Annotated in this window: 60 protein-coding genes, 1 tRNA gene and 1 pseudogene (1 of these 62 running past the window's edge); 28 read left to right on the top strand and 34 right to left on the bottom strand. The window is 58.9% G+C overall.

The features are described from left to right. The 5 genes and pseudogenes from KI792_09195 to KI792_09175 form a co-directional block, all read left to right on the top strand. Positions 1-310, top strand: the 3' portion of a protein-coding gene (locus tag KI792_09195; protein ID MBV6633192.1) for a hypothetical protein. The gene continues 119 nt to the left of window position 1, outside the view; 310 of the gene's 429 nt are visible here — the last part of the coding sequence; its start codon lies off the left edge, out of view; the stop codon is at positions 308-310. Beyond that, positions 307-795 carry a hypothetical protein gene (locus tag KI792_09190; GenBank protein ID MBV6633191.1) on the top strand — a complete coding sequence of 163 codons (489 nt, stop codon included), beginning with the start codon at positions 307-309 and terminating at the stop codon, positions 793-795. Before KI792_09195 ends, KI792_09190 begins: the two co-directional genes overlap by 4 nt. Next, entirely contained in the window at positions 788-1318 is a 531-nt protein-coding gene (locus KI792_09185) for a hypothetical protein (protein ID MBV6633190.1), read from the top strand. Before KI792_09190 ends, KI792_09185 begins: the two co-directional genes overlap by 8 nt. 62 nt (positions 1319-1380) lie before the next feature. Next, positions 1381-2976, top strand: a complete 1596-nt coding sequence (locus KI792_09180) for a head-tail connector protein (GenBank protein MBV6633189.1) — start codon at positions 1381-1383, stop codon at positions 2974-2976. 11 nt (positions 2977-2987) lie between these two features. Next, positions 2988-3724, top strand: a pseudogene (locus KI792_09175) (hypothetical protein). Between the two features lie 19 nt (positions 3725-3743). Here the strand turns inward: KI792_09175 and KI792_09170 are convergent. Beyond that, the gene (locus tag KI792_09170) at positions 3744-4424 is read right to left on the bottom strand and encodes an FkbM family methyltransferase (protein MBV6633188.1); all 681 of its coding nucleotides are present in this window, start codon (positions 4422-4424) and stop codon (positions 3744-3746) included. A gap of 155 nt (positions 4425-4579) precedes the next feature. Between KI792_09170 and KI792_09165 the strand changes: the two genes are divergently transcribed. Continuing rightward, positions 4580-4993 (top strand): DUF2384 domain-containing protein, encoded by a 414-nt coding sequence (locus tag KI792_09165; protein MBV6633187.1) that lies wholly within the window; start codon positions 4580-4582, stop codon positions 4991-4993. Continuing rightward, complete coding sequence (locus KI792_09160; GenBank protein ID MBV6633186.1) at positions 4990-5700, top strand: RES family NAD+ phosphorylase; 711 nt, start codon at positions 4990-4992, stop codon at positions 5698-5700. The genes KI792_09165 and KI792_09160 overlap by 4 nt, the downstream gene beginning before the upstream one ends. An 11-nt stretch (positions 5701-5711) precedes the next feature. On the opposite strand, the gene KI792_09155 is transcribed toward KI792_09160, so the two are convergent. Together KI792_09155 and KI792_09150 are read right to left on the bottom strand one after the other, a co-directional pair. Next, a complete protein-coding gene (locus KI792_09155) occupies positions 5712-6773 on the bottom strand; it encodes a permease (GenBank protein ID MBV6633185.1) in 1062 nt (353 codons plus the stop codon). Continuing rightward, the gene (locus KI792_09150; GenBank protein MBV6633184.1) at positions 6770-7099 is read right to left on the bottom strand and encodes a winged helix-turn-helix transcriptional regulator; all 330 of its coding nucleotides are present in this window, start codon (positions 7097-7099) and stop codon (positions 6770-6772) included. Before KI792_09150 ends, KI792_09155 begins: the two co-directional genes overlap by 4 nt. Before the next feature lie 104 nt (positions 7100-7203). Here KI792_09150 and KI792_09145 point away from each other — a divergent pair, with 104 nt between their 5' ends. The 5 genes from KI792_09145 (at position 7204) to KI792_09125 (ending at position 11858) form a co-directional block, all read left to right on the top strand. Beyond that, positions 7204-8235 carry an isochorismatase family protein gene (locus KI792_09145; GenBank protein MBV6633183.1) on the top strand — a complete coding sequence of 344 codons (1032 nt, stop codon included), beginning with the start codon at positions 7204-7206 and terminating at the stop codon, positions 8233-8235. Between the two features lie 13 nt (positions 8236-8248). Next, positions 8249-9598 carry an aspartate aminotransferase family protein gene (locus KI792_09140; GenBank protein MBV6633182.1) on the top strand — a complete coding sequence of 450 codons (1350 nt, stop codon included), beginning with the start codon at positions 8249-8251 and terminating at the stop codon, positions 9596-9598. Then, positions 9595-10380 carry a 3-keto-5-aminohexanoate cleavage protein gene (locus KI792_09135; protein MBV6633181.1) on the top strand — a complete coding sequence of 262 codons (786 nt, stop codon included), beginning with the start codon at positions 9595-9597 and terminating at the stop codon, positions 10378-10380. The genes KI792_09140 and KI792_09135 overlap by 4 nt, the downstream gene beginning before the upstream one ends. A 9-nt stretch (positions 10381-10389) precedes the next feature. Next, the gene (locus KI792_09130) at positions 10390-11247 is read left to right on the top strand and encodes an alpha/beta hydrolase (protein MBV6633180.1); all 858 of its coding nucleotides are present in this window, start codon (positions 10390-10392) and stop codon (positions 11245-11247) included. Beyond that, entirely contained in the window at positions 11244-11858 is a 615-nt protein-coding gene (locus tag KI792_09125; GenBank protein MBV6633179.1) for a hypothetical protein, read from the top strand. Before KI792_09130 ends, KI792_09125 begins: the two co-directional genes overlap by 4 nt. Here KI792_09125 and KI792_09120 read toward each other — a convergent pair. The 5 genes from KI792_09120 to KI792_09100 all read right to left on the bottom strand — a co-directional run bounded on the left by KI792_09120 (position 11855) and on the right by KI792_09100 (position 15210). Beyond that, positions 11855-12160 (bottom strand): antibiotic biosynthesis monooxygenase, encoded by a 306-nt coding sequence (locus KI792_09120; protein ID MBV6633178.1) that lies wholly within the window; start codon positions 12158-12160, stop codon positions 11855-11857. The genes KI792_09125 and KI792_09120 overlap by 4 nt on opposite strands. Positions 12161-12176: 16 nt before the next feature. Next, a complete protein-coding gene (locus KI792_09115) occupies positions 12177-13304 on the bottom strand; it encodes a methyltransferase domain-containing protein (protein MBV6633177.1) in 1128 nt (375 codons plus the stop codon). Between the two features lie 12 nt (positions 13305-13316). After that, complete coding sequence (locus KI792_09110; GenBank protein ID MBV6633176.1) at positions 13317-14012, bottom strand: glutathione S-transferase family protein; 696 nt, start codon at positions 14010-14012, stop codon at positions 13317-13319. A gap of 147 nt (positions 14013-14159) precedes the next feature. Continuing rightward, positions 14160-14504, bottom strand: a complete 345-nt coding sequence (locus tag KI792_09105; protein ID MBV6633175.1) for a DUF393 domain-containing protein — start codon at positions 14502-14504, stop codon at positions 14160-14162. Between the two features lie 79 nt (positions 14505-14583). Then, positions 14584-15210 carry a hypothetical protein gene (locus tag KI792_09100; GenBank protein ID MBV6633174.1) on the bottom strand — a complete coding sequence of 209 codons (627 nt, stop codon included), beginning with the start codon at positions 15208-15210 and terminating at the stop codon, positions 14584-14586. A 240-nt stretch (positions 15211-15450) separates the two neighbouring features. Here KI792_09100 and KI792_09095 point away from each other — a divergent pair, with 240 nt between their 5' ends. Continuing rightward, a complete protein-coding gene (locus KI792_09095) occupies positions 15451-16266 on the top strand; it encodes a hypothetical protein (GenBank protein MBV6633173.1) in 816 nt (271 codons plus the stop codon). Positions 16267-16637: 371 nt separating this feature from the next. On the opposite strand, the gene KI792_09090 is transcribed toward KI792_09095, so the two are convergent. Beyond that, positions 16638-18524 (bottom strand): ABC transporter ATP-binding protein, encoded by a 1887-nt coding sequence (locus KI792_09090; GenBank protein MBV6633172.1) that lies wholly within the window; start codon positions 18522-18524, stop codon positions 16638-16640. A 1034-nt stretch (positions 18525-19558) separates the two neighbouring features. On the opposite strand from KI792_09090, the gene KI792_09085 reads away from it, so the two are divergent. Together KI792_09085 and KI792_09080 are read left to right on the top strand one after the other, a co-directional pair. Further along, positions 19559-19629: transfer RNA gene (locus KI792_09085), tRNA-Leu, on the top strand. Positions 19630-20121: 492 nt separating this feature from the next. After that, on the top strand, positions 20122-21267 hold the full coding sequence (locus KI792_09080; GenBank protein MBV6633171.1) for a slipin family protein: 1146 nt from the start codon (positions 20122-20124) through the stop codon (positions 21265-21267). Positions 21268-21338: 71 nt separating this feature from the next. Here the strand turns inward: KI792_09080 and KI792_09075 are convergent, their stop codons facing one another. From KI792_09075 to KI792_09030, 10 genes are all read right to left on the bottom strand, one after another. Beyond that, a complete protein-coding gene (locus KI792_09075; GenBank protein MBV6633170.1) occupies positions 21339-22307 on the bottom strand; it encodes a hypothetical protein in 969 nt (322 codons plus the stop codon). A gap of 133 nt (positions 22308-22440) precedes the next feature. Then, a complete protein-coding gene (locus KI792_09070; GenBank protein ID MBV6633169.1) occupies positions 22441-23526 on the bottom strand; it encodes a hypothetical protein in 1086 nt (361 codons plus the stop codon). A 1147-nt stretch (positions 23527-24673) separates the two neighbouring features. Further along, a complete protein-coding gene (locus tag KI792_09065; GenBank protein ID MBV6633168.1) occupies positions 24674-25693 on the bottom strand; it encodes a hypothetical protein in 1020 nt (339 codons plus the stop codon). Positions 25694-25695: 2 nt separating this feature from the next. After that, positions 25696-26667, bottom strand: coding sequence for a hypothetical protein (locus tag KI792_09060; protein ID MBV6633167.1), 972 nt, complete (start codon positions 26665-26667; stop codon positions 25696-25698). Between the two features lie 14 nt (positions 26668-26681). After that, positions 26682-27737 (bottom strand): hypothetical protein, encoded by a 1056-nt coding sequence (locus KI792_09055; protein MBV6633166.1) that lies wholly within the window; start codon positions 27735-27737, stop codon positions 26682-26684. Between the two features lie 243 nt (positions 27738-27980). After that, positions 27981-29036 carry a hypothetical protein gene (locus KI792_09050; GenBank protein MBV6633165.1) on the bottom strand — a complete coding sequence of 352 codons (1056 nt, stop codon included), beginning with the start codon at positions 29034-29036 and terminating at the stop codon, positions 27981-27983. A gap of 10 nt (positions 29037-29046) precedes the next feature. Beyond that, on the bottom strand, positions 29047-30039 hold the full coding sequence (locus tag KI792_09045; GenBank protein MBV6633164.1) for a hypothetical protein: 993 nt from the start codon (positions 30037-30039) through the stop codon (positions 29047-29049). A 148-nt stretch (positions 30040-30187) separates the two neighbouring features. Next, positions 30188-30499, bottom strand: a complete 312-nt coding sequence (locus tag KI792_09040; GenBank protein MBV6633163.1) for a hypothetical protein — start codon at positions 30497-30499, stop codon at positions 30188-30190. Further along, complete coding sequence (locus KI792_09035) at positions 30477-31157, bottom strand: hypothetical protein (GenBank protein MBV6633162.1); 681 nt, start codon at positions 31155-31157, stop codon at positions 30477-30479. The genes KI792_09040 and KI792_09035 overlap by 23 nt, the downstream gene beginning before the upstream one ends. Positions 31158-31316: 159 nt before the next feature. After that, positions 31317-32234, bottom strand: a complete 918-nt coding sequence (locus tag KI792_09030) for a LysR family transcriptional regulator (protein MBV6633161.1) — start codon at positions 32232-32234, stop codon at positions 31317-31319. A 133-nt stretch (positions 32235-32367) separates the two neighbouring features. Between KI792_09030 and KI792_09025 the strand changes: the two genes are divergently transcribed. Beyond that, positions 32368-33171 carry an aldo/keto reductase gene (locus KI792_09025; GenBank protein MBV6633160.1) on the top strand — a complete coding sequence of 268 codons (804 nt, stop codon included), beginning with the start codon at positions 32368-32370 and terminating at the stop codon, positions 33169-33171. 45 nt (positions 33172-33216) lie between these two features. Further along, the gene (locus KI792_09020) at positions 33217-33987 is read left to right on the top strand and encodes a glucose 1-dehydrogenase (GenBank protein MBV6633159.1); all 771 of its coding nucleotides are present in this window, start codon (positions 33217-33219) and stop codon (positions 33985-33987) included. A 49-nt stretch (positions 33988-34036) separates the two neighbouring features. Here the strand turns inward: KI792_09020 and KI792_09015 are convergent, their stop codons facing one another. Beyond that, on the bottom strand, positions 34037-35032 hold the full coding sequence (locus tag KI792_09015) for a hypothetical protein (protein MBV6633158.1): 996 nt from the start codon (positions 35030-35032) through the stop codon (positions 34037-34039). A gap of 209 nt (positions 35033-35241) precedes the next feature. Here KI792_09015 and KI792_09010 point away from each other — a divergent pair, with 209 nt between their 5' ends. Both KI792_09010 and KI792_09005 read left to right on the top strand, forming a co-directional pair. Further along, positions 35242-36180 carry a hypothetical protein gene (locus KI792_09010; protein ID MBV6633157.1) on the top strand — a complete coding sequence of 313 codons (939 nt, stop codon included), beginning with the start codon at positions 35242-35244 and terminating at the stop codon, positions 36178-36180. Beyond that, on the top strand, positions 36167-36796 hold the full coding sequence (locus KI792_09005) for a hypothetical protein (protein ID MBV6633156.1): 630 nt from the start codon (positions 36167-36169) through the stop codon (positions 36794-36796). The genes KI792_09010 and KI792_09005 overlap by 14 nt, the downstream gene beginning before the upstream one ends. On the opposite strand, the gene chrA is transcribed toward KI792_09005, so the two are convergent. The 6 genes from chrA to panC all read right to left on the bottom strand — a co-directional run bounded on the left by chrA (position 36752) and on the right by panC (position 43252). After that, positions 36752-38029 carry a chromate efflux transporter gene (gene chrA, locus KI792_09000; protein MBV6633155.1) on the bottom strand — a complete coding sequence of 426 codons (1278 nt, stop codon included), beginning with the start codon at positions 38027-38029 and terminating at the stop codon, positions 36752-36754. The genes KI792_09005 and chrA overlap by 45 nt on opposite strands. 62 nt (positions 38030-38091) lie before the next feature. Next, entirely contained in the window at positions 38092-39102 is a 1011-nt protein-coding gene (locus KI792_08995; GenBank protein MBV6633154.1) for a hypothetical protein, read from the bottom strand. Positions 39103-39181: 79 nt separating this feature from the next. Further along, positions 39182-40240: a hypothetical protein gene (locus KI792_08990; GenBank protein MBV6633153.1), complete on the bottom strand. Its 1059-nt coding sequence runs from the start codon at positions 40238-40240 to the stop codon at positions 39182-39184. A gap of 70 nt (positions 40241-40310) precedes the next feature. After that, on the bottom strand, positions 40311-41612 hold the full coding sequence (locus tag KI792_08985; GenBank protein MBV6633152.1) for a hypothetical protein: 1302 nt from the start codon (positions 41610-41612) through the stop codon (positions 40311-40313). Between the two features lie 9 nt (positions 41613-41621). Beyond that, positions 41622-42293 (bottom strand): hypothetical protein, encoded by a 672-nt coding sequence (locus KI792_08980; GenBank protein MBV6633151.1) that lies wholly within the window; start codon positions 42291-42293, stop codon positions 41622-41624. Between the two features lie 74 nt (positions 42294-42367). Beyond that, positions 42368-43252 carry a pantoate--beta-alanine ligase gene (gene panC, locus KI792_08975; protein ID MBV6633150.1) on the bottom strand — a complete coding sequence of 295 codons (885 nt, stop codon included), beginning with the start codon at positions 43250-43252 and terminating at the stop codon, positions 42368-42370. A 91-nt stretch (positions 43253-43343) separates the two neighbouring features. On the opposite strand from panC, the gene arsC reads away from it, so the two are divergent. The 3 genes from arsC to KI792_08960 all read left to right on the top strand — a co-directional run bounded on the left by arsC (position 43344) and on the right by KI792_08960 (position 44939). Continuing rightward, positions 43344-43775, top strand: coding sequence for an arsenate reductase (glutaredoxin) (gene arsC, locus KI792_08970; protein ID MBV6633149.1), 432 nt, complete (start codon positions 43344-43346; stop codon positions 43773-43775). Positions 43776-43780: 5 nt separating this feature from the next. Continuing rightward, entirely contained in the window at positions 43781-44470 is a 690-nt protein-coding gene (locus KI792_08965) for an aquaporin family protein (GenBank protein MBV6633148.1), read from the top strand. Between the two features lie 82 nt (positions 44471-44552). Next, positions 44553-44939: a hypothetical protein gene (locus tag KI792_08960; GenBank protein ID MBV6633147.1), complete on the top strand. Its 387-nt coding sequence runs from the start codon at positions 44553-44555 to the stop codon at positions 44937-44939. A gap of 26 nt (positions 44940-44965) precedes the next feature. Here the strand turns inward: KI792_08960 and KI792_08955 are convergent, their stop codons facing one another. The 4 genes from KI792_08955 to KI792_08940 form a co-directional block, all read right to left on the bottom strand. Beyond that, complete coding sequence (locus KI792_08955; protein ID MBV6633146.1) at positions 44966-45667, bottom strand: hypothetical protein; 702 nt, start codon at positions 45665-45667, stop codon at positions 44966-44968. 20 nt (positions 45668-45687) lie between these two features. After that, positions 45688-46179 carry a hypothetical protein gene (locus KI792_08950; GenBank protein ID MBV6633145.1) on the bottom strand — a complete coding sequence of 164 codons (492 nt, stop codon included), beginning with the start codon at positions 46177-46179 and terminating at the stop codon, positions 45688-45690. A 194-nt stretch (positions 46180-46373) separates the two neighbouring features. Further along, on the bottom strand, positions 46374-47732 hold the full coding sequence (amt, locus tag KI792_08945; GenBank protein MBV6633144.1) for an ammonium transporter: 1359 nt from the start codon (positions 47730-47732) through the stop codon (positions 46374-46376). Between the two features lie 59 nt (positions 47733-47791). Next, a complete protein-coding gene (locus KI792_08940; GenBank protein ID MBV6633143.1) occupies positions 47792-48130 on the bottom strand; it encodes a P-II family nitrogen regulator in 339 nt (112 codons plus the stop codon). 374 nt (positions 48131-48504) lie between these two features. Here KI792_08940 and KI792_08935 point away from each other — a divergent pair, with 374 nt between their 5' ends. Continuing rightward, complete coding sequence (locus KI792_08935; protein MBV6633142.1) at positions 48505-49758, top strand: UbiH/UbiF/VisC/COQ6 family ubiquinone biosynthesis hydroxylase; 1254 nt, start codon at positions 48505-48507, stop codon at positions 49756-49758. 6 nt (positions 49759-49764) lie between these two features. On the opposite strand, the gene KI792_08930 is transcribed toward KI792_08935, so the two are convergent. Then, positions 49765-50403, bottom strand: a complete 639-nt coding sequence (locus tag KI792_08930; protein ID MBV6633141.1) for a hypothetical protein — start codon at positions 50401-50403, stop codon at positions 49765-49767. A gap of 177 nt (positions 50404-50580) precedes the next feature. On the opposite strand from KI792_08930, the gene KI792_08925 reads away from it, so the two are divergent. The 4 genes from KI792_08925 to KI792_08910 all read left to right on the top strand — a co-directional run bounded on the left by KI792_08925 (position 50581) and on the right by KI792_08910 (position 52838). Next, entirely contained in the window at positions 50581-50970 is a 390-nt protein-coding gene (locus tag KI792_08925) for a hypothetical protein (GenBank protein ID MBV6633140.1), read from the top strand. 3 nt (positions 50971-50973) lie between these two features. Beyond that, positions 50974-51720, top strand: coding sequence for a helix-turn-helix transcriptional regulator (locus KI792_08920; GenBank protein ID MBV6633139.1), 747 nt, complete (start codon positions 50974-50976; stop codon positions 51718-51720). Next, positions 51717-52367: a hypothetical protein gene (locus KI792_08915; protein MBV6633138.1), complete on the top strand. Its 651-nt coding sequence runs from the start codon at positions 51717-51719 to the stop codon at positions 52365-52367. The genes KI792_08920 and KI792_08915 overlap by 4 nt, the downstream gene beginning before the upstream one ends. A gap of 117 nt (positions 52368-52484) precedes the next feature. Continuing rightward, positions 52485-52838 (top strand): hypothetical protein, encoded by a 354-nt coding sequence (locus KI792_08910; GenBank protein MBV6633137.1) that lies wholly within the window; start codon positions 52485-52487, stop codon positions 52836-52838. Between the two features lie 18 nt (positions 52839-52856). Here KI792_08910 and KI792_08905 read toward each other — a convergent pair whose 3' ends face one another. Continuing rightward, positions 52857-53159, bottom strand: a complete 303-nt coding sequence (locus KI792_08905) for a hypothetical protein (protein ID MBV6633136.1) — start codon at positions 53157-53159, stop codon at positions 52857-52859. A gap of 312 nt (positions 53160-53471) precedes the next feature. On the opposite strand from KI792_08905, the gene KI792_08900 reads away from it, so the two are divergent. Beyond that, the gene (locus tag KI792_08900; GenBank protein MBV6633135.1) at positions 53472-54155 is read left to right on the top strand and encodes a DUF1194 domain-containing protein; all 684 of its coding nucleotides are present in this window, start codon (positions 53472-53474) and stop codon (positions 54153-54155) included. Between the two features lie 663 nt (positions 54156-54818). On the opposite strand, the gene KI792_08895 is transcribed toward KI792_08900, so the two are convergent. Beyond that, the gene (locus KI792_08895) at positions 54819-56258 is read right to left on the bottom strand and encodes an MFS transporter (GenBank protein MBV6633134.1); all 1440 of its coding nucleotides are present in this window, start codon (positions 56256-56258) and stop codon (positions 54819-54821) included. 27 nt (positions 56259-56285) lie between these two features. Continuing rightward, positions 56286-56480 (bottom strand): hypothetical protein (locus tag KI792_08890; protein MBV6633133.1); only part of this gene is annotated, 195 nt, incomplete at its 5' end.

The following is a 56480-nucleotide window of genomic DNA, read 5'->3' as shown; positions in this document are numbered from 1 at the left end:
CACCGATGCCGAGGAGGCATGGTTCTGGTTCATCGCCGCCTATGAGGCACGGCAGAGCGGCGCCCGCATCGTGGCCGGTGCTGGCAGCCTACCCCGCCCTTGCGAGCCCCTCGACATCCTCCGGGTGGTTGATCGCCTGTATCGACAACGCCGCCTGTTTGCCGACCATCTGCGCGTCCTGAACTTCTACGGCCGTCGGGGCAGCCCACCAGACCCACGCCGGGATCGCGAGCGTAAAGCTTACGGCCTTTGGCAAGAGGCACTGATGCGCATTGAACCAATGCTGCGGATGAAGGGCATCGTGCCATGAGCGCGGCCAGCAGTCAGGAACCGCAACCACGCATCTTCATCGTGTTCTCAGGTGAGACTGAGCTGCGCTGGCTGCGCATCCTCAAGCCGGGCTTCCGCCACTGCTTCGCCCTGATCGATAACGGACGCCATTGGACGGTGTTTGAGCCGCTCTCGGGCTATTTCGAGGTCCAATCCCTGGATGTGTCGAGCAGTGTTGATCTGCCCCTGCTCTATGCCGCCAACCCACAGATGACAGTGATTGAGGCAGAGCACGTAACCCGCCCAGCCTCGCAAGCACCGCCCGCCATTCTGTCCTGTGTTGAGGCGGTCAAACGGCTAATTGGCCTGCATAACCCGCTGATTGTTACCCCCTACCAGCTGTTCCGGCATCTGCAACGCCAACAGAACGCCAGCATCTCAGCGGGTCAGGCACTTCTGCCGACACCGCACCCAGCACGAACCCCCATCCCCGCCTTAGCGTCAGGAGATCACCACCATGGGTAGTCTATTTTCCCGATCCAGCCCGGTTAACCCCGTCCAGTTGATCGCGCCCGAACCAGCGCCGCAGCTGCCACCCGTTACCCCGCAACTTGAGCCACTGCCGCCCGTTATGCCGACCCCACCGGCACAACCGGCCCCTGTTTTGGCACCACTGCCGCCACCAACGCCGCCAGCCCTACCCCGGTTGCCACAGCTGGACTTACAAACCCGGCTCAACAACCTGCAGCAGCTCTCATCAACTAGTGGCGGCTCCTCTAGCAGCAGCTTCGGCGGTGGCTCTACGGTGGCGCCTAGCGCATCACCGAGCCCCAGCCCCGTCTCAACACCGATCAGTACCCCGGCCAGCCCGGCCACGAATAGCGATAGTGGCACGGGTAGTGAGGGCAGCGGTGACGCTGACACCGACAAGATCATCAACCTCCTTGATCAGCGTCGCAGCCGGTTCGGCACGATCCTCACTGGCTCCACCGGTGTGCTGACCCTCAATGATCTGGTGCCCCAGCGCCTAACCCTGCTTGGGGAGTGAGCGCGATGAACCGGCTCGACACACCACTAACAGAGGCCACGGCCCATACCGGGCCACCCCTCATGCTAATAGATGGCGGGGAAGATGATTTCGCCCGCGCCGAACAGCTGAAAACCAGGTTTGAGGCTGCCCTAAAGCGGCGCCAGCCTTGGGAAGATCATTGGCAGGAATGCTATGACCTCACCCTGCCGCAGCGGGCGCAGTTTGGCGCTGGATCATCCGCCGGCTCTCGCCTCCATGATGACGTCTATGACGGCACCGCCGCCGATGCGGTCGATCAGCTGGCGGCCAGCCTGCTCGCCAATCTAACGCCGCCCTGGTCGCGCTGGTTTGGCATCGTGCCCGGCCCGGACCTACCGGTTGAGGAAGGCGAGCGGATTGCCCCTGCCCTCTCAAAGATCTCAGAGCGACTGCAGGCGCATTTCGATCGCTCAAACTTCGCGGTTGAGATGCACCAATGCTATCTCGATCTGGTCACCGGCGGCACCGCCTGCCTGGCGCTGGAGCCGGAGCAGCCGGGCGAGATGTCCGCCTTCCGCTTTACCGCCGTACCCCTTGCCGATTTGGTTCTGGAAGAGGGGCCAACCGGCCGCCTGGACGTCACCTTTAGGCGGCTGGAGCTAACGGCCGAGCAGTTCACCACCCGTTTCCCAACCCAACCGCTGCCCAAAGTGCTCGCCGATGATAAGGCTGGCACAGCACGCACGGCGGTGATTGAGGCGGTGACACCCGACGGCCCCGCCTATCGCCATGAGGTAATCCTGGAAGAGGATGAGGCTGGCGGGCCCGTGCTGCTGGCCAGCCGCCGTCAGGCTGAAAGCCCGTTTATCAACTTCCGCTGGCTGAAGGCCCCTGGTGAAATCTATGGCCGGTCCCCGGTCATGAAGTCCCTGCCGGACATCAAGACCGCGAATAAGGTCGTTGAGCTGATCCTCAAAAACGCCTCCATCGCCGTGACCGGCATTTGGCAGGCGGAGGATGATGGCGTCCTAAACCCCGCCACGGTTGAGTTGGTGCCAGGTGCCATCATTCCAAAGGCAGTCGGCTCCGCCGGTCTATCGCCACTCGATATGCCGGGTCGGTTTGATGTCTCCCAACTCGTCCTCGATGATCTACGCAATCGCATTCGCCATGGCCTGTTGATTGACCGGCTGGCCGCCATGGATGCAAGGCGGATGACAGCGACGGAGGTGCTGGAGCAGTCAGCCGAGATGGCCCGCATCCTAGGCGCCACCTATGGCCGTCTGCAGTCAGAGTTGCTGACCCCGCTAATCCTGCGCGCGGTTGATATCCTGCGCAGCCGGGGCGAGGTGGCGGATATCCCAATCGACGGGCGCCTCGTCACCCTCGACCACCTATCACCCCTGGCCCAGGCACAGGCGCAACGCGCCGTGCAATCCACCCTCACCTGGTTGGAGGCGGCCAGCGCCCTAGGCCCGCAAGGCCAGGCGGTGATCGATACCGCCGCCGCCGCCCGTTGGCTCGGCAAGACCTTAGGTGTGCCGCCTGACCTGATGCGCGATCCCGCCTCAATGCAGGCCGATCTGACCACCCTTGCGGCGCAGCGTGCCGGGCTTCAGCGACCAGTGCCACCAACTGCGCCGACCCCACCAGCTCAACCAACCCCAATCACCCCCGCTTCCCCAAGCCAAGCATAGGAATGAACCCCATGTCTGAGACCCTGCTTCCCAACACCCTGCCACCGGCACCCCAAGTCCCCGCGCTGCCCGAGCCAGACAGTGCGGCACCAAGCGGCCCACCACCTGGCGTACCCGCCAAGTTCTGGAACCCTGAGACCCAGGAAATCCGCGTCGATGCCCTGCTCAAATCCTATCTGGAGCTTGAGCGCAAATTGTCAGAAACCGCCCGACCCGGGCCCCGGCCAGCGCCACCGACTACGCGATCAGCGTGCCCAACGGCCTGTTTGAGCCGGACCCGGATATCAACCAACGCCTCTTTGATGCGGGTTTTAGCCCAGACCAGGCGCAAACCGTCTACGACCTCGCCGCAGAATACGTCCTGCCGCTGATCCGTGAGATGGCAGCCGAGTTCCAGGCTGAGCGTGAGCTCGAGCGTCTGGTCGAACGTTTCGGTGGTGAGGCCAAGTGGCGTGAGATTTCCCGCCAGATCCTCGCCTGGGCGCGCAAGGAAATGCCAGAGCCTGTGGTTGAAGCGCTTTCCTCCACCGAGGCAGGCATCATCGCCATGTATCAGATGATGACCAGCGGTGGTAAACCCGGCGAGGCGATTAACCCAGGCGCCATTGCCGCCCGCACCCAGGGTGCCGGCCCCAGCGGCAACCCGGATCTGGACACCATGATCCGCGATCCCCGTTACTGGCGGGAGAAGGACCCAAGCTTCATCGCCCAGGTCACCGACGGCTTCAAACGCAAATATGGCGCCTAATGATCCCAGGGGGTCCCGTTCAACCGGGATCCCCAGCCGCCCATCTGGCATAGATGTCGCCGGAGTTGGCGGCGATGGGCAGCGCCATGATCTCGGCCTTCATCGCCGCACCATCGATCCATTGCTCATGCCTAAGCTTGTGCTCCTCGCCCAGACTAAGGTTGAACATGTACCCATCCAGATGATCGATGCAGGCAGCGGCGACATCCCGTTGAATGGTGGTGAACTCGAAGGATAGGGCTGGCACGGGTTGGCTAAGGCCAGACAGCGCCGCCAGCTCATACCCCTCCACATCAATCTTGATGAAGTGGGGCCGGCCATGGGCCTCAATCAGCTGGTCAATGGTAATGACCGGCACCTTGATCACCTGATCCCAAACCTGCCCCTGCCATTGTTCAGCCGTGGCGGAGGCTGTGATCAAATCGGGCGATACGGTTGAGACGGTCGGGTTGGCCGTATTCAGGTGGAGGGCAATCTCCCCCACCGCATCACCCACCGCGGCCTGATAGAGGCTAACCCGCTGCTCGCGCCCATAGAGTAATTGCAACGCCCGAAACACCGAGGGTTGCGGCTCCACCGTCACCACCGAGGCGCCGAGCTTTAGAAAACTAGCCGTCCGATCCCCCACATGGGCACCCAGGTCAAAAGCCAGCATCCCCGGCTGCACGAACGCGGCATTCAGCCGATCCATCCGCGCCATACGATCCGCATCGCGGTAGTAGATATCCAGCGACCGGCCAATAGCAGCTGCTTTCGTCGAGCGTGATCGCGGCGGCGCTTTTATCGGCAATGTGCTGGTCCAGAATTTGTCATTTGATACAAAAATACCTATATTACACCAATAGGAGCCATGCCATGCTTATCGAACGAACCAAGACAGCCCATGATCCAACGGCGGTTGAGATCACCGATAGTGAGGCCATGGCGATGGCCCGCGCCGCATTAAACCTGTTTAGCAAATGGGGACTGAGTGATAGCGAGGCGCGAGCACTTTTGGGGGGCGTAAGCAGCAGCACGTATAATCGCTGGAAGACAGGAAGCATTGGTCGTATCAGTGCGGATCTGGCCACCAGATTATCCATCTTAATGGGCATTCATAAAGGTCTTGGATATTTGTTTAGCGACCGGGTTCGCCGATATAGATGGGTAAAGCGCCCCAACAAGGCATTTTCGGGACGCACACCGCTTGAGGTTATGACCGAGGGCAACTCGATGTTCTCTTTAATGCGCGTTCGCACATATCTTGATGCTGAACGAGGCGGCTGGTGAGCGGCGCTGGGGCCGACGGGCAGTCCATCACCAAGGTCAATTGGCCGCGCGCAGTGCGGGTTATCTATTCGATATATCCCCCGATTGATCTGTTTGAAGATATCGCCGATCCCGAGGATTGGGATGCCATTGCCTCAGCAGAGGCCAAAACCAATCCACGCTTAGTTGAGCGTATTGGTAGACTCGATTTAGTGCCCCCTGAACGCCGAGTAGGCGGTACTGGCGCGAGTTATCTAATGGCCCCATTCGTACATTGTAGCACCGACCGACCCGGTCGCTTTACCGATGGCAACTTCGGGATTTACAGCACGGGCAATAGCGACGAGGTGGCCATTCGTGAAGTCGCTTACCATCACGGCCTTGCCATGGCCGATAGCCAAGAGGAGCCTGGCTGGACTGCCCAATTCAGGCAATTGGTCGGCGCAATAGATACGGACCTAGTCGACCTTCGCGGAAAGGACGAGTTTCACAAACCGGATGATTACCATCTGCCACAGAAAATTGGTGCAACGCTAAGGCAGCAAGGCTTTAACGGCATCGTTTACGACAGTGTTAGATGTCCGGGTGGCGAATGTGCTGGTCTGTTTTGGCCTGATCTTATTGCACCGCCAAGGCAAGGCGATCACTATCGGTTCCATTGGGATGGCACACAGGTGGACCGCTTCATGATAGAGGGTAGCAACGATGTATTCTCGCTGATCGACTAACGCTCTGCACGCTAACCCACCCAAAGCTGGAACAGAATGCCGCTTACAAGAGAGCCACTCAGGGCCAGGGCGATATAGAGGGCGAAGACGTGTTTCTTCACCAGCGCCCAGACCGCGATGGCGGCTGGGAGTGAGGTGACCCCGCCGGCCACCAGGAAGGCGAGGCCGGCACCGGGGGCCATGCCCTGCTCGATCAGGCCACCGACCAGTGGCAGGGCAGCATAGCCGTTGAGATAGGCCGGCACCCCCACCAGAGTCGCGATGGCGATTGGCTGAATGCCCTCGCCACCAACGGCTTGGCTGACCAGATCCGCAGGCAGATAGGCGAGCATCAGGCTTTCCAGGATGAAGGCGAGGACTAGCCACTTGGCAAGAAACAGCGTGGTCTTGACGACCTCCTTCCGGCCCTTCTCAACCCGCGCGCTGTCTTCCCAGAAGCGCCAGACCACCGGCTTTACCTCCCGAACCTTTGAGCCACCGCAGCCCCCATTGCCAACGCCGTCACGCAACGGGTCCTGCAAGCCACCGGCGCCTGCCAGCATATGCACGGTGATGCCGCCATAAAGGCCAAGGGCAATCGCCGTCACGGTCTTGGCCACGGCAAACTCATACCCAATGACACCCGTGGTCAGCACGAACATCGAGGGGTCCATGATCGGCGAGGCAAGCCAGAATGCCATTACGGCAGATAGCGGGACACCCATGGCCAGAAGGGCGGCGATGAGTGGAATGACACCGCAGGAGCAGAAGGGCGACAGCCCCCCAGCAATGGCGGCGATCAGGATCATGGCATAGGGCGAGCCGGTGAAGGCCCGCGCGATTAACCCATCGGCGCCGGTTGCCCCGGCATAGGCCGCAATGACGATCGAGAGCAGCAGATAGGGCGAGACATCCAGCAGGTTGACCGTCGCAAAGCTCGCACTCTCCCAAGACTGTGTCGGGGAGAAGATGGCAAGGGCGACCAGGATCGTGGCGGAGACCATCCAGACCCGCTGTTCACTAACCCATCGGGTCAACCGGCGGCCAAGCGGTTCAATTGTCTCATTCTTTGGTTCAAGTGAGATATCGGTCATGCCGCATCCTCTTCCCCTGCGTTCCCTTGCCCCGTGTCGAAACCGGCGCAGCACTCATCGGTGAGAAACGCGATCGTGCCGCGCATCACATGGAAATCCACCCGGTTAATGATTTGCCGGCCCTGCCGCTCCTGCACCACCAACTCACACTCAACCAGGGCGGCCAAATGATGGGCCAGGGTTGAGGGCGGCTGGCCCAAATGGGCGCCGATCTGGCCCACATTCAAGCCGTCATCCCCCGCCCGGGTCAACAGGCGATAAATGGCAAGGCGGGTCTCATGACCCAGGGCTGCGAGGCAGCCGGCATATTCAGCGTTTGTGCTCATGATGCTCAATATAACTATAAAACTAGTTTTATCAAGATATGGTTTTGCTGCCCCCATCATTCAGGTTGCGATACACTCGTTTTATCGGGGAGTTAGAGGACCGAATGACAGCGCTGATGGATATGGCACGGGGGATTGATCAGCCATCGCATAAGGATGGCTCGGTCGGCCTTGTGGTCGATATCGGCGCTGATGGTCTTGCCAAGATGGAGCGCCATGACGCCCAGGCTTACCTCGACCGGCTGGGCACCCAACTGGGTCAGATGCGCGACCAGGGCACGCCCGTGGTCTGGATCCAGATGGGGCCTGAGAACGCCCTCCATGATGTGCGCCCCGGTGCCGATGGACGGCAGAATGATCCAGCACAGCTCGAAGAACTCGGCTTTATGCGCGATGGTAGAGCGCCCGGCGATAGCAGCCCAGCGGCCGTTGAACGGGATGCCGAGGCGCAGCAGATGATGGACAGCTTCATGGCCGCCCATGGGCCCAAGGCTGGGGACACCATCGCCACGAAGTATTTTAAGAGCCCGTTTATGAAGCCCGCTGACTACCAGGGTGAGGCGCGGGCGGGCCTGCGCGCGAGCGTGGCGGCGGATTACGATACGGACAGATATCCACTACCCGGGGCCGATGCCTTTCAAGGGCCAGACCTGGTTGATCATTTGCGCCAAGACGGGCTGACCAAACCAATCATCATGGGCGGCATGTCCAACCACTGCATTACCGAGGCCGCCGTCGATGGGCGTTGGAAGGGCTTCGACACGAGCGTTGCTAGTGATCTTGTGATCAGCTGGGAAGATCCCAATGCCGGCAATAGGCCAGAGGACCGGATCATCTGGCGCGAGGGCTTCAGCGACCCGGATGCTGCCAACGCCTTCCATGCTGGCCGGGTCCAGGATGCCGTCAGCGATATTCAGTCAGTGGCGGCACAACGCGACATGCCAGATACGGTTGCGACATCACTCTCAACCATTCCGATAGGGTCTAGTGATACCCTGATTGAACAAGCCAAACTTGAGAACCCAGCATCGCTGGCTGCCAATGCCCTGCATGAACGCCGTGTGGCCAAGGCCATTGGCAGTGAACAGATTAACGCCGTTGAGGCACCCAGCCCACGGACAGCACAGAACACCTAACAACCTGAAACCAATGCTCGACCGCCCCAAACCGTCACCCGCCTCCCACGTCTTCCCGCNCCATACCAAAGCGAAGCTGCCCACCGCCATGCGCGGCGATGGGGTCTATCTCTATGATGCTGAGGGGAATCAATATCTGGATGGGTCCGGTGGGGCGGCGGTGTCCTGCCTTGGCCATAGCGATGCCGAGGTGATTGCCGCGATCCAGGCACAGGTCGGGCAGGTTGCCTATGCCCATACCAGCTACTTCACCAGCGAACCGGCCGAACAGCTGGCGGATAAACTGATCGACCATGCCCCGACGGGGATTGAGCGGGTCTACTTCACCTCTGGCGGGTCGGAGGCGATGGAGGCCGCGTTGAAGCTTGCCCGGCAATATCATCTGGAACGTGGGGAGCCGGGGCGCCGCCACTTCATTGCACGGCGGCAAAGCTATCACGGCAATACGCTTGGCGCGCTGGCTGTCGGCGGCAATCAATGGCGTAGGGACCCGTTTGAGCCATTGCTGATTGAGGCGCATCACATCGCCTCCTGCTACGCCTATCGCGACCAGCAGCCAGAGGAGAGTGAGGCCGAGTATGGTCACCGCGTCGCGGATGAGCTGGAGACCAAGCTGCAAGAGCTGGGGCCCGAAACGGTCATCGGCTTTATCGCCGAGCCAGTGGTCGGTGCGACCTTGGGCGCAGTGCCAGCCGTGCCTGGCTACTTCAAACGCATCCGCGAGATCTGTGATCGCCACGGCATCCTAATGATCCTGGATGAGGTGATGTGCGGCATGGGCCGAACCGGCAGCCTGTTCGCCTGTGAGCAGGATGGCGTGGCCCCGGATATGATCGCCATCGCCAAGGGGCTTGGCGCCGGATACCAACCGATTGGCGCCGCACTTTGTACGGGTGAGATTTACCGCACGATTGAGGACGGCAGCGGCCTGTTCCAACATGGCCATACCTATATCGGTCACCCCACCGCCTGTGCCGCTGGCCTCGCCGTGATGGCCAAGCTAACTGATGGCGGCCTCACCAAGCGGGCGGCCACAATGGGGGCGAAACTGCGCGCTGGCCTAGACCAGGCCTTTGGCCAGCATCCGCATATCGGCGATATCCGTGGGCGCGGCATGTTTATCGGTCTGGAACTGGTGGCGGACCGAGAAACCAAAGCCGCCTTCGACCCCAGCCTCGGCATCAATAAGGCGGTTAAGCGAAACGCGTTTGAGGGTGGCCTTATGTGCTATCCCGCCGGGGGCACTATCGACGGCAAGCATGGCGACCACGTCCTGCTCGCCCCGCCCTTTATCTTTGAAGACAACCATGTTGATGAGCTGGTGACCAAGCTCGCCACAGCGATTGATAAATCCCTTCCATGACCCCACTGCCAAGCCTGATGGTGGCCCCCAACGGTGCCCGGCGCACCAAGGCGGACCACCCGGCCCTGCCCATCACCACTGACGAGATCATTATCGCGGCGAAGAACTGCTTTGCCGCCGGCGCCGATGGCCTGCACCTCCATATCCGGGATGCTGAAGGCAAGCACCTGCTCGATGTCGAACAGTACAGCGCGATCTTAAAGCTGCTGGCGGAAAAGGTGCCGCGCATGACGGTTCAGATTACGACCGAAGCGGTTGGTATCTATGACCCACCAGCCCAGCGCGCGGTAGCACTTGAGAGTGGTGCCGAGCTTGTCTCCGTCTCAATCCGGGAAATGATGCGTGAGCCGGATGAAGCCCCCGGCTTCTATGCTGCCTGTCATGAGCGGGGCATCGGGGTTCAGCACATTCTCTATGATCTGGATGATTACGATCTGCTGGCCAACACCCTGCCTAAGGAGCGGCTGACCGATCCGGCGTTGCAGCTGATCTATGTCCTCGGCCGATACACGGAAGGGCAGCAGAGTAACCCCGAGATGCTAACCCCCTTCCTCGACCGGCAACGTGCTTTGGGGCATGCGCCCGATTGGGCGGTCTGTGCCTTCGGGCAGGGCGAGACCGATTGCCTAGAGGCGGCGATCAAAGCAGGCGGCAAATGCCGGGTAGGCTTTGAGAACTCGCTTACCCATGCCGATGACAGCGAGGCAAAGGACAATGCCGAGCGGGTGGCCGTTATGGCGGGCATCATTGCCAAGCAGACCCTGATCAGGAAGCGTGGATGATCTAGTTCTATGCCCATGCTTCTCCGTTCCGCCCTTGCCGGGCTGCTTTTGCTGATGACCGCTTGTGAAGATGCCGGCCTTGCAGCCGTCAACATCCCGACACGACTGGCGGAGGTTGAGGAGACCTTCAACACGACCTTCGACCCCGTGGAGAAGCTGGCCCTGGACATCTACCGGCCAAGTGGGGACCCAGCGGGCAAGCTGCCGGTGATCATCTTCTTCTATGGCGGGTCCTGGCAGACCGGAGCGCGGGCGGAGTACCGGTTTGTTGGCAGCGAGATGGCCGCTAAGGGCTTCATCACCGTTATTCCCGATTACCGAAAATCACCGGCCCATCGTTTCCCAGCCTTTGCCGAGGATGGCGCCAAGGCCGTTGCCTGGGTGATGGATAATCTGGATGCCCTAGGCGGCGGCGATGTCTATCTGATGGGGCATTCGGCGGGCGCCCATATCGCCGCCACCCTGGCCGTGAACCCGGAATTTCTGGCCGCCCATGATCTGGCACCCAAACAACTGGCCGGGGTTATTGGCCTCGCCGGTCCCTATGATTTCACCCCGCGTGATGATGATATCGTTGCCGTCTTTGTTGGCGCTCCCACTAGCGCCACCCACCTGGCGGGGCAGGTGACACGGGATGTCCCGCCCATGCTGCTGCAATGGGGTGAGGCGGATGATCTGGTCGGGCCGCAGAACCATGAACGCCTGGCCGCTGCCCTGGCTAAAAACAATGTCTGCTATCAGGTCAAAACCTATGAGGGGTTAGGCCATATCGACCTAATCAGCGCGTTCAGCTGGATCTACCGTGACCACCGCCCGGTGCGGGATGAAACGGTCGCCTTCCTCAGAGATGGTTGCCCGTACCAATGAGCGATGGCACCCGCCCGGCCTTCAATCCCGGTATGACCGGCGATCAGTTTCTCGGCTGGTATTGGGAGAAGGAGATGCTGGAGACCATCTGCGAAACCCTCCAGCTATCCAGGGCTGGCAGTAAGGCTGAGCTTCGTCATCGGATAGCGGCCCGGTTGGATGGTCAGAGTGAGGAACGACCCACCACCAAGCCAACCCAACAGACCAACCGCATCAATTGGTCCAAGGCAGCGCTCACCGGAGGTGAGATCATTGATGACCAGATTAGCTTTGGCCCGAATGTCCGCGGGTTCTTCAAGGCGGAGATTGGCAAAGGCTTTACCTGCTCGGGTGAGTTCATGGCCTGGGTCAGGGCGCATCCGGGGTATAGCCTGAATGACGCGATTGCAGCCTGGTACGAGATTGAAGCGCGGAACCGTGCCGCCCCTGACCAGAAGCCGATCGCCAAGCACAACAACTACCTACGCTACCTACGTGCATTCAAAGCGGCCAATCCTGAACTGACCCAGGATGATGGTAAGCGATGCTGGAAGGCTAAGAAGCTTCGGCCAACTGGTCCTGACGGTTATGTACAGTATGGGGATGGCGATCTAGCCGCCCTGGACGACTAATCCGCCTTGGTCGTGATTGTGTAATGCCGGGGAATCCGCTCGGTTACCTGGAACCAAGCTGACTGTTTGGTCCGTTCCTGATGGGCATCGAAGGCTTGCTGGTTCTCAAAGACTTCAGCCACCGAGAACCGACCTGGCGGGTCATCCTGCTCCACCACGTCAAATGACAGACAGCCCGGCTCTGCCCGGGTCAGGGCGATGTGCTCATCCAGCGCATCGCGAACCGCTGTCAGGCGATCCGCCGGCACATCGATATGGCCGGTAAGGTAGACGCGGCCCGCCGCCAATTCATCAGGGCTCATATTCGAACGCCGCGCCTCAAGACCCCGACCGCTTTTGGCCGAAGAAGCTATGAGATCCAAACGTGCCCGTGTGGCTATCCATAATCACATCTATCGGTAAGATTTCATGACGCTGGAAAAGCCTGAATACGCGACTCATGGGTAAATCATGCATATCCATAACCTGGCGTGATGAGCTCAAATAAGCCTCAATATCAAACTGGTATTCTGGCGTACTGGTTGGCAGTTGAAAATTAACAAACCCACCTTCATTCAGATTTCTAAATATTATATCCAGTATATACTCTTGAATTGGCGGCGGATTATGCTGCAGCACCATTAACGAATAAAAATAATCAAAATTTTCTAATTCACCAATCTGTTCTGGGTTGGATATAATTTTGAAATCGACATTATCTATATTATTTTTCTCTAGATGTTTTCTGCATATCTCTAGGTTCCCCGGTGAGATGTCGACCGCAATAACCCGATCAAACATCTTTGCCAATGTGGTGGTTAACCGTCCGACACCCGCGCCGAGCTCCAAGCAGACACCACCCTGAAAAGCCACGTCATTGCGGGCGTGGAGCTGTCTCAATTCCCGTTCTAGATCCTTCCCAGTGTCGTAGAAGCGTTGCCGCACCTCCTCATCAATCGCATCGCTTTTGTACTTCTCATCTGTCAGCACGGACCAATAGGGCTCGGCCTGACCAAGGTCACTCCATTGGGTGACTACTCTTTCAAACAATCGGTTGAATTGGTCCGGCGCTATATCGAGATCGAACCGGGGCTTTGGCTTGAGCGCTGGGCTGTGCCGCCGCAGATACTCAATATAGGCCCGGTGCAGCAGCTCTGGTGATCGACGGAAGGATTCGAGCAAATCAGAGACGCTCGACGTCCCCGCAACCCTGGCCGCAACGACATCATCGTTCTCTGGCTCACGCTTTAGCAGGGCGCGGTAGCAGTCGCGGACTAACTCTGGCGTCACCGCCTTGAATTCACTGGTTCCCGCCTTGCGCGCCTCAGAGATGATCCAGTCATTCTCCACATCGTTCTCATCCGGCTCGCGAAGCTGATGCCGGGCCATCCAACCCTCGCGGAACGCCGCGCGGATTATTGCCGCAACATCACCTTTAGCAGAACCAGCCTTGGTTTCGTCACTCATGGCCAAACCCGATCAAGCGGCACAACGGGCGGGGGCGTTGCGGCCTAAACCGTCATAGAGGTCCAGAACACGACCACGCCATTGGGCAACCGGATCATCGGCGGCCAGCAGCTCATCTGGTGAGGAACAGCGCGCCCATTGGAACGGGCCGAACAGCAGGTAGTCCCCATAATCTGGCGCATCACCGGCCAGAAACGGTTGCTTGGCAAGGACCGAGCGGAGCGGTGAGAGCATGGCGTAGAACTCCTCCGCCGATGGCGCCAATTCACCTAGCTGCTCCAAGGTCATGCCGAACACCTTCTCCCGGGTTTCCCGGAAATAGGCGCGGTTCTCCTCAGCAATCACATCCTGCAGCGGCACCATCACCGACTTGGCAATCGCCGGGAACAGCACCTTGCCAATCCAGGCATCGAGAAAACGGATATGGGCCTTCGTCTCTGGGCCCGCGAACAGCATCGGGCAATCTGGATACGCCTCATCCAGATACTCAGCGATGGCCCAGCTATCATGGATCCACTTATCGCCATCAACGATCACCGGAACCTTGGGCTGGCCACTCTCGGCAATCGCCTCCTTTTCATGGAAGCGCCAGGGGATGGTCTCGAATGCCAGCCCCTTATGGGCGAGCGCCAGCTTGGTCCGCCAACAAAAAGGGCTAAACCGCATCTCCAAATCTTCACCGGCCAGGTCGTAGAGTTTGATGGTCATGGCAGTGTCTTCATTTTTGCGAGAACAGATTGCCACCACCCTAATCCCGAGACTGACCGGGTGCTAGCGCGTTCGCGTTGGGAACCAACGCTGTAGCAGCATTGTGAATGCGGTGCCCATGGGGCCGGGTGGAAACAGATTGGTGGATCAGGTTAGGGATCGTGCAAATTTTTGGATCTGCGGGCGGATATGGAGGAAGAGGCGATACAGCCGCTCCAGTACCCAGATAACCGGCCTAGGCCGGCACAGGACGGCCAGCCATTTCAGCCCCGGCGTTACCCGCCAGGTGGCGACAAACGCCTCAGCGCCGGAGAGCAGCCGACCATCGGTATCGCGCACATGAAACCGCGCCATGGCGGCCTCGGGCGTCAGATCGCCGGGTACATTAGCAGCCTCACTCACATCACACATGGCGGCCTCAATCCCCCGGCGCTCATACCAGGCGATCTCCTTACGACATAGGGGGCAAGACCCGTCGTAATAGACCTGCATTTGTTGCTGTTGGTCGGCTGGTTTGCTCATGCCACCAAGATAGGGGCGAATAAGCCGAAGACGAGGGGGTCGCGTTGACCTAGGGCCGCATGGGCCGACCGGTGCCGTCGGGTGCATCTGGCTTGGGTGCCGCCCCCTGCCGGTCAGCCTTGGGCGCTGGCATGGTCATGGGGTCGAACCCGGCTGCCTCCAACTGCTTATTGAAATAGTCGAGGCCTCGCTCGCGCAAATTCTGCGGGGAGAACTGTCCGGAGAATTCCGCGTCTAGCATCGCCAGCGCAACCCGACCGGCACCGGATAGGCCAACCACCTCATCCTTCTTCACGTCATAGAGCAGGGCAGCGCGGATGGAGGGCGCTTGAGCGCCAGCGGCATAGCCACCCTTCTGATCTTCGACGATTGAATCATGACGACCCTGAAATATGCCCATCTCATTGGAGATGGCACCGGCCTGAACGGCGGCCTGCGGGATCGCGGCCATGATGTCTTCAAGATATCCGAAGCTGGCCCGGACGCAGGGGAAGCGAAAACCACGCGCCTCATCGATGAAGGTCAGCCCCTCGGACATTCGAGCCAGATCGAGATACAGCGCCCGCCGTTCATCCGTCGCACTCCAATGGCTCTTATGGGTCGGCATCGCACTCAAGGCGATGGCGAAGTCAGCCTGGGTTAGCTCATCATCTTGCAAGGGATATCCGGTGGCCATGGCGCTGATCCTTGTAACCATAGTGTTTCGGGTATCCGTCGCGTTTACGCTCAACCAGTGAAAGCGGGAAAACAATTAGGACCGGGCAGATTGGCGCCTCAATCTCCCGGCGCCCATACCAGGCGAACTCCTTACGACGTAAGGGACAAGACCCATCGTAATAGACCTGCATTTATTGGTCGGTCGATGGCGGCTTTTTACCGTACTCTCTCTCATGGGAGGGAGATAGGCGCGGGATCAATGGCCACCGAAAACCTCACTGAGAACAACTACGTGATTGAGGATTCGTCGATGATTTCAGAGAAAGCAACTGATGATCAGATCTTACTCCTAAGCACAATACTGGGTTTCTTAGCCGACAGCCTTCCAAGATGGTGGTGCGACAATCGCAAAGCATACCAAATTGAAACGGGATATGTGTCGAGCGGCGAACGCGCATATTACCTTCTAGTAGAATACAACATAATAGAAAGTGATTTTGAAAAAGGAATATCCGAACAAATCATTGAATCAGATCTTATACATGAGCTGATAATTTCAATGCCAAATTTATCAGAACAAGATATTGATAGGTCTATTAATATAATACTGGAAAATTCCTACCAATTTGGCTGGGTGAGTAGCAGCATAGAATACTTTACACCCAATAATAATTTATATCGAAAATTGATGGAATCATTCAAAATAAATGATTTTGTACATAAAAAAGGGGACATGTACAAATGTAAAAACAAAATATCAGCCTATATGTTCATAAATTCATTATGGAAAAGACAAGAAATAGAAAATATAGAAAATAAAACCCAAAAAGAAATAAGCAAATTTGCCAAAAAAATCGTCAAATCAATGCCGAGCGAAATGCTCTCTCATCTAAAGAGTAGTATCGGCAAAATGAGCAGCGAGGATCTGGCTATCTACGTGCTCAAAAGATGGGATGGCATCAGAATGCTTGAGTGTGCACGACCAATTGAAGAATCTCTAGAGCTTCCTTGGCACCCTCGCGAGTTCAACGAGTCTATGCGGGAAGTTAGGAACTGGCTTATGCGGCAACGATAAAGCCATTGGCCAACCGACGCTAGGGCCGCTCGATGTAAATACATCGAATTTAAATTTGACTTACGATTAAAAAACGGTCATTTATCGGGCTATGCACGCTCTTATATATTATTATTGCAGTTAATTTTTAGCGCAGCGGGAAAATCCCGCTGCGGTGAGACTGCGTGCCAAATTCACACATCAAAATTAGTTACTCTTGGGTCGCTTTCCCCATGCGGCGCTGTAAACGCTGTGCTGTAAAATCTTGGGGTGGTTACAGCGAGAGGTTCGATTCCTTGGCGACCCACCAAAAATACTTATCGTATACTTTATTCTGATGTGAAGCAGGAAAAGCCCGGGAGCATTGACCCCCGGGCTTCCTAACACCGCTATTACGCAGCGCCGTTTTTTAGATGTGCCTCAATGGCTGGCGCTTGGCCGGCTAGTAGGGCTGCCTTCTGGCTGGCGTCTAGGCCATCCATTAGGCCCAGGGCCTGCTCCTCAAACAGGGCGCGGTAGTGGCCACCCTCTCTTTGCAGCAGGGCCGCATGGCTGCCCTCCTCGACGATCCGGCCCTGGTTGAACACCAGGATCCGGTCCATCCCCTGAACCGTTGCCAGACGGTGGGCCACGACGAGCGTGGTCCGACCGGCCATCAAGCGACCCAGGGCCCGCTGGATTTCCGCCTCGGCGATGCTGTCCAGCGCCGCCGTGGCCTCATCCAAGATCAGGACCGGTGCATCGGCCAACAACGCGCGGGCAATTGCCACCCGTTGTCGCTCACCACCCGAGAGCTTCACGCCGCGCTCACCGACCAGGGTGTCGTAACCCTGGGGTAGGCGCATGATGAAGTCATGGGCGAGGGCCTCCCGCGCCGCTGCCTCGATCGCCGCCCGGCCGGCACCTGGCCGTCCATAGGCGATGTTCTCGGCGAGCGAACGGTGGAACAGCACCGGCTCCTGCGGGACCATGGCAAGCGCACGGCGCAAGCTCGACTGTTGAACGAGTGCGATATCCTGACCGTCGATCACGATCCGCCCATCATTCAAATCGTAAAGCCGCTGCAACAGCTTCACGAAGGTCGACTTACCTGAGCCCGAAGGCCCAACCAGCCCCACCCGCTCGCCCGGCTTAATCGCCAGATCGAAATCACGGTAGAGCGGGTCCACCTGCCCGCCATAGCGGAAGGTCACACCCTCAAAGCGGATCTCACCGCCCTTAGCACCACCGCCCTCTTGACTGTCATTAACAGCCGCCTGGAAAGGTGGGGCCCCGGGCACATCACGGACCGCGATCTCTTGGTCCATGAAGCGGATCACATCTTCCATCTCGTTCACCGACTTCTGCAGATGCTCGGCATGCTGCCCAACAAACCGCAGATAGGCGTTGACCACATGGATGGTCGACATGATCACGACGATATCGCCGCTGGTCGCCTGGCCCACATGCCAGAGCCAGATTGCCAGGCTCAACGCGCCCGCCATCATGATGGTCACCATGATGGACTGGAACCCGCCTGAGCCAACGGCCCGACCCAAGCTACGCCGGGCCCGCAAGTGCCAGAGGCGCGCCGCCTTAGCGATGCGGCGATCCTCCCGCGCCTCAGAACCGAAGGCCTTCACCACGGCATTACAGCCGAGGGCGTCAGCCAACAGGCCCGAGATCTTGCTGTCCTGGGCCACCTGCTGCTGGTTTGCCGGTCCGATCCAATGGACGGCCATCATCACGCTGACCACCACATAGATCGCCCCGGTCACCCCAACGAAGAGGCCCACCTGCCACCACTGGATGGCAAGGGCGAGGGTACAGCCGATCAAGATCACCGCAGCGGGAAACACTCCCCAAAGCAGGGTATCGCCATAAAGGTCGAAGCCCCACTTACCGCGGGTAATCTTGCGGACCACGGCACCGGCAAAGCTGTTCGCATGCCAGTCCGAGGAGAAGCGCTGCACGCGTTGGAACGCATCATTGACGATTTGCTCCATACACATCGGCGCCAGCCGGATCCAAAGCTGCTCGGTGATGTGCTTGGAACCATGGAAAAGCGCCATGATCCCCACATAACCGGCCACCGCCCAGAGGGCAGTGCTGGCACTGGCATCAACCACGATCGCATCAACGATCGAGCCGGCCAGCCAAGGTGACACCACATCCGCCGCAATCATGAGGCAGGTCATGGCAAACACGCCCCAAAACAGCTTGGGGTGCTGGCGCCAGTAGTTCCAAGAGAACGCCCATGTCTTGGCGTAGAGGGCCGCGGATTCACTGCGGCTTCTCATACGACCGGTACGGTCATGGTCGCCCTGGTCATCTAAATCATCATCAAAATCTTCAGCCATCATCTTCATACGGCCGACCCCTAAACCTTGTATCTAAGCCTTTGCTTAGTGGGGTCCGTAGCTGGCCGTACTCCCTTCTTCAAATAATCAATACCCTTGATGGATGGCGATCATCACCGCCGACGCTCAGACGCATTGGTGGTGGATCGCGTGCTCTAACAAACGCTCGGCCCATTCCATGTGCGCTGTAGATCACTAAAGATCGGCGCACCCATGGCCGGGATTGGATGGATTGATGGCGGTTATGCGTCCCGTAACCGGCATATCGAGACACCGGTAGCGTGAGGGGTAGCAAAGCAAGGTCGCAATACGACCTAAGCCAGACATCCTGATCAATTTTGCGGAATTGGGTCCCAGCAAGTGTAACTGGGGCAAACCAATCGTCGTTTAATCGTCCAAACCCGGAAGGTTGGTAAGCGTTTCCGGTTGGACCGAGCGGGTGTTAACGGAGGCGTCCCTTATTCGGACGGTCGGTTAAGACAAGCTCAGAACCAAAGCCGGTGGAGCACATGTGAATGGATACATAACTATGCATCGAGCTCTCCCTAGTGGTTCTAACAATCGGTTGCGTTCGAGTTGAACAAAGATCGCCGCCCATCGGCGATCTGTTCTATTAGGCTGCCAGCACCGGCACTTTCCGCCAATAGCTTTTTGCAACGCATTCAAAAAACGCAATGAATGATACGATGATTACTTATAGATCGAAATATTCATTCTGAACATGCGATGTCTGGTGATGTTTTATTGCCAAATCCGACCCAACACCCAGAACAAGACAGCTAGGGCCCGAAAATTTCTTGTTGCCAGTGATTCGTGTTTCGCGTATCCACCGCGACCCTCGACCGGAATAACCCGGAGGTGACACATGGTCAGAGTTTCAAAATTTACTCGCCCACATGGCTTGGCACTGCCACGGCCCATGTTTGGATGCGCCATCGGTCTGGTCGATTTGCCGACGATATCCAATCGTCCCAGCAAGCTAGCTCAACGGTAGAGCATCAGACTCAGGATCTGATTGTTGTGGGTTCGATTCCCACGCTTTGCACGACCCTGTGACGGTCTCCAAAACTAGCCCGGATGGACGGGATGTTGCCGCGCCCTGCAACGCGCCGGCGTTGATTGCCCTTGGGAATTTACCATTGGTGAACAGCGTCGGGGTCTAGCGAGCAGGGCAACACAACCCTCCCCCAGCTGCCGGTCTTTGCGGCCCGAGCCGCCGGTTCCGTGCCCCAACCCCCAACACCTGATTGACCAGGCATCGCCCTGGCAGATCGGTCACGGGCGCTGGGGCATCGACCGCGGATCTCGCGCCCATCGACCCGTGACCAGGGGTTGCCCCCGGCCATCCGGGCGCCTTTGAGCGTCTCCCAGAATTTCCGAACACAAGGTTCGAACACGTAATCGGAACACCCGGGCTGTCTTCATTCGAGGGCGGCGGCCCGGGCCCATCAACCAGCCCTCGATAAACAACCAAAGGAGTATCGCCCGTGCGTTAGCAAAGCCGCGAAGCGATGAAACAGGAGTAAGAACGATGATGATCAAACTGAAAGAATGGATCACCGGTAGAACCCGGGTGATCGTGAACGAGACCGAGCGGGCCATCTGGCTCGACAAGGGTCAGCTGAGGGACATCCTGATGCCAGGTGAATACTGGCTGCCTTCACGCGGGCATCGGCTTGATCTGGAATGGGCCGAGCTGACCGAGGCTGTCCTAGTCTCCAGCTACGAGACCGCCCTGTTCGATAGGCTCCCTGATATCGCGGCCGAGCAGCTGACGCTGGTGACAACCGGCCCGCAAGAGGTGGCCGTCATCGAGCAGGATGGCCGGGTCTTCCAAGTGCTGGGCCCGGATCAGCGGCTGGTCCTCTGGACCGAAGCTGGCCCATGGACGGCAACCGTCACCGATGCGGTGGAGGATATGGTGATCAAGGGCCCGCTGCTGCGGCGACTGACGAAAACCAACCTCACCGGTCTCGCTACCCTGGCCACCATCGCCGATGGTGAAACCGGTCTGGTGTTCGTCGACGGTGTCCTGGATCGGGTGCTCAAGCCTGGGGCCTACGGCTTCTGGCGGGCTGGCCGGTCGGTGGAGGTGAAAGTCATTGATGGCCGGGTGCAGGCACTCGACGTCACTGGTCAGGAACTCCTGACCAAGGACCGGGTGACCATCCGGATCAATGTCACCGCCACCTACCAAGTCACGGACCCGGTGGCTGCCGTTACGGACGTTAAGGACTTCCAAGACGTCCTGTACCGGTCGCTACAAACCGTGTTTCGGAAAGAGCTGGGTGCCAAGACCCTCGACCAGATCCTTGAAAACAAGGCGACGGTCGATGCTCTGGCGCTCGACAAGATCCGGGCCGATCTCGCCAAGATCGGTGTCGAGGTCTCGGATATCACCCTAAAGGACGTCGTCCTGCCGGGTGAGATGCGGGACATCCTGAACACCGTGGTCGCAGCCGAGAAACAGGCCGAGGCCAGCGTGATCAAGCGGCGGGAGGAAACAAACGCCACCCGGTCGCTGCTGAACACGGCCAAGGTCATCGCTGAAAACCCAGTGATGCTGCGGCTGAAAGAGCTGGAAGCGCTTGAAACGATTGCCGGTAAGGTCGAACGGCTGACCGTAACCAACGGTACCGACGGCCTGCTGAACGATCTGGTCAAGCTGCGGGATGAGGCTTAAGCGCCAAATCCCCGGGCATGGGGCCGTCGCCTTTGATTGGGTGGCGGCCCCATATCTGTTTTGGGCCCGGCCTAGGGTCGCATCGTAATGACGGGCTCACCGTAGCGGCGAAGATGCGGTGGCAAGGGGTTATTCGGCAACTCGATACCGGCAGCGATATTGCGCTGACGCGTCCATTCCACAGTGCTCTGCTGCACCACATCGGGCCCGACCTCACCACCGATATTAATCACTCTGCGAGTGTCTCGAAGCGGCCGACGTTCATCGAAGTAGAAATGTTCAGCGGGGATCTGATCCTCGCGCACCTCAGTTACATCCTTGTAAGCACCGTAGTGATCATCATGCAGGTAAACACCCGCGACCTCACCACCTGAGGCAGAGAGGGTGATTTGGCCCTGGGCCTCGCCACCAATTGTTATCTCACCGGCAGTAATGGCAATGCCGTAACCCATCACGTCCTGGGCCACACTCACATTGCCGCGCTCAAACTCACGGTTCCAATGGTAGATGTAATAGTGCTCGCTATGCTCATCCCGAAACTGCGGGAAGCCATTCTCACCCTCCCCTTCGATCCCGGTCAGCGTGACGTGATCGGCGCGGACGGAACCGGTGACGGTAATGCTATTCGCGCGGAACTCGGTATAGGGCATGGTGAGATCACCACGAATGGTCAGATCGCCCTCAAACTCATAAATGCCCGACTGAACCTTGCTGGCATCAATCTCAAGCTCTGGCAGGATATCCGAACCAGGCAAGACGATGCGGTTGGTACCGCCAGCCCGCCAGTCATTGAATGCCGTATCCCCCAAATCATAGACGAGTGCCCCATCTGCGACCGCGCTGGGGTCACCCTCAACAATGGTGACCGCCGCCGGCTGTGCCGCGATATCGGTTGGGGTTAACTCGGCCTGCGGACCACTGCCAAAGATCGCGATAGCCGCGCCCGCACCGCCAACAACACCGGTAAAAAGCAGGGCAGGAAGGGCGACCCCGGTTCCTGTCTTGCTAGGCTTTTGGCCTTGGTCTGGTTCATCACTCATGGCTGATCCAATCCCCGGTCTGGCGGTTTAAAACCCGTGGGCCTGCACGGCTATGCCGATTGGGTATCCACTACAAATACGCCTGCCTGCTGAAAGCCGGTACGGGCTTATGACCGACTACCAATGGCCGGGGTTAGATTGCGCCGCTGGACGAGCCAGGCACGGGCACACGTTTGGGCCCCTCGGGTTTGCCATCAGAGGTCAGTAAAGGATTGCCCACCGGGTTGTCGCGTGGCGAGGTTTGCTGACGCTCAACCAATTCGAGTGCCCGGCTCTGGGCCTTCTTGATCTCTTGAATGCCCATGTAACTGGGGCTTGGCCGGCCACCACTGCCGGGCAGCTTGCCCAGCTCCATCGCAAGCTGTCGGATGTTCACAGCACGCCCTATGCCGCTATCAGCGACCGAACGCCAACCCTCTAGGTGTCGGTCGGTATAGGCCTTGTCCAAACCAGAGTTGTCGAACCAAGCGTGAAAGGCGCCCTGCATGCCGCGCCGGATCTGGCCATCGGAAAGCTTGGCACCATCGGGGATCGTGCCAATCTCACGCTCAAACGCCTCGGTCAGCGGCTTATAGGTTGGGCTCTTCTGCGCGGCCTCCCAGGCCTCCGTCGCACCGGCCTGCTTTAACTGGTAGGCGCCAGCAACCGCGAAGGCAGCGGCATCCGCCTCAACCATATAGAGGGCCGCAAACCGGTTCTGCTTCGTCTCTGCCAACATCCGGTCAAGCAGGCGGTTTTGATCCTGCCACCCATGGCGAAGCTCATGCAGGCCACTCAACACCACGCGGCCACCGGCACCATTCGCGTTGATGATCGCCGCGTCCTGACCAATGAGGTAGATGGCGGCCGCTGATGCCGGGATTTTCGTTGCTGCATTGGTGCAAAGGGTGGCGGTACCACCAGACAAATCTTGGTACAGCCGATCCGCGAGCTCTGACTGACGGATATAGCCATAGAACCTGTTCAACAGCTGCTCAGTCTTGCTGTCTGGTGCCTCACCCGGCATCAGGCAGTTATCGCGGTTCTTCGCGCGCCAACGCTCAAGCGACGCACTGTTCAGGCGGACGCCAGCATCTGGATCAGTGATGGCTGGGGTTTCATGGGTTGCACCAGCGGCGGCAACTGGCAGCGGCGCAGACAGAACACCGATGATGCCCCGCGTCATGGATAGCTGACGCAGGATGCCACCTCGGAATTGCTTGCCTTGAAATGCCCCCATTGAGCTGCCCCCACACCTCAACTTACGTCAATCAGTCCGTGCCCCTAGGGCCCACCAACAGCCCGTACCGGTATGCCATCAAATCCAGGCAGGCGATTAGCGACAGCGGCAATGGCCTGACCAAGGATACTAGGTTCAGCTGGTTCTAATGCGGCATCGCGCGGTGTGCGCATAACGACCTCATCGCCGGTGATGCCGCCAATGCTGATCGATACCTCGGCTGACTGAATTGGCCAGCGGCCCATCTCTGTGACGTCAGTGTCTGGAATGCTCTGTGCTGCGACCATCTCTGCTGGCAGATCGTAGGATCGCATGATGCGTGGCACATCCTGATCACCGGGATAGGTGACGTAGTTAAGCCCAAGACCGTCGGCGATGCGCATTGCCGCCACTTCGCCTTGGGAGGCTTGCAGGTCGATGTCACCCATGGCGCCACCTGCAATCTCAATCGTGCCCGCAACCATGGTGATGTTGTCGCCCTGCACGCTGCCAGCAACCGAGATATCGCCACGTGGGATTACGCTGTCGAAGCCGTCGAGATAGGTTCGACCATCGGCGAGTGGCATGCTGCGTGGTTGTTGCCAATTGCTGGGCCCCTCGCTCGCGATCAATCGAACATGATCGGCATCGANGCTGCCCGTGGCATGGATATTAGCGGCTTCAATCTCAACATAGGGCTGGGTCAGATTGCCGGCGATGGTCAGGTCGCCGTCAAACTTGTACCGGCCCGGCGCCAGATCGGCGGCCTGGATGGTTAGATCGGCAGTGCCCGATGTGCCTAAGGTCTGAACCGGGGCGTTGGGCGCAACAGAAAGGGCATCAAGCTCAGCTTGCGAAACCGGTGGCAGGCTGGATGGGCCGCTGAACAGGATCAGCGCACCAACGCTGGTAAAGCGCGCAATGCGCCCGCGCGAGCCTGTGCCCGCTTGGTCGTTGGCCGCTTGGTCGTTGGCCGCCGCAACCCGATCTGATTGTTCCGCAATGCTAGCCATGGCGTTACATCTTCCTAGCCGAAGATGCCCCCCAACTTATTGTTAACCCTGGGCAAAACGGGCCCAAAACCAACGGGCGACGATGGCAAACCGTCAACCCATGCGACCATTAGCGCATGTTATAGAGAAAACACCATCAACTATCTGATCTGCGCCTATGGAATGGGCCGGCGGCGATCGATATCTGTGGCGGGGCCACCAACCGCTGGCGGACCAACGGTGGCGCGGCTCTGGATCCGATCGGCCCAGGCGGCGTGCTCCGCGGCGCGCTCAACATCACGGGGCGTTTGGATCGTCACATCCTCGCCGGTCGTCCCGCCAATGGTGACCGAGGTCGCTGCCGGTGCTGCGGCCCAACGTACGGCCTCTCGAGTATGATGGGCTGGGATTGACTGATCACTGAACATCGCGAGCGGTGTCCGGAAATCGGGATCGCTACGACGGGTGAGGTAGTCTTCATCCCTCAGGGTGTAGATCGTGCCGCGCACTTCCTGACGGATGGTCATATCGCGGTTCTCACCCTGGCTCGCTGCCAGGCCCATAGTGCCAATGGCATCACCAGCAATGTCGATACGACCAGCCACCATCTCAATCTGATCGCCGATCACACTGCCAGCGATTATGATGTCACCACGCGGCACATGGGCATCAAAGCCCGTGAAATAAGTCGTGTTTCCATCAACACTGCGCAGAGTCGCGATCTCAGGATTGCTCCAAACCTCCTCACCCTCCGGTGTAATCAGGCGGAGATGGTCGGCCTCAATTCCCTGCTCGAAGGCGATGTTGGGGGCGGTGATCTCAACATAGGGTTGGGTGAACTGGCCCGCGATCACCACATCGCCATCATAGCGATAGCGGCCAGGCTCAAAGTCGGCAGCCTGCAGGGTGATAGTTGGTGCGATATCAGCGCTACCGACCACAAAATGGGTCTGCACACCGCGACGCCAATCGCCATCCTCACCCACACCCAACTCTTGCACCGGCGCGTCAGCAGCGATAGCGGCCAAGCCGTCGGCCTCATTAATCTCAACTTGTGCAACGGGCTGCTGCTGCGGGGCATCGGGCCCGCTTGCCAACCAGATGGCGGCACCGCCGCCCGCGAGCGCGGTTACGGCCAACGCGGCAAGACCAAAGCCGCGCCCACGTGGTCGCTCTGTTGCGCTGAGTTCTGTCATGGCTATGGCCGCCGAAGGGTTGGGGTATCAGCATCAGGCGTGGCAGCTACTTGTGTCGCCGCTACGATTGACGCCGCAGTTGGCTGGGTAAAGCCATGCTCACTGGCCCAGATGCGTGGGATGATCTGGCTCACATCACCCTCAATGGTGCCACCGATTTGGATCACCTGATCGGGCCGCTGAAGCCCCATGCGGATTGATTCATTGTACTGGTCGGGGCCAATGCTCGGATCGCGATAAGACTGCACACTATCAACAGTTCGACCGTGGCTCTCGGTGAGAACCGCACTGGTCCATTCGCCACCGGAGGCAGCCAGGTCAACCTCACCCGACACATCGCCGCGAATACGGATCTCGCTTGCGACCACATCAATATCGTCCCCAGTGACCGAACCACCAATCGTCACATCACCGCGGTGATAATGATGGTCCCAGCTGGTCAACACGGCGAAACTGCGATCCCCACGACCATAGAAAAGCATGTCAGGATCATCACGGACCGGCGCTTCCTCAATCGTCATGAGGCGGACACTATCAGCCGATACATCCCCATCGACCGTGATGCTCTTCGCCGTTATCTCAACATAAGGCTGGGTAAGATCACCGGTAAGGACAACATCGCCATCGTAATGATAACGACCAGGCGTGATCGCACTCGGATCAATATTGATCGTTGGCAACCGAACCTCATCACCAATCGACACCACATGCCGGGTGATCGTGCCCAGCCGCCAATCGCCCGGCTCACCGACGCCAAGCGGCTGAACTGGTGCATCCGGACCAATCACCGATGGATCGATTTGGACAACTGGGATTGGTGCCGGGGTCGGTTGGGCAGCATCAGGGCCGCTGGCGAGTTTCAGGATCGTCAAGCCAATAGCGGCTGGTACAGCCACAACACCAGTAGCAACCAAGCCCATTGGCACCCGGGATTTGCCCTCTTCTGCCGTTGATGTCTGTTGGTTAGTGACCATAGCTCGGCAATGCCTTACGGGATTCGGATGCTGGGTTGTTGATCTGCGCGTGCCTCTTTACCCGCGGCCACAATAGGAATGCGCCGTAAGGTTTCAGAGACGGCAAGGGCTGCCTGCTGATCACCGAAATAGCTGTCGGCACGGGGCGTATCGCCAAGTGCGGCCCGCTCGGTCACCGTATCAAACCGGCCAAGCAGGCTCTCGCGGTGGCCATCGGCATCTGTGGTGGTGAGGGGCAGCGCGCCCAGATGTTCAACCACCCGTTCATGATAAATCCGGGGCAGCGGGGTATCATCGAACCAAGATTGATAGGCTGCCTGCATCGCCTGGCTCAGCTGTGCCGCGGTTGGTTGGGCATCGCTATCAGCGTCATAACCAGCATCAGCCAGCCCCTGCTCAAAAGCAGCCGCCACCGGTGCGTAATACTGATCGCGCTGCAGGTAGTTCCAGGCATCGGCATCACCCTGGGTGGTCATCATCTGCCAGGACGCCGCCACCGCGAAGGCGGAGGCATCAGCCTCCATCGCATAGGTCTGGGCGATGTAGCCCTGCTGGTCCAATTCGGTGTGATCGACGGTTAGGCCCAGATGATCCTGCCAGCCATGGCGCATCTCATGCAGGGTGCCCATGATCTGATAGCCGCGACGCAGCTCTTCCGGAATGCTCGGGAAAGATCGGGGGATCACCATCGCCTCAAAACCGGCGTGGTAGTAGAGGCTGGTGTTGTCGTCGTGCTGAACGGTGCCTTCACACAGCGTCAGGTCTGAGTCCTGAAGATCGGCAACCAACTGCGCGCCTAGCGGCATGCTGCTGATCGTGGTGCGCAGGCGATCATAGAAATGCTCAGCGTCGCTGGTCGGCTCTTCCGCAACATGGAGGCACTCTTCCGCCCGGAAGCTGCGCCACACGTTCAGGTTGGATGCCCCCAGATCGACCTCTGTGTCCTTATCAGGCGCCGCGATGGTTCCATCGGGATTGATCGAGATAACTCGCACCTGCGCATCTGCATGCTCTGCCAAGGCACCAAGCGCCATCGTTGCGCCTGCGGCTAGGGAAAGAAGCCGGTTCATGATGCCCGCCGATCATGGCGGTGGCCGCCAAATGCGTTGGATAAAATCATTAGAGAGGTGCCTCGGTTGGGTCCGATTTGTTCTGTGGTCATAGGGTGATATGCAGCGGCGAAAGGCGTAAGAGATAGACAATGCGTTTGACGCAACGCCCTATGCGTTAAATGCATAGTGGTTATGTAATTCGTTCATTGTTCCTGATGTCAGATCGGCCTGCAGCCCAAGCCCTCCAACGATTACAGGGCATCAGAATGGTCCCCGTGCGGGTCCTGAATTGATCGTCGCGGGCGCGGCTGGCGACTGCCCCTGCTCAGACGCGGGGCGGTAGTTTGGTGGCGGCTGATACTCAAATGCCTTCTCAACCACCATTTCCATATGGCGCCGGGTCAGGAACAGATCTGGTCGATCACCGCTGGGTAAACTCTCCAGCCGGGTGGCGAGCTGAGAGACCAAAACATCCATATCCACTGGGCTATGGTCCCGATCCGTGAGGTGGCGCTGGTGGAAGGTTGAGTAGAAATCCGTGAACACCTTGTTGTTCAGCCAGGCCTCAAACACCGCCGACATGGCATCGCGCATTTGCTGATTGGTCGGCGTGTCTTCAGGCCCAACCCCAGCATCTGCCAAGCTCTGCTCAAACGCAGTGATCAGACCGTTATAGGGACCGTCAGGCGCGGCATAGGAATCCCAGGGCCGTGAATCCCCCGCCTTCCGCATCTCATAGGCAACGGCAACGGTGAAGGCATGGGCCTCACCCTCCACCAGATACATTCCAGCGAGGTATTCTTGCTGGGTGCGCCGGTGGCCATCCTCATCACCGCGCATCAGGCCGACATGATGCTGCCAGCCATGCCGGACTTCCTCGATACTGGTGGAGTACAGCAGATTGCGGTCCCGGAAGAGTGGCAGGGCCGCATAACGCAGATCCGGCCGATAATAGGCGCGGTTGTTCTGCTGGATCTCAATATCGCCAATGCAGAGGGTCAGCTCAGAGTTACTGAGATCATGGAAGGTTTGGCTACCGATCGGTGATTTAACAATGTCATCCCGAACGCCCGCATAGAATTCCTCAGGCGGGCTGGTCGGTGCCTCGGTCACATGGAGGCAAAGCTCCGAGCGTTGCGCACGCCAAAGGTTCAGCATCCCATGGCCCAGATCGACGGTGATATCGCGGTCCACATCAAATTGCTGGGCCTGAAACAATGACCCATTCAGTGGCGACGCTTCAGCCTCGGCGGGCTCCGCAGCGTAGCTCAACAGGGCGCCTAATCCGGCGGCGGTGGTGGCAAGGGCTCGATGCATAAACAGTGCTCTACCGGGCTAAGGTGGGCGCCACGCGTGGCACCGGAATTTGATCAAAGGCGGTTTCAACGGCCAGCCGAACCTCAGCGTCGCCGAGATAGACATCCGGCCGATCACCGGCTGGCAGGGCGGCCAGGCGCTCGGTGATCACGGCCACCTCACCAGCCATTGGTCGGGTGCTGTGCGGCAGGCCATCTAGGGTGGTCTGGTGCAGCGACTGATAGAAATCGCGAGGCTGTTCCAAGGTCATGAAGGTGCGGTAGGCGGCCCGCATCGCGTCTTGATACTGCGCGGCGGTGGCCGGCTCACCCGGGGTGACCCCGGCATCTTTCAAGCTATCGAGATAGGCCTGGGCCATGGGGCCGTGGGCCGTGTTGCGGGCAACGGCATTCCAGGCATCAACCTCACCCTGTAGGCCAAGCTCATAAGCCGTGTGCACGGCAAAGGCGGCACCATCGGCCTCCAGCATCAGAACCGTCGCCATCTTGCTTTGCTGTGAATCGCCGCCGGGCGCCTCGGCCATCAGGCCCAGATGATCCTGCCAGCCATGGCGGATTTCCTCGGCCACGCCGGAGAGGAAGACACCCATGCTGCGGCCATCCACCGGTAAGAAGGCCACGTCCTTGCTGCTGCTGTACCAGGTGTTCTGGTTACCAGGGTGATGGGCATCACCGGTGCAGAGGGCGAAGTTGGAACCCTCCAATTCGGTCAGCATGCGTTCAACCGATGGGGAACGAGCCCGCATCCAACCCTGCATCCCGTCATAAAAGGCCTCGGGCTGGCTATCCGGCTGCTCACCGACCATTAGGCAGGCATCGGCCCGGCTGGCGCGCCAGGCATCAAGATCGGCGTCACCAAAATCGGTCGCGATGTCGGGATCTATTCGAACAACGGGTGCGGTTGGTTGGTCGGGGATCGACCCCTGGGCCTGGGCAGCGGCCAAGGGCGCCATCGTCGCGGCGACGACGGCCAATGGTCCGGTGGTATGAAACGCCCAGCGCATAGATCACAGCCCTTAAGGGGAGAGGTGGCAGTGAAACTTTCGATATGCGGGGCTTAGGCTAGTTCGATGAAGGCTGAAATAGACTGACATAAATTTGCAATAATATTTCACCCGCACGAAATTTATGCATAGGCCAGCAGCGCCCATTTTATCGGCAGGGCGTCAGCAACAGATTGAATTTCAGGAAATTAGCGGGCCAGGGCGGGGGCGACGCGCTGTACTGGGTCTGCTGGAAGGCAACTTGAGCCGCCCGTTGAGCCTGATCCGCGCCGAAATAGAGGTCGGACCGATCCTCACCCACCACGGCCGTCGGTAACCGCTCGGTAAGCGCGGCCCCCTCTGCTCCAGCCGTTGCCGCGCTATGGGGCAGGCCAGACAGCAGCTCCTCGCTCCGCTCACTATAGAACCGCAGGTAATCGGGGTTTTCCATCCAGGCATCAAAGGCTGGCCGTGAAGGCATCAGCCATCGCGCGGTGACCATTGCTGTTCTGGATGAACTCCCAGGCGTCTGGTCGACCAGCGAGACGCAGCTCATGGGCGGTTAGCACGGCAAAGGCGGCGCCATCGGCCTCAACCATCAAAATCTCAGCCAGCTGTCCCTGGCGGGTCAGCGGCGTGTCTGAGGAGACCATCATGCCCTCATTATCCTGCCATCCATGGCGGGTCTCTTCCGCCGTGGCGGCGATGAAGTAACCAATGGTCCGGCCAGAGCTCGGCAAAATCGCCGCCTTAACACCACCATGATAGAGGAAGTTGGTGTTGCCCTGGCTGTAGGTATCGCCAGCACACATGGTGAAAGGTGAGCCACTTAGATCGTTCAGCACACCGTCATAAGCTGGCGACCACTCGCGCATGGACTCCCGAACCCGGGCATAGAAACCCTCGCGCTGATTGGACGGCTCTTCATCAATATGCAGGCAGTTACCGGCATTGCGTTGGCGCCAGCGATCCAGATTGGCATCGGGCAGCTCAACCAGAATGTCGTTATCCAGCACCCAATCCTGAGTATTGGGGGCCGTTGGCATTGGGCCCGTATCCTGCGCAGCAACAGGCGGCACGGGGCCGAGCAGTGCAGCAGTAACGGCCAGGGGGCCAGTTGTATTGAATGCCCAACGCATTGATCACAGCCTTTGATAAGGGGAGATGGCAGTAAGTAATCGATTATGTTGGGGTACGCCTGATCCATGAAGGCTCAAACAGCCTGAGATAAGTTCGCAACAAAGTTTCAAGCGCACGAAACTTATGCATAGGTCGGCCTAACCTACATACCAGGCCAATCAACTGCTGGTTACGGTGATGCCAGCCCCGATGGTTGGCAGCTCCGCCCGCACATGCTCCATGAACAGGCTCAACCGCGCGGGACGGTAGCGGGACTGCGGATAGGCCATCGAGAGGTTGAGCGATGGCGGGTGCCAACCGGGGCATAGAATGCGGGCCTGACCAGCATCAATCGCGGGTTGCACCAACCATCGTGGCAGGATCGAGTAACCATGCCCGGCGAGGGCAAGGCGGTGCGCTGCGAAGATATTATCGGTCGAGATTGCAATGCTGGGCGTCAGGGTTACCACCCCACCCTTTGCATCCTTAAGATCGATGCTTTGCCCGACATAGGGACCGAGGGTGACGGCCGGCACCTCTATCAACTCATAGGGGTGGGTGGCTTGGATATCGGCATCACTGCTGGTCACCAACACACGCTCAATCTGCCAGAGCCCACGGACAATCAGGCTCTCATCGGCAATGGGGCCAACCCGGACCCAAAGATCGATGCCCTCAGCGATCAAATCTCTCGGCGCATCATCCAGCAGCCAATCAATCGTAACCTCGGGGAAGCGGGCGACAAAGCTGCCCGCCAGATCGGCCAGCACCGTTTGGCCAAGCCCGGTGGGTGCCGCGATCCGAATGCGCCCCCGCACCGCCGCCTGGCCCTGGCGGTATTGTTCCGTCACCGCCTCCCAATCACCGAGGAGTTGCCGCGCCTGGCTCAGAAAGGTTTGGCCCGCCTCGGTAAATGACAGCTCATGGGTCGTGCGCATGATCAGCTGGGTGCCCAGCTCCGCCTCTAGCTCCCGCAACTGGCGGCTGGCCGAGGGCTGGGAAAGGCCAAGGGATCGCCCCGCCGCACTGAGCGAGCCGGTCTCTGCGATCCGCACATAAAGGCGCATCAGGTCAAAGCGATCGAGTGTCTTGGCCAAGGGGGTGAGCCTTATCATTCAAAAAACGAATGATATTAATTTTTATTATCTGTCTACCGAATGCAAGCCGTCCGGGTCAGTTTCTATCCCAGCACCGCGTTGGAGCGGACCACCAAGGCAAGGAACAGACCCGATGACAAACTCAAAGACGAACAAGATCACCAACCAGACCTTCACGTTTAAAGACGGCCGCACTGTCAACCGCCTCGGCTATGGCGCGATGCGCCTAACCGGCCAGCCTGGCAATTTCGGACCCTATGGCGATTGGACCGCCGGGCAGACCCTGCTGCGTACCGCCGTTGATCATGGTGTCGACTTCATCGATACGGCCCATGCCTATGGCCCGCGCTGGAATGAGCGGCTAGTGGCGAGCGCTCTCGATGGTTATGCCGATCACGTCTTTATCGCGACCAAGGGCGGCATTCATAAGCGCGGTCCATCCGCCGCTGACATCACAGCCGATGGGCGGCCAGAGACCCTGCGCTACCAGATTGAAGAGAGCCGACGTCACCTAAAGCGGGATGTCATCGATCTCTACTACCTGCACCGCCCGGACCCGAAGGTCCGCTTCGCTGACAGCATCAGTGCGCTAGAGTCTGCACGGCAGAATGGTGAGATTGCGCGGATTGGGGTCTCCAACGTGACCTTAGATCAGCTGCGTGAGGCCATGCGCATTGCGCCAATCAGCGCGGTACAGAACCGTTTCAACCCACAAGATGGCGGCGATCAGGAGGTGCTGGAGTTCACGACCAAGCACGGCATCGCCTTCGTGCCATGGGGACCCTTGGGCGCCCACCCGCTGAAGCCAGGCAGCCCCTTTGCAGCCAGCCAAGGGTTGGGGGTTCAAGGCGCCATCCAGGCGCTGCCGATCCCGGGCACCACCTCAATCGATCACCTGCTTGAGAACCTGTCCGTCACGGCGCCACTGGCGGCCTGACATCAGGCAAGCACCGATCAAACCGTACTTAAGAGGATACAAACCATGTCACGCTTTACCGACAAAGTTGTTCTGATCACCGGCGCCACCTCCGGCATTGGCGAGGCCACGGCCCATGCCTTTGCCCGCGAAGGGGCCATGGTTATCGTCAATGGCCGCCGCGCCGAGAAGGGTGCGGCCGTCGTCACCGCGATTGAAACGGCCGGCGGCAGAGCAGAATTTATGCAAGCCGATGTCACGGATGAGGCAACGATCGCCAGCCTTATCGACGCCATCATGGAAAAGCATGGGCGCCTCGACATCGCGTTCAACAATGCCGGTGCTGAGGGCAAGATGGGCGAGCCCACCGCCAGCCAGACTGGGGCTGATTATGATGAGATTATGGGCACCAATGTTGCCGGTGTGCTCTGGGCCATGAAGCATGAGATCAATGCCATGCTGAAAACCGGGGGCGGTGCCATCGTCAACACGGCCTCAATCTTCAGCCAGATCGGCATGCCGGGCATGGCGCTCTACACCGCCGCGAAACACGCGGTGCTGGGCCTCACCCGGGCCAGTGCGCTGGAATACGCCAAAGAGAATATCCGTATCAATGCGGTCAGCCCTGGCGGTGTTGAGACCGAGATGTTCGTCCGCGCCGCTGGCACACCGGAGGAGAATTCTGACGGGCGGCAATACTTCACCAACTTCCACCCGATGGGCCGCATCTCAACCCCGGAAGAACAGGCCGAGGCCGTACTGTTCCTAGCCTCTGATCAGGCCTCCTTCGTCAACGCCGCCAACCTCGCCGTCGATAGCGGATGGAGCGTTTCTTAAACAAAGCGCTGGTGGTGCAAGAGATGTAAAGGGCAAGAAGCCAGGCTTACTAAGGCCGCCGTAGCTTGGCCTGGGCGCGGGGGATTGGGGCGGCGGAGAGTGACTCTGAGACAGCGCGCCCAATCTCTGACCGACCGATAAAGGCATTGGGTTGATCCGGATCGATCAACGCGGCCTGTTTCGCCGCGAGGCGCAGCACCTGGCGCTGGAAGCTATCCTTAGTGTGCGGTAGCTCGCCAACCGGTTCGGCATGGGTTTGGCGATGTAGATCCTGGAAACCACTCGTCATGTACCAGGCGTGATACGTCTCACGCATGGCCATTTCGATCTCACCCTCATGGAGCGGCGTGGTTCGCTCTACCTGATCCCGTGGGGTGATCACCTCTTCAAAGCGACGAGCCATGGGGCCGGTTTTGACGCTGCGCTTTAGGTGGTCCCAGACCATTGGCTGGCCCGCCTCTTTCAGCTCATAAGCCACGGCAACCGTAAAGGCTGCCGCCTCGCCATGGCGTAGGAAGAGATCGGCCAGATAGCCCTGCTTGGTTCCGTTTTGTGGATCGCTGGCATAGGCGCCGCGCTGGTCCTGCCAGGCATGGCGGATTTTCTCAATCGCCTCAGCGGCGAAGGAAGCCGCGGTGCCACGGAATGGCAGCACCACCATGTCCTCATCAGGGCGATAGGTGAACTCAGAATTCCAGGCGAAGGTTTCCTCACCCTTACAAAGGGTGACGTCGGTATCTTCCAGATCCGCAAACACCTGTGCCATCAGTGGAGACTGCACCAGGAAACGCCGCAGGTTTTGCTGGTACTGCTCACCTGGCTCATCCGCCGCCTCCCCTGCCTGCAAACAGATTGAGGCATGTTGGCGGCGCCATTCATTGATGCTGGGCTTATCCAGAAACGCCTGGGTATCCTGATCGGTATTCGCCTCAACCCGGTGCGGGTCTGGGTTCGCCGATTGGGCGCTGGCAGTATGAGCGCCCACCGATCCCAAGAGGGAGGCGATCAAAGCAAGACCGACAGTCGTGTTGGCGCGAGAAGCCATGGAAAGCTGGAGAGCCTGTTTGTTTTCAATGCCCTAGTTTTGCGCCAATCGCCGGAAAGAACAAATGCTATTTCACGTGTTTCAACATACCTATGCACGAGATTCATAGCACATTCTGGCCGCGCCAAACCGGCGGTTTTGCCATGCTGTGTTGAACCCTTCGGCCCCGCATAGCAGTTGGTTTAAGCTTAAGCGTGTTACGGGCAGGAATGATCAAACCTGACTTCATGGATGCGCTAACAGCTTACTTTGCGGCGTTGATCGCTGATCGGGACGCGGTCAATGACCTGTCGGCCTGGCTATCGATCTTGGCCGATCCGCCCATGCTGGCGATTGGGTTTATCGGGATTTGCCTGCTTGGCCGGAAACGCATTCGCTGGCCTGAGACCGCTATCATCCTTGTCTTTGCCTACCTAATCGGGGCGAGCGCCTTGCCACTCGGCGCTGTCACTGGCGCCATGGGTGAATTGCTACCGCGCCTCGCCGGGCAGAACACGGCGGTGGTGGTGATGCTGTTCCTCGCCCTAACCACCACCATTCTGACCATCATGCTGCTGGTGCCCACATGGCGTAGCCGGGACAGGTTTGTTGTGATGGCAACGGGTTGGGCGATGCTGGTCACCACCACAGCATTTCACCTGATCATCATCCACGGCCTGATGATGCAGGGGTTCCGACTTGAGGAAGAGCGGCTGGCACTCGCCACCCCGCTGCCAACCGAAACCCACGAGCAGCTTTGCCAAAATTTCCAATGGGAATGCTGGGAACAGCGGGCCGGGGATCCAATCCCTGAGGCGGCAGGGCAAAACGCCATCGATTTGCTCACGCTGCGCCTAAAGCGCCGGCCAGATAATCTACCGCCTGGTGCCTATTTCGGGGTGAGTTGGAGCAATCCCGACATCACCTCCGGCGGTCCTTATGCTGCCAGATATCAAGAGATGCCGGGCAGTACCTACCGCCTGGTAATCAGCCGCACCGGGATCATGGCCCCCTATAACGCCTACGAGCTCTTATTTGTCGGCCATATGGCGCTGAGCCACTCGATCTGGCTGATCCTCGGCCTCGCGGTGATCTACGGACATCGCCGGGTTGATGAACGACGCCGTAAGCCAGGATTAACGGAGGGGATCACCGATGCCACTTCGTGAGATTATTGGCGCGCGGCTGATGATGGGTGGGCCAGTTGAGGTGTTCCTGGCCCAGGGATTGGCCGTCATGGCCTGGACCGTGCTGCTGATCACCGCCGCACTGCTGCTACGGCATCGATTGATCGTTAGTGCCAAGTCGAGCCATGCCGTGGCCTGGGGTGCCGTTATTGGCGGGCTGCTGGGCGGTGTGGGGTCCGCCAGCACATCACTCATGCTGGTGATGAGTGCGGCGCTGCTGATCATGGCGGGTCTCACCCTATGCCTTAAGGCCAGGCGGATTGGTTCAATTGATCGTTGGGTCGCGGCCGCCGGTAACCTGGTGGTCGGTGGCTCTATCACGCTGTTCGCGCTGGTCTATCTGGGGGCAGGCCATGGGGTTGTTGCTGCCTTAATCATTGCCGATCACCAGGCCTTGGCCGGTACATCACCCGACCTGGCAACAGCGCTCATGGACCGGGATACCGGGGTCTTCACCACCGGCAATCACTATGCACTCTGGCTACTAACCGGGTCGGTGAGCGCGGTTTGGGCAATAATGACCCTAGCCATCATCTGGTTCCATCGACGCCGGTTAAAGCTGCCCCAGCGCCAGGCCACAGAGGGCGGCAACGCCTAACACACGCAGCATTGGCCATTTGGCCCCAAACAGCAGCGCACCGGAGATCGCGGCAATCACGGCCACCCGCCAATCGACGCTGAACAAATCGGGCGACCATAGCTGGATCGGGCCCAGCGCCACCCGCTCCATCTCCCCGAACAGGACATGCAGTGCGAACCACAGCGATAGGTTCAGGATCACACCGACCACCGCCGCCGTGATGGCCTGCAACGCGCCTTTCAGCCTCGGCTGCGCCCCAATCCACTCGATGTATGGGGCACCGGCAAAGATCCAGAGGAAGCAGGGGGCAAAGGTAACCCAAAGGGTGACCACGGCACCGAGGATCGCAAGGCCTAATCCCCCCCCACCAAAAGCGGCGAGGAATCCAACGAACTGGGTAACCAGGATCAATGGCCCGGGCGTTGTCTCGGCGAGGCCCAACCCATCGATCATCTGACCAGCGGTTAGCCAGCCAAACTGCTCAACCACGTCCTGGGCCATATAGGCGAGGACAGCATAGGCACCACCAAAGGTGACAACCGCCAATTGGGAGAAGAACTGCGCAATCTGCATCAGGATCGCTGGCGCTGCCGTCAGGGTCAGCACTAGGAACGGCAGTACCCAAATGCCAAGCCAAAGCACCACCGTGCCAAGAGTTTTGAGCGGCGACACGCTGACCGCCACCGCTGCGGCCTCCCCGGCCTGACTGCCGCCGCGAATGAAACCAACACAGGCTGCAACCGCAATGATCGCCGGGTATGGCAGGGCGAGGAAGAAGATGCCGATAAAGGCAAGACCAGCAATGGCCCAGGCCACCCGATCCTCCAGCGCCCGCTTAGCAACCTTGATCAACGCCTCAATGACGATCATCACCACCGCGGCCTTAATGCCCAGAAACACGGCATCAACCAACGGGACATCACCGAACAGGGCATAGCCGGTGGCAAGGGCCAGGATCACCAGGGCGCCCGGCAGGATGAACAACAGCCCGGCAATCAACCCACCCAGCACACCATGCAGCCGCCAACCCGCATAGGTCGCGAGCTGCATTGCCTCGGGCCCTGGCAACAACATGCAGAAGCTAAGCGCGTTCAGATATTGCTGCTCGGTCAGCCAACCACGCATGGCCACCACCTCACGATGCATAAGGGCAATCTGACCCGCAGGCCCACCAAAGGACAGCGCGCCAATCTTGGCCCAAACCTTGGTGGCATCTAGCAATGTTGGGGGCTGGGTTGGTGGGGTGCCCATCACAATCCGAAACTTAGTGAACAGCGATGGGGTGGCATACTGGAACGGCAGCCAACCAGCAATCAGGGAGTGGGTGGTTCAGTTCGGTTCCTGGGGACATCACCATTCTGGCCCAAGCCCGGTTGGTTGCCTGACTGTGAGAGATCAGCAGCACTTAGCGAAGGTACCCGCAACAGCGCAGCCGTCCGCGCATTGTCCACGGCATCCATGCCCAGATAACTGGCATCACCCACGGTCCGCCCGGGCAGTCGCCCTACCATGGGGCCGAAAGAGGCGCGCATCTCTTTTGTTCCGGTCCAGTTCTCCCCCTTGGCCGCAAAGTTCGTCTCAATCTGCTGCACATAGGGGCCGTAGTTTTCCTCGGTCTCAAACCAGACATTGTAGGCATCACCCATCGCCGCCGAGATTGCCTCGTCGCTTTTCGCAGCCTCTGGTCCGTCACGCTCACGCACGGCATCAATCCGTGACTGAAAGGCATTGGCCTGAAGATGCTCAACCGGATCGTTGAGGACCGCATCCCAGGCACGCGGGTCACCCCCTTCTTTCAGTTGCCAAGCTAACCCAACCGAGAAGGCACGGGCATCAGCCTCAACCATCATCAGCTGTGCCGCGTAATCACGCTTGGTTAGGTCGCCCATATCGGCGATGCCCAGCTGATAATCCTGCCAACCATGACGATACTCATGGGCGGCCACCACGATCTCACCACCCTCTGAGAATACCGGCATGACCTCGATGGCCCGTCGATCCGTTTGATAGACACCACCAGCACCCTGAACCAACGGCAAGATGCCAACCATGCCTGGCACCTCACAGCGCGCGACCTGGCTGCCCATCATCTCCTTGAACAGGTACTCACCAAGATTGGTAGAGGTCAGGGTATCCCGCTCCTCAGCCAGCCGATGCTCTGTCTTACTTGTGGGGAGTTCATCGACGGTCAAACAGAGCTGGGCGTGGCGATGCCGCCAGCTATTGCCGTCACGTGACAGCAGGCCGGTACGATAATCCGGGTCATTTGCATCACCGGAAAGAGCTCGCCGAAGCCAGCCAATCGGCCCTTCATTTCCAGCCATCGCACCACATCCCCAAAAACCCCTCAGGACATAATGTGGTAATCACAGGAGACATGACAAGCAGGCAACGACGACCGAGTTATGGTCGGCCGATACCGGGGTTCACCAGATTTGGACCTGCAACCGCATGGCGATCAGGCATGATTGTCCCCTCTGGGAACTGAACCGACCGCACGGCCTCGATCTCCGCCTGGGCTAAGGCGCCATGCCCCAAATAGCTTGAGCCCGTGCCTGGCACCCGGCCGATCTGTACGGCAAAGCCCTGGGGCAAGGTGGCCGTCGAAGCCCAGCTATCCATTGTCTTCACGAATAGGCGGTTGAGGCTGTTCACATAGGACTGCCGATTACCTGGCTCGGTGAACCATGCGTTGTAGGCATCACTCATCGACCGGGTTAGCGCACTATCGCTGTTGATTGCGGCTTGCCCCTCATCCGCCGCGATCTGCTCCATCCGCGCCTCAAACGCTTCGGCCATCGGTTTGTAGCTCTTGGTTAGGTCCATTGCCGCATCCCAGGCACGGTCATCGCCCTGCTGTTTAAGCTGCCAAGCAATGGCGACAGCAAAGGTGCGGGCATCAGCCTCAATGATAAAATTTCGTGTGGCATGGGCCACTTGGCCCAACCCTTTGCCGAACGCATCCTCAACAGCATAGTTCTGCCAGGCATGGCGATACTCATGGGCGCCGGTCAGGATCTGCCTGCCTTCAGATACCCGCTCAACCACGCCCAGGGCGCGGTGTTTGGATTTGAATAGGCCCGCAACCTTGTCGGTATCCTCACCATCGAAGAACCCACTATCCTCATGGCACAGGCTGACCTTTGTGCCTCGCAACTCGTTAAAGGTACGTTGCCCCAGATCCGTGCCTTCAATCGCATCGCGAATGGCGGCGAGCTCTCGCTCAATATCGTTGGAGGGTTGTTCGGCAATCGTCAGGCATTGCTCAGCACGTTTCTCACGCCAAGTATTCAGCTTCGCGCTGCTGAGAGAGGGCTTCAGATCGGGATCGGGGGGTAGATCCTGGATACCGTGGGCGAACGCTCCACCATGCTCGCCATTAGGCCCTTCTGGCGAATGCGGCGAACAGGCCGCAAGCGCTGCAATGAGGACAAGCGTGAGACGGGGCGATTTAAGCGCCATGAACGGGTTCCAAAACTTTGGGGTGCCCGCACTATGCGATATTTAGATGAAAGCTAGGGAATTGGCGGCTTTAAGGCCGGGCCGGTAAAGGTACCCGCGCCCGGTTTCGCGACTCCCGCCACCGGCTAAGGAAATTCGCTGCACCTGGGCCGGTACTATCATTCTCCAGAAGCCGTTGATCGTCCTGGATATAGCTGAAGTTCGGCACCCTGGCATGCTCACCCGGCTTTGGCGGGGCGCCCACAAACTTCTCAGCGATCGCGTCATAAGCCTCAAAATCATCGGCATAGACCGGTTGATTATTGCGAAGCTTTCTGGCGATGCCGTCTAAGTGCTCCGCCTGCTCATACAGCATGCGGGATGTGCCGCGGGTGTAGCGCTTATCATCAACATCTTCGAACCCCTCAAGGTCCATATGCTGGGGCTGTGCCGGCAGGCCGGTATAGCCGTGAATGACCGACATGCCGACAATATCGGCGCCAACATCACGGGCGATCTCTCGGATTTCCGGGTCGGGATAACCAGCCCCTTGGTGTCCCGCGATCAGTTCCAGCTCATCGCGGAACTGCTTAATCGTGTTCCGATCATACTGGGCCATGTAATCCGTCTGGCGGAACCAGGCGTCATGGGCGACCCGGCGGGCTCGCCCGTCGCTCAGGGCCTTGGGATCGTTCTGGACCGCACTTAAGAATGCCTCAGCGGCAGGCAGCTCAATATCTGGGTTCCGCTTATCCATCGCGATCTTCCACAGGCTGTCATCACCTGCCATCGCCACCTCATAAGCAACCTGGACTGAACCCGCGACCGCTGCTGCCTCCATATGCCGAACGGCAAGGATCCGGCTGGAAATGGCGGTTTGGCTGTTGATGCCCATCTCGCCGCCGCCCTCGGCGTAATCCTGCAGCATGTGAACCTGTTCATGGGCACTGTAGAGCGAAGCCATGGCGATGAAGCGCCTAGCCGATGGCTCATCCATCAACGGGCCGGCGCTGTTCAGCATCACGTCGCGCAAGCCGGGCGCATAGCTCGCCACATTCTTACCGCCCGGGTCGTCACGGAACAGCATCCGCACATGCCCCTGATCAGCATGGATCAGCAGCTGATGGCCCAACTGACTTTGCGACAGCTTATCTCGAATGGCCCGGATAGCCTTGGACTGCTCACGAGGCATCTGCCCCAGGTAACCCTCAGCTAGGAAGCTATGCTCATGCGGATGGTCATCGGGCCCAATGCCAATTGGCACACCGTACGGGTTCTCCCAATTCGTAAGATCAGGTAGGCGCCGACCATCGACCGCTGCTGCCTTCTTCTTCTGCCGCTGAAAGAACAGGCTAGTTTTGAGATTCTGAAAATCGAGCCCGGTAAAAGCCATCGGCGCCCCCTATGCAGAGCTCAGGGCGAAATCGATGGGCATGCCAGCCACCATCGGATCTTCGCGAAGGCGCAAATCACCGGCGATCTGTTCTTCATCAGCGATTTCGAGCATGCCGTCGAAGCCAATGCGGAACGTCGCGCGGAACAGGGCGTCCTGATACAGGCCGGTGCCGATGACCAGATAGCCATCATCATCGGTATCAATCAGGGATAGGGGTCGGACCAGCGGGTTTACTTGCGGCGCTTGATAGGCGCCCTCCTCTTCCCGCCATGGGATGTCGCTCGCCTGTTCAGCGAGGCGAATACCGCCCGCCTTGTCGGTCACATGCTCCAAATAGAAGCGGACGTAATCCAGCACATTGCTGGTGCTAAGGGTCAGCGGCACGGCCTCATTGGCGCGTACCAGCGGCTCAAGCCCACCCGCCATGATGTAGAGGTAGTCCTGATGCTCAACGACGACGCGTTCCTGAAGCTGGCCAGGGCGGGCACGGGCAATGGGGAATATCAGACGGCGGGCGCCTGGGTAGAATGGGATTAACTCGCTGAAAAACATGGTGAAACCGTGATCGGTTTTCCATGTTGGGGAGAGCAGGCGATGTTCGGCCAGCCGGTCGCCCATACGCTCTGCCAGCGCAATCAACTCGGGCGTGATCGGCTCACGATCCAGTTTTAACGGCACGAAAGTGTATCCCCAAACAACATCCAAACGTCAGCCGTCGCCGACGCGTTCCCTTTCCCATTACGGTAAGCCTATCACGAAATTGGCGAAACCGGGATATTGTCGATTAACCGGGTCTTACCCAGCTTTGCCGCCACCAAGAGGCGGCCGGGTCGATCACCAGCCTGTTCCATGGGCGCCAGCGTCTCCGCATCACGAAGATCGAGATAGTCAGGCTGGTCAAAACCAGCCCCAACCAAGGCTTTAACCGATGCCTCTTGTAACGGGGCAAAGGGCTGCCCATTGGCTAGCGCCTGGGCAATCGCCTGCAGCTCTGCATTCAGCCTGGGGGCAACCTGCCGCTCGGCCTGGCTTAGATAGGCATTGCGGGAAGACATCGCGAGGCCATCCGCCTCCCGCTCGGTTGGGCGGCCACTGATCTCAACATCGATATCCAAATCACGAACCATCTGCTTGATGACAGCAAGCTGCTGGTAATCCTTCTCCCCGAACACGGCGATATGGGGCTCAACCTGCAGCAAGAGCTTGGTCACGACCGTCGCCACACCGGTGAAAAAGATTGGGCGATGGGCACCCTCCATCGGCTCGGCGACGGCGCCCAAACTGACGCTGGTCTGATGGCCGTCGGGGTACATGATGGACCGATCAGGCGCGTAGATGACGGAGACGCCCCGCTCGGCCAGCTTGGCGGCATCACCCTCAAGGTCACGCGGATACTGGTCAAAATCCTCATGCGGGGCGAATTGGGCCGGGTTCACAAAGATACTAACCACCACCAAATCAGCGAGCGACAAGGCGGCATCTACAAGGGCCAAATGCCCCTCATGCAAGGCGCCCATGGTTGGGACCAGGGCAACCCGCTGCCCCGCTGCCCGCCACCGGCGGACATAGCCACGGATGGCAGCAACATCGGGCGCGATTGGCGGCGTAACGGATGTGGTGGTCTGGCGATCTGTCATAAAACTGCCATTGGAATGCGGGGGCCAGACTGCCGTATGAAGCAGCGCAATTGACCCAAGCCGACGACCTTTGAACGAAAAAGGAAGTAGCATGAGCGCCACCATCTATCACAACCCCAAATGTGGAACCTCCCGGAACACGCTGGCACTCTTGCGTGCCGCCGGGTTGGAGCCGGAGGTCGTGGAATATCTAAAGACCCCGCCCAGCCGCGAACGCCTGTCCGCGCTGATCAAATCATCGGGCCTGTCCATCCGCGACGTGTTGCGGGAGAAGGGCACGCCGTTTCAAGAGCTTGGCCTTGGCGATGAAACCCTCAGTGATGATCAGCTGCTTGATGCGATGATGGGGCATCCGATCCTGATCAACCGTCCCCTGGTCGAAACGCCCTTAGGTGTGCGCCTATCACGGCCATCGGAGGTGGTGATTGAGATCCTGACCGGTGAGCAGAAGGACCAGCTGACAGAGCAAGGTTTCATCAAAGAAGACGGCCAGATCGTCATTCCCAAGCCGGGGCAATCGTAAGCTTTATGACAGTGAATACAGCGCGGGCGCTTGCCGCCGAGGCCCTGGGCACCGCCTTTCTGCTCATGACGGTGGTTGGCTCCGGCATCATGGCGGAGCGATTGGCCGATGGTAATGTCGCCATCGCCCTGCTTGGCAACACGATCCCAACCGGCGCCATTCTGGTGGTGCTGATCACCCTGTTTGGCCCCATCTCTGGCGCGCATTTCAACCCGGCGGTGACCCTCGCTTTCCTGATGCGGCGGGAGATCAGTGCCGTTCTGGCGCTGGGCTATGTGGCCGTGCAGGTGGTTGCTGGCGTGCTGGGCACCCTCGCCGCCCATGCGATGTTTGAGCATCCGCTGCTGGTACTAGGCATCGCGGAACGGACAGGCCCGGGCCAATGGCTGGCTGAGTTTATCGCCACCTTTGGGTTGGTGCTGACCATTCTGGTTGCCCTCCGCCATGCGCAGGCGGCGATCCCCTGGCTGGTCGGCCTTTACATTACGGCGGCGTATTGGTTCACGGCCTCCACCTCCTTTGCCAATCCGGCGGTGACCATCGCACGGCTGTTTACGGACACCTTTGCCGGTATCCGGCCCATTGATGCGCCAGGCTTTATCGCGGCACAGCTGGTTGGCGCGGTCGCCGCAGTTTTCGTGGTGAGGTGGCTGATTTCACCGGCATCCGACGCTGAGACAACCGCCAACAACTAGTGCAGCAGGTATTTTAAACGCGAATTTCCTTGTAACCAGGCCATCAACACGTCACCTTTCCTATTAAGTGGAAGTGAGAAGGATGACGATGCCGCTCGATGGCACGGTGACGGGGGCAGCCCCCGCCGACAATAGGGCACATAGCACCAGACGAGGGGCAGGGACGCGCCAGCGAACCCACACAGAGCCCCGCGCCGCTTCCTACCGCAACGGTGCCGATCCACGCAGACAACGTCTTCAAGAACCATCAGGTGAGCTGATCCCATCAGGCGTCCGCCGAACCGTGAAGCTTGGTTCTGGTCCTGGCTATGTTGAGGAACGGAAACTAGCGACCCAGATCACCGGCCATGCCCCCGGCAGTAAGATGCCAGACGGTGCAATCTACTTCTCCAGCGGCCCAGACGCGGCACAGGCCGTGCCAGTGCCAGCGCCAAACCAAGCGCCACAGCATACCCACCAGCCTCACTAGGCTGATTACCCGATATACAGATGTTGCTAAGGGCGACGTGTTCGCCGGTTGTCCGGTGCTGCACCATCGGCACCTGGCTTCGGTGTGACCGGCAATTGCGGGAAGTCGAGCATCCGCTCGCTGTAAGACCGGGCCTCGCCAGCTAGGCGCGGCGTTTCTGGGGAGCCGGCACCAACCAAAATCACTGGTAGTGATTGCTGATTAACCCGGTGTAGGGCCATCAGAAGGCTCGTCATATCTGGCTTTGAGAAGCCTTGCATTTCACCCACCGGGATAACGACCACCTTGCCCACGGCCTTGGTTGCTTTGCCCAGCTCTTCCAACAGATCGGGCAAATCCATGCTCATCTCACCGCTATCGGCGACGCCGATCTCGGTATCCTTCAGCCGGACATCATCGCCTAAATGGGCACGGCGGAAGCCACTAACAACGCGTTTAAGGCGGTCCACAGGGCCGTTATCACCCTCAATCCGCTTACCGACAAAAACCGCCACGCGGGCCAGCTGCTCGGCCAGGGAGTTATCAACCGCACCATGAAGCGGCATGCCGTAATTTCGGTGATCCATCACGGTGCCAAGGATGGCATTGATCGCACGGCCGCGCTGTTCCTCGGTCTCACCGATCATGACCATGCTGCGGCCCAGGCGACCGCGCAGGCTGCGTTCGACCGCTAGATCGACCGCCTCAATAATCTCGTCGGATATGGCTGGGGCGGGTTTCTCGGTCACTGTATCGCTAACTTGGCTGCTTACATGCCTGTCGCCATGGCGATGCGGTACCCCACATCACGTTTGGCGGCTTTGGCTTTTGTGGCCGCATCGGCATAGGCGTATTTTTGCGCAATGTCGGCGGAGAAATTGGATTTGAACACCTTATCGGCGAGTGGTTCGACAGCGCTGCGGAAGGCTTGAAACTTCTCAGTCCAGCGGGGGTCGGTGACAACGTCGGGATAGGTCATCGGCGGTGGATTAGGCCGACGATAGGTTAAAAGCAAGCTGCTATTGCTCTCGGCCAGTGGCTCCAGATGCTTTTTAGCCGTGACCAGCAAAGCCTTGCTGTCAGCATCCATCAGGCGCCCCGTACTGCGCAGGGCGCGATCGATCTTCTTCACCATCTTATCGGCGGTCATCCAGCCATCAGCGGCGAAGGTAGTGGTAGGTTTGTAGGTGCCTTTCACCAGGCCGATCACTTCCAGCGTTGTGGTTTCCGGCGTTTCACGGCCGAGTAGTCTCGCAAGCATTTGGGGGCGTTTCCGTTCTTTTTGTCTTTGAACTGTAACATTCGACCTAACGCATGAAATCGCCAAACGGTTCGCGCACAACGCATTCCTGAAGGCTTGCAAGACGGCAAAAGAAACGGCCCGGCGGAACACTCCGTCGGGCCGTTTAACTATCTGTTTTCAGTCGCTAAACCGCGACATCGGCTAAAGCCGAATTAGGCGAGGGTTTGTGAGCCGTGGCCAAATTCTGGATAGGCTTCCATGCCCAGCTCAGCTTTATCAAGGCCAGCTTCCTCGTCCTCTTCAGTGACGCGGATGCCAATGGTTGCCTTCAGAGCGAACCAGACAATCGCGCTGGTCACAGAGACGAAGACACCAACGGCCAGGATACCGATGATTTGGACCATGAAGGTGCCGCTACCGAAGATAGCGACAGCGAGCGTGCCCCAGATACCAGCAACCAAGTGAGCTGAGATCGCGCCGACCACGTCATCGACCTTCATCTTATCGATGGCGGGAATGGCGAAGACGACTAGCGCACCACCGATACCGCCGACGATGATCGACAGCAGGTGGTTGGTCAGGTCGGGACCAGCGGTGATGGCCACCAGGCCACCAATGGCACCGTTCAGGGCCATGGTTAGGTCGACCTTCTTGAACAGCGCTTGGCTAACCAGCATCGCGGCAACCACACCAGCAGCAGCGGCGAGGTTGGTGTTCACGAAGACAATCGCCATGGCAGAGGCGTCGAGGGCAGAACCCAGCGCCAGCTGTGAGCCACCGTTGAAGCCGAACCAGCCGAGCCACAGGACGAAGGTACCGAGTGTGGCCAATGGCAGGTTTGCACCCGGCATTGGGTTCACAGTGCCGTCTGGGCCGAACTTGCCCTTACGTGGACCGAGGATGAAGGCACCAACCAGGGCAGCCCAGCCACCGACAGAGTGCACAATCGTTGAGCCTGCGAAATCGCTAAAGCCCATCTCGGACAGCCAGCCACCGCCCCAGGTCCAGGAACCCTGGATCGGGTAGATGATGCCGGTCAGCACGACAACGAAGATCAGGAACGGCCAGAGTTTGATCCGCTCAGCCAGGGTGCCGGAGACGATCGACGCAGCGGTCGCAACGAACACCATCTGGAAGAACCAGTCAGACATCACCGAGTAACCGTTGTCAGTCACAGCAGCAATCAGCGCTGGGGTGGCCTCATCAGCACCAAGCAGGGCCAACTCAGCCTCAGAGGTGTTGTAGAGGAAGGAGAACGAGCCGATGTAGCCGCTCACATCCGTGTACATAAGATCGTAGCCGATCAGGTAGTACATGATGCCCGCCACGGAATAGAGGGCGATGTTCTTCAGGCAGATGGTCGCCGTGTTCTTGGACCGGACGAGGCCGCTCTCAAGCATGGCGAAACCAGCGGCCATCCACATGACCAAGGCGCCGCAAATCAGGAATGAGAAGGTATTAAATACAAAAGCGGTTTCATCCGAAACGGCAGCCGCCGCCGGATCCGCCGGCATCATGAACGCGGCAATACCCGCGGCCATCAATGCCCATTTGGTAAGGTTGAGTTTCATCTTATCGGTTCTCCGCAAACGTTTAGTGGGGAAGCTGATTAAGCTGTGAGTGAAGGGTGCTAGACCGCCTCGGCATCGGTCTCGCCGGTGCGAATACGCACGGCTTTAGCCACGTCGAGGACAAAGATTTTGCCATCGCCGATACGGCCGGTATTCGCAGCTTTCTGGATCGCTTCGGCCGCTTGATCAGCCAAATCGTCACTCACCACGATTTCTAATTTCACCTTGGGCAGGAAGCTGACCGAGTACTCAGCCCCCCGATAGATTTCTGTCTGACCTTTTTGACGCCCGAAGCCTTTAACTTCAGACACGGTCAAACCTTCGACGCCGAGCGCGGTGAGCGCCTCACGGACATCGTCAAGTTTGAATGGCTTGATGATCGCTAGAATGAGTTTCATCGGTGGCCAACGCCTCCCCTTATAACGCCGCTGGTGATTTCAGGCCGTCATCGGGCCAAGCGGCAAATTTCCGACAAGCGCTTTTACAAGATGCGTGCCGTCTTTTGTGCAGCGCGGCATATTTGAGTTAACCAGTTGAAAAGATTTTAAAATTTATTCTGCACCAGAGCTGGCTGCCGAATATGCGCGCATCATTACCGCTGGTTTTTTGTGCACTTATCAGAGGCAGCCTCGAATATCTGCCCAATATTTAGCCAATTCAGACTCTGGCGCTGCGTCTTGGTTGCGACGTTTCCACACTTTTTGCTGCGCGCCTGCTGTCGCCATATTAGGAACTGTAGAGACAGCTACCCCGTTCACCGGTTGAAAACGCCATGCCTGCCACCAAACAGCCCAAGCCTGAACGAACAGAGATTGTCATCGTCGGCGGTGGCCTTGCCGGTATGACCCTAGCCAGCTTGCTGGGCACTGCCGGTGTGGATTGTGTTTGCCTGGACAGGCTGGGCATGCCCGCCATGACAGACAAAACCTATGACGGGCGCACCACCGCGATCTCGCTTGCCAGCCGCCGGGTACTGGAGGCCGCGGGGGTTTGGGATCTAGTCCTCGACCGTGGTCAGGCTGAACCGATTAAAGACATTCGGATCGCCGATGACTTCGCCCCCCTGTTCCTACATTTCGATAGCCAAGATGTGGGGGATGAGCCGTTTGGGCATATCGTTGATAACCGCGACCTTCGCCTGGCAATGATCTCCCGGATTGAGGCGCTGCCCAGCGTGCGGCTAGAGGCCCCCATGGCAGTGACGAAAACCGAGCAGCGCGGCGGCAAGGTTGAAGTGCACCTTGAAGATGGCCGAGTGATTGAGGCGGCACTGCTGGTTGGGGCCGATGGCCGCCAATCCCCAACGCGCCAAGCCGCCGGGATCGGGATCGATCACTGGAAGTACAATCAGACCGCCATCGTCTGTAACGTCACCCATAGCAAGCCGCATAACAATTTGGCGCTTGAGCACTTCATGCCGGCCGGGCCCTTTGCCGTCCTGCCGATGACGGATGCCGCCGATGGCCGGTCGAGATCTTCCGTTGTCTGGACCGAGGCACCCAGCAAGGCGGCCAGCATGGTTGAGCTAGGCGAAGAGCATTTCAACCAAGAGCTACAGAACCGGTTCGGGGAGTATCTGGGCGAAGTTGCGGTGGAAGGCCGACGCTTCACCTACCCGCTTAGCGTCTTACACGCCCGGTCATACATCGCACCGCGCACCGCCCTGGTGGCGGAGGCTGCCCACGCCATCCACCCCATTGCTGGGCAAGGGCTGAACCTGGGCATGCGTGATGTCGCGGCCCTGGCAGAACTGGTGGTCGATAAGAAACGCCTGGGCCTCGATATCGGATCAACGGATGTGCTGACCCGTTACCAGCGGTGGCGGCGCCGGGATAATGTCACGCTGATGGTGGTGACAGACGGCCTAAACCGCCTGTTCTCCAACCGTGTGGGACCGGTTCGGCGGCTGCGCCAGCTAGGGCTCGCCGCTGTCGAGCGTCTTCCACCAGCAAAACGTTTCTTCATGCGTCACGCGATGGGCAGCGTAGGGAGCTTGCCACGGATCGTGCGCGGTGAAGCGCTTTGATTTCAGCTAATAGGCACTGACCGCCCTCATCAGATTGACCCGCGCCTGTTCCTCATACCGTTTTAGGAAATAGGGGAACTTGTAGATCTGCGGGCGCGCCAAGAATGACCTCAAAATCTCGGATCGTTTGGCCCGGTAGGTGTGATTGGGCACGAAGCTGTATTCCCGGCGAATACCTTCCTCATAAGTCACAAAATCTCTCGGCTTACTGCCAAGAATGGCGAGGTCGATATCTAGCATCACCCGAATAGAGCGCTGATACGCCCCCGGGCCCGGATTGTGATCTTTGGTGGCCAGGATCATATCTTGAACTGACCGGATTCGGCTTTGATCCACCTGATGTTGATCAAGGAAAATGCCGAGCCAATCGGCACTCCGCTGCTCGTTGTCGTCGGCATGAACATTGTAGATCGCATCATGGAACCAGATTGCCATAGCCACACGGTCTGCCCACTCGATCCGGTCCGCCACCAGATCAAGCTGGCGTAAACTCGCCGCCAGATGGGTCAGGTTGTGATAGTAGCGATGGCCCTGATCATAGGCCTGGATCAGTTGGTTAAATGTCGTAACGCAGGGTGGCAGACCCCACTGGGTCATCAGGTTGCGCCACCGATCTGCTAGGTCCTGCTGTATGTCAGCCGTCATCTCGATCCCCCTTCTGGTTACGAGTGATGAATGGGCTGCCTCACACATACGGGCATATGCAAACAGCGTGCCAAAACAGCAACACTTCTTAAAATGACCAGCAGCCATCTGCGTAGTCGGTTTTTGAAAGCCTAAGGGCGATATCGGCAATAGCCTTGGGTAAAACTGGAGCACCCAATGGCACTTATCACCACCATCTGCTGGGCCTTGCTTGCCCTTCTTCATTTGGCACCCGCCGCCGTTCTGGCCATGCCCGGACTAACCCAGAGCCTTTACCAGCTCGATCCCAACGGCACGGCGGGGGTGCTAATCATCCATCGCGGCGCCCTGTTTCTGGGCATTGTGGTGGTTGCTGTCTGGGCAGCTTTTGACCACCGCGCCAGGCCAGTGGCCAGCGTGGTGACAGCGATCAGCATGATTGGCTTCTTGCTGGTCTATGCCCGGGCAGGATTGCCCGACGGGGCGTTAAGGACCATTGCGATTGCCGATCTGATCGGCTTGGCGCCACTGGCCATCGCGAGTTATCAATGCTGGGTAAGGACATGCGAGATCGACCCGATGGGATAGAACATGGATGGCGGCAGGACAGCGTTTGAAACCGGTCACGTCTCGGTCACTCAAACCCGTGCCGCCTATACCGGACCAGGCCTTGCACTCGACCCCCACCGAAATGCGGTGGCTACCATTGCGATTGACCTCGACCGACCATATCAGCTGACCCTGTTCGACGGTGCGGACAAACCCGGCAGCGCAACCAGCAAGACCATTGCCCTGATACCGCCCGGGCAGCTGCACCACCTTGTGGCGATGGGGCCCATGGCCTTCCTCTATCTGGATGCCCTAAGCGACGATCATCACGCGCTTCAACATGTGGATTTAAGCCCTGCCTATGACCGCTTAATGGCGGCAGGGGCGGCCGCGCTTAAAGACGCCGACGCGCTTGCTATGGCGCTGGGTGTACCAACGCGTGGGGCACCCGACCCCCGGTTGGTTCCAATCATTCGCCAGATTGATGAAGAGCCCGAGGCCTTTGACACCATCGCCGGGGCCGCAGCCTTAGTGCCGCTATCCCCATCCCGGTTTCAAGCCCTGTTCCGGCAGGCGACAGGCCTACCCTTTCGTCGCTACCGGTTGTGGCGGCGCATGGCGCGGGTGGTCACGCTGCTACGCCAGGGGCGGGACCTAACCATGGCCGCGCATGAGGCGGGTTTCGCGAGCTCGGGCCATTTGAGTGCTGCATTCAAGGACATGTTTGGGCTAACACCATCAGCATTGCATGCCATCCTTAGGGCCGGACCAGCGGATAACACGCCATGACCGATAGCCAGATTGCCTCCCTCTTCGTCACCCGCCTCTATCGCGCCCAGCTAGGCAGCCTTGCCGAGACGCTGGACCCGCCGCTTGAGCACGCAACGAACCCGGGTGAACTTGAAGCCTCTTGCCTTTCCATTGCCGAGGATGATGAGGCGGGCCAGGCCTGGTGTGAAGAAAAGGGGTATCCCGGCTATACCAGCTATGGCTCGCTGAACGACCTACCGTGGCGGTTTCCTGTCTTTGCCGACCTTAAGCGGATGCTGGACGCCCATGTGGTTGCGTTCATTGAGGAGCTTGAGTTCGATCTGGGCGGGAAGGAAGTCACGCTGGACAGTCTGTGGATCAATATCCTGGGCCCAGGCGGTACCCATTCAGGTCATATCCACCCGCACAGCATCATCAGCGGCACCACCTATGTCACCATGCCCCCGGGCGCCAGCGCCATCCGGTTTGAGGATCCCCGCCTGGCCATGATGATGGCAGCGCCAGGGCGTCTGGCGGAGGCACGCCAAGATCAGCGCCAATTCGTCTATGTGCAGCCCGAATCCGGCGATGTGCTGCTCTGGGAGAGCTGGCTTCGCCATGAAGTCTTGTTGAACGACACAGATGAAGAACGCATCAGCGTTAGTTTCAACTATCGCTGGGGCTAGCAGATAGGGTGTTCACTACCGGTTGAAAACGCCGATTTGACTTGAATATCAAACGCATCAAGGTACCCTTCTTATTAGGTATTCCAGTTATTTATGGGTTGGGGGCTTGTTGATCCAATGACTGTTCGTTCGGTTCTTTTCGCCGCGTTAGGCATCTCAATGATTGGGCTGGGGACAATCGTGGCACCAAGCTCAACCATGGCTCAAAGCGGCTACGAACAATCGGTTTTCTATCCGGTTCAATATGAGGGTCCAGACCGAACGGTTCCCGGCATCATTCAACGGGTTAACCAGCTTCAGTCCCAATGCATTAATGCCCGGGTGATCAACACCCAGCTTGCCACCAATCTAGAGCGACAGGTCGTTGCCTATGGGCGGCGCGTTAGGTGGCAAAATGATGAGGGTGAATCGATGCGTGAGGCGATCCAGCAGGTCTGGCTTACCCGTTACTACTGTCGTCCACGCGGCTAATCGTCGAATTCGGACCGGTTAGCAGAACAGTTCCATCTCGAACGACCCGGCATAAATCTCAGCAAGGTATTTGATGTCTTGCTCACTCAGCTGCGCGCGAGAAAAGGCGATTGAGTTCAGCTGATTACGCAAACGATTGAGCAATGTTGGTGAGCCACGACCGGAACGGCAACGTTGGATCGTGTCATTCACACTCGCGGTAAATGCAGCGATCTGTGGGTTCTGCCCATTGTAAATAATCTGCCCATTCGGTGAGTCCGGGTCGCCAGCGGCAGCATAAGCACCGGGCGCAGCACTGATCAGACCAATGACCAGGGCCACAACTAAAGATCTACGAAGGCTTGGGCAGTTCATAACGACTCTGATTTCGTTGATTTATTCACTCTCAACACCTTAGCAGAGTTGGGCGCAAAAATCCCCAATTACCGACCGCGCAAAGGGCCCGGCGAGAACCGGCGATAACACAAGAATTTGTGCACCCACTCGGGTAAGCTGACCGGCATGCGCGTATGGACCCACCAATCACTCGGTAGAGCATCTTGGACCACCCTCAGTTTAGCGCTTTTGACGCTAGTGCTTATTGGTTTGGTCCCGGTGTACAGCGATGCACAGTCGGGGTCTTCACCCCTGCCAGTGTCCACCGAACTTGTAATCGCCGCCGACGGTTCAGGCTCAATCTCAGATGCTGAACTGGCGGTGCAGCGAGAGGGGTACGCAGCCGCGATTACGGACCCGCAGGTGTTAAGCGTCATTCAATCCAGTAGCTTTGGCCGGCTGGCCGTCGCCTATATCGAATGGGGCGGTGCGGATAGTCAGGAGATCATCGCCGATTGGCATTTGATCGAGACCGCGGAGGACGCCGAACGCTTCGCCGCCGTGCTGCGGCAAACACCGCGCAAGGCCTATGGCTGGAACTCAATCTCCAACGCCATCTTCAAGGGTGCCCAGATGATTGAGGGCAATGCCTATGACGGGTTCAACAAGGTGATCGATGTCTCAGGCGATAGTGGTCAACGGGGCGGCAGACCGTTGGAGGCGGTACGCCAAGCCGTCATCGCACAGGGCATCACCATCAACGGCCTCGCGCTTAACTATCGCGGCGGTGGGATGAGTGGCCCGCGCGGGGAACCACTAGAGCTGCATTACAAACGCGACATCATCGGCGGCCCCGGCGCCTTCGTCATGACCGTCGAAGAACCCGAAGAATTCCACGACGCGATCCTTAACAAACTGGTGCGGGAGTTAGCTTTCAATAAGCCAGAAACCGACCCAGCAACGGACACAACCATGGTAGCTAAAGGAGTTGTGAGGCGTTAAGATAGTATGGCGTGTTTAGCGTAAAGGTTTAACGCAACTCGTCGTCAGGCGATGTCTCAAAGCATAAAGTAAGAGGCGATGAAGCTTCTCCTGATAATCCTTATGTTGGTATCGGCGCCAATCTCGGCANATGCCAGCAGCCTGAACTACGAATTGATGTTCGGGAAGAGGAGCAAGTCCGCACACCCGGATTGGTTGAAGGACTTGCAGAGCGTCAGCCCGGAGGAACGCGGCGACCCAAGAATTCGCCTGCAGGAAAAGAGACTTCGACAGCCAGCATTTCTGCTAGCTGCACCCAAAGAGGTAAGGGTGTTCCGCACACCAAATGATCAGTTCTTCCTGGGCAGAGAAAAAGACAGCTTAGATCCACGTCAACTATCTGATGGCCTTCTACTTGAGGTGGTGTCGAACAAGATCCACACGCGCTATAGCGCTGGACCATCCCGCATTTACTTTGCTGGCCGAAAACTACCTGACCTATCGCAACGTTGGCGCCTAGATATCACCAGTATTTTCCCAATGTGCCGTGAGGTCATCCTTAGAATGACGCCTTACTTTGCTGAGTCGGGAAGCATGAGCAGCCTGTATATGTTCCACCTCAGACACTACGCTCATATGACTTCTGACCACGGCGCTAACTGCAACTGAAGCAAGCCGTCTAGCCTAGCCGTGAACCCCACCAGTGCCACCTTTGACAAAGGCCAAAGCGGCGAGTGCGCTTAATAGGGAAAGCCCAGCACCGACCCAGGCCGAAGTGGCGAACCCAATCAACAGATTGTCCGCTGAGTTGATCAGCACCAGACCCAGCAATGCCGTGGCGACGAGGCCGGCGATGCGTGAGATCGCGTTGTTGATGCCAGAGGCAACGCCCGCAAACCGATCGCCAGCACTGTTCAAAACCGCGGTGGTGAGCGGCGCCACTGAGGCCGCCATGCCGAGCGCTAGCACCAACAGCCCTGGCAGGACATGCAGCCAGTAGATGACCCCCTCATCCGGCATGAGGGAGAAAAGTAGGAAGCCCAGGCCAACCAGCCCGGAGCCGACCACCAACAGTGTTCGGGTGCCAAACTTCTCAGTCAGTGTACCGCCAACACTGCGGGATAACAGGCCCATCACCAACGGGAAGGGCAAGATCGCGGCCCCAGCGGCGGTGGCACTAAACCCCAGCTCATCAATCAGGACGTAGGGCAACAGAACCAGCAACCCGCCGAGTGCCATGTACAAAAACAGGGTCAGCAACGAGAGACCTGCGAAGGTTGAGTTGTTGAAGAGGGTGAGCGGGGTCATGGCCGCCTCCCCCTTGCGCCGCTCAACCAGTAAGAAGGCAATCGAAAGCACAATCCCCACCGTCAAAGCACCCAGCACAATCCCCGTCGCGCCCTGATCAGGGAAAGCCACCAGTGCCCAGATCAGCGCGAACAACGCCGCCCCAGAAAGACCGGCACCGGCCCAATCCAGGGGCACCAGGCTATCGGGATCGGCGGTGCTCTCCCGCACCGACCGGCGGGCGACAATCATCGCGTAAAGCGCTACCGGCGTAACCGCGACAAAGGCCCAACGCCACCCGGCGAAATCAACAATCACCCCGCCCATAACCGGGGCCAGCGCACCGGCAATAGCGCCAGCGGCAGCCCAGGTGCCAATGGCTACACCCCGCTCTTTACCGGAAAAACCGTCAGCGATAATCGCGAGGGAGGTTGGCGCCAACATCGCCGCCCCCAGCCCCTCCAACGCGCGACCGAGCATCAGGACTGGGAAGCTCCACGCCACCGCACAGATCACACAAGCGGCGGCAAAGATGCCAAGCCCCGCCATGAAGATCCGTTTGCGCCCATAACGATCACCCATGGCCCCACCGATCAGCACCAAAGCGCCAAGGGGCAACAGGTAGGCATTCACAATCCACTGCACCCCGGTTGGGCCGACAGCAAAATCCGCCTGCATCTGCGGCAGGGCCACATTGATGATCGACCCAACAATAAAGGCGAGGCTGGACCCCAACACAGTGGCCAGCAGGGTGCCGCGCTGATCCGGGCAATCCACATGCAGCTCACCATTCTCGCTCGCGGCGGAGGTACAGGGCAGCGGCAGGGCGTTGGTCATGACGGTTACTTCATTGGGGCCGTGGGATTACGGCAGCTGGTCGAGCAGGTGCTCCATCGCAATGAAGGCGTCATCGGAAAGGCCCGCGGTGAACAGGGTCGTATCATGGTCTGACAGGTGGCGCCATTCGGCCGAGAAAAGGTCATTGCCGCCGTCATGCCAGTAAACCAAGCCATGATCTGCCGACTGCTCAACCACCAAGCCGTAGCCGTAGAAGGTATC

This window comes from Alphaproteobacteria bacterium SS10, from assembly GCA_019192455.1.
In the GTDB taxonomy this organism is placed as follows: Bacteria; Pseudomonadota; Alphaproteobacteria; order TMED2; family TMED2; genus TMED2.
This window is presented reverse-complemented; position numbering and strand designations above follow the sequence as displayed.

Coding starts and splice junctions, on each gene's coding strand:
- KI792_08965 (MBV6633148.1), top strand. CDS start 43,781: ATGACAGTGAATACAGCGCGGGCGCTTGCCGCCGAGGCCCTGGGCACC.
- KI792_09045 (MBV6633164.1), bottom strand. CDS start 30,039: ATGCGCTGGGCGTTTCATACCACCGGACCATTGGCCGTCGTCGCCGCG.
- KI792_09010 (MBV6633157.1), top strand. CDS start 35,242: ATGATCAAACCTGACTTCATGGATGCGCTAACAGCTTACTTTGCGGCG.
- chrA (MBV6633155.1), bottom strand. CDS start 38,029: ATGGGCACCCCACCAACCCAGCCCCCAACATTGCTAGATGCCACCAAG.
- KI792_09130 (MBV6633180.1), top strand. CDS start 10,390: ATGCCCATGCTTCTCCGTTCCGCCCTTGCCGGGCTGCTTTTGCTGATG.
- KI792_08960 (MBV6633147.1), top strand. CDS start 44,553: ATGACGATGCCGCTCGATGGCACGGTGACGGGGGCAGCCCCCGCCGAC.
- KI792_09025 (MBV6633160.1), top strand. CDS start 32,368: ATGACAAACTCAAAGACGAACAAGATCACCAACCAGACCTTCACGTTT.
- KI792_08950 (MBV6633145.1), bottom strand. CDS start 46,179: ATGCTTGCGAGACTACTCGGCCGTGAAACGCCGGAAACCACAACGCTG.
- arsC (MBV6633149.1), top strand. CDS start 43,344: ATGAGCGCCACCATCTATCACAACCCCAAATGTGGAACCTCCCGGAAC.
- KI792_09095 (MBV6633173.1), top strand. CDS start 15,451: ATGGCCACCGAAAACCTCACTGAGAACAACTACGTGATTGAGGATTCG.
- KI792_08920 (MBV6633139.1), top strand. CDS start 50,974: ATGGATGGCGGCAGGACAGCGTTTGAAACCGGTCACGTCTCGGTCACT.
- KI792_09155 (MBV6633185.1), bottom strand. CDS start 6,773: ATGACCGATATCTCACTTGAACCAAAGAATGAGACAATTGAACCGCTT.
- KI792_08995 (MBV6633154.1), bottom strand. CDS start 39,102: ATGGCTGGAAATGAAGGGCCGATTGGCTGGCTTCGGCGAGCTCTTTCC.
- KI792_09055 (MBV6633166.1), bottom strand. CDS start 27,737: ATGAACCGGCTTCTTTCCCTAGCCGCAGGCGCAACGATGGCGCTTGGT.
- KI792_09125 (MBV6633179.1), top strand. CDS start 11,244: ATGAGCGATGGCACCCGCCCGGCCTTCAATCCCGGTATGACCGGCGAT.
- KI792_09170 (MBV6633188.1), bottom strand. CDS start 4,424: ATGGCGCGGATGGATCGGCTGAATGCCGCGTTCGTGCAGCCGGGGATG.
- KI792_09065 (MBV6633168.1), bottom strand. CDS start 25,693: ATGACAGAACTCAGCGCAACAGAGCGACCACGTGGGCGCGGCTTTGGT.
- KI792_09015 (MBV6633158.1), bottom strand. CDS start 35,032: ATGGCTTCTCGCGCCAACACGACTGTCGGTCTTGCTTTGATCGCCTCC.
- KI792_09185 (MBV6633190.1), top strand. CDS start 788: ATGGGTAGTCTATTTTCCCGATCCAGCCCGGTTAACCCCGTCCAGTTG.
- KI792_09105 (MBV6633175.1), bottom strand. CDS start 14,504: ATGCAGGTCTATTACGACGGGTCTTGCCCCCTATGTCGTAAGGAGATC.
- KI792_08895 (MBV6633134.1), bottom strand. CDS start 56,258: ATGACCAACGCCCTGCCGCTGCCCTGTACCTCCGCCGCGAGCGAGAAT.
- panC (MBV6633150.1), bottom strand. CDS start 43,252: ATGACAGATCGCCAGACCACCACATCCGTTACGCCGCCAATCGCGCCC.
- KI792_09190 (MBV6633191.1), top strand. CDS start 307: ATGAGCGCGGCCAGCAGTCAGGAACCGCAACCACGCATCTTCATCGTG.
- KI792_09040 (MBV6633163.1), bottom strand. CDS start 30,499: ATGCCTTCACGGCCAGCCTTTGATGCCTGGATGGAAAACCCCGATTAC.
- KI792_08925 (MBV6633140.1), top strand. CDS start 50,581: ATGGCACTTATCACCACCATCTGCTGGGCCTTGCTTGCCCTTCTTCAT.
- KI792_08990 (MBV6633153.1), bottom strand. CDS start 40,240: ATGGCGCTTAAATCGCCCCGTCTCACGCTTGTCCTCATTGCAGCGCTT.
- KI792_09165 (MBV6633187.1), top strand. CDS start 4,580: ATGCTTATCGAACGAACCAAGACAGCCCATGATCCAACGGCGGTTGAG.
- KI792_09070 (MBV6633169.1), bottom strand. CDS start 23,526: ATGGGGGCATTTCAAGGCAAGCAATTCCGAGGTGGCATCCTGCGTCAG.
- KI792_09090 (MBV6633172.1), bottom strand. CDS start 18,524: ATGAGAAGCCGCAGTGAATCCGCGGCCCTCTACGCCAAGACATGGGCG.
- KI792_09115 (MBV6633177.1), bottom strand. CDS start 13,304: ATGAGTGACGAAACCAAGGCTGGTTCTGCTAAAGGTGATGTTGCGGCA.
- KI792_09100 (MBV6633174.1), bottom strand. CDS start 15,210: ATGGCCACCGGATATCCCTTGCAAGATGATGAGCTAACCCAGGCTGAC.
- KI792_08910 (MBV6633137.1), top strand. CDS start 52,485: ATGACTGTTCGTTCGGTTCTTTTCGCCGCGTTAGGCATCTCAATGATT.
- KI792_08940 (MBV6633143.1), bottom strand. CDS start 48,130: ATGAAACTCATTCTAGCGATCATCAAGCCATTCAAACTTGACGATGTC.
- KI792_09180 (MBV6633189.1), top strand. CDS start 1,381: ATGCTAATAGATGGCGGGGAAGATGATTTCGCCCGCGCCGAACAGCTG.
- amt (MBV6633144.1), bottom strand. CDS start 47,732: ATGAAACTCAACCTTACCAAATGGGCATTGATGGCCGCGGGTATTGCC.
- KI792_09110 (MBV6633176.1), bottom strand. CDS start 14,012: ATGACCATCAAACTCTACGACCTGGCCGGTGAAGATTTGGAGATGCGG.
- KI792_09050 (MBV6633165.1), bottom strand. CDS start 29,036: ATGCATCGAGCCCTTGCCACCACCGCCGCCGGATTAGGCGCCCTGTTG.
- KI792_09120 (MBV6633178.1), bottom strand. CDS start 12,160: ATGAGCCCTGATGAATTGGCGGCGGGCCGCGTCTACCTTACCGGCCAT.
- KI792_08930 (MBV6633141.1), bottom strand. CDS start 50,403: ATGACGGCTGACATACAGCAGGACCTAGCAGATCGGTGGCGCAACCTG.
- KI792_09145 (MBV6633183.1), top strand. CDS start 7,204: ATGACAGCGCTGATGGATATGGCACGGGGGATTGATCAGCCATCGCAT.
- KI792_09035 (MBV6633162.1), bottom strand. CDS start 31,157: ATGCGTTGGGCATTCAATACAACTGGCCCCCTGGCCGTTACTGCTGCA.
- KI792_09150 (MBV6633184.1), bottom strand. CDS start 7,099: ATGAGCACAAACGCTGAATATGCCGGCTGCCTCGCAGCCCTGGGTCAT.
- KI792_08985 (MBV6633152.1), bottom strand. CDS start 41,612: ATGGCTTTTACCGGGCTCGATTTTCAGAATCTCAAAACTAGCCTGTTC.
- KI792_09060 (MBV6633167.1), bottom strand. CDS start 26,667: ATGGTCACTAACCAACAGACATCAACGGCAGAAGAGGGCAAATCCCGG.
- KI792_09005 (MBV6633156.1), top strand. CDS start 36,167: ATGCCACTTCGTGAGATTATTGGCGCGCGGCTGATGATGGGTGGGCCA.
- KI792_09135 (MBV6633181.1), top strand. CDS start 9,595: ATGACCCCACTGCCAAGCCTGATGGTGGCCCCCAACGGTGCCCGGCGC.
- KI792_09075 (MBV6633170.1), bottom strand. CDS start 22,307: ATGAGTGATGAACCAGACCAAGGCCAAAAGCCTAGCAAGACAGGAACC.
- KI792_09020 (MBV6633159.1), top strand. CDS start 33,217: ATGTCACGCTTTACCGACAAAGTTGTTCTGATCACCGGCGCCACCTCC.
- KI792_08935 (MBV6633142.1), top strand. CDS start 48,505: ATGCCTGCCACCAAACAGCCCAAGCCTGAACGAACAGAGATTGTCATC.
- KI792_08915 (MBV6633138.1), top strand. CDS start 51,717: ATGACCGATAGCCAGATTGCCTCCCTCTTCGTCACCCGCCTCTATCGC.